This window comes from Streptomyces sp. NPDC002888 (genome assembly GCF_042888465.1).
Classification (GTDB): Bacteria; Actinomycetota; Actinomycetes; order Streptomycetales; family Streptomycetaceae; genus Streptomyces.
Genome location: NZ_JBIAPU010000002.1, coordinates 1 through 55,661 on the forward strand (window position 1 = coordinate 1; position 55,661 = coordinate 55,661).

General features: G+C 71.4%; 52 protein-coding genes and 1 pseudogene. 27 read left to right on the forward strand and 26 right to left on the reverse strand.

Translation table 11 applies throughout. From position 1 onward, the window contains the following. Nucleotides 1-119: 119 nt before the first annotated feature. Complete coding sequence (locus ACFYWX_RS02955; protein WP_389422176.1) at nt 120-764, reverse strand: TetR/AcrR family transcriptional regulator; 645 nt, start codon at nt 762-764, stop codon at nt 120-122. A 151-nt stretch (nt 765-915) separates the two neighbouring features. Continuing rightward, nucleotides 916-1,812, reverse strand: a complete 897-nt coding sequence (locus tag ACFYWX_RS02960) for an alpha/beta fold hydrolase (protein WP_389422177.1) — start codon at nt 1,810-1,812, stop codon at nt 916-918. 90 nt (nt 1,813-1,902) lie between these two features. On the opposite strand from ACFYWX_RS02960, the gene ACFYWX_RS02965 reads away from it, so the two are divergent. The 5 genes from ACFYWX_RS02965 (at nt 1,903) to ACFYWX_RS02985 (ending at nt 6,028) form a co-directional block, all read left to right on the forward strand. Continuing rightward, nucleotides 1,903-2,352 (forward strand): hypothetical protein, encoded by a 450-nt coding sequence (locus tag ACFYWX_RS02965; RefSeq protein WP_389422178.1) that lies wholly within the window; start codon nt 1,903-1,905, stop codon nt 2,350-2,352. A gap of 297 nt (nt 2,353-2,649) precedes the next feature. Beyond that, nucleotides 2,650-4,071 (forward strand): DUF2252 domain-containing protein, encoded by a 1,422-nt coding sequence (locus tag ACFYWX_RS02970; RefSeq protein ID WP_389422179.1) that lies wholly within the window; start codon nt 2,650-2,652, stop codon nt 4,069-4,071. A 214-nt stretch (nt 4,072-4,285) separates the two neighbouring features. After that, nucleotides 4,286-4,759: a hypothetical protein gene (locus ACFYWX_RS02975; RefSeq protein ID WP_389422180.1), complete on the forward strand. Its 474-nt coding sequence runs from the start codon at nt 4,286-4,288 to the stop codon at nt 4,757-4,759. A gap of 82 nt (nt 4,760-4,841) precedes the next feature. Then, the gene (locus ACFYWX_RS02980) at nt 4,842-5,639 is read left to right on the forward strand and encodes a hypothetical protein (RefSeq protein ID WP_389422181.1); all 798 of its coding nucleotides are present in this window, start codon (nt 4,842-4,844) and stop codon (nt 5,637-5,639) included. Between the two features lie 59 nt (nt 5,640-5,698). Next, nucleotides 5,699-6,028: a rhodanese-like domain-containing protein gene (locus tag ACFYWX_RS02985; protein WP_389422629.1), complete on the forward strand. Its 330-nt coding sequence runs from the start codon at nt 5,699-5,701 to the stop codon at nt 6,026-6,028. A 67-nt stretch (nt 6,029-6,095) separates the two neighbouring features. On the opposite strand, the gene ACFYWX_RS02990 is transcribed toward ACFYWX_RS02985, so the two are convergent. The 6 genes from ACFYWX_RS02990 to paaA form a co-directional block, all read right to left on the reverse strand. Continuing rightward, nucleotides 6,096-7,229, reverse strand: coding sequence for an acyl-CoA dehydrogenase family protein (locus tag ACFYWX_RS02990; protein ID WP_389422182.1), 1,134 nt, complete (start codon nt 7,227-7,229; stop codon nt 6,096-6,098). 136 nt (nt 7,230-7,365) lie between these two features. Beyond that, nucleotides 7,366-8,427, reverse strand: a complete 1,062-nt coding sequence (locus ACFYWX_RS02995) for a 2Fe-2S iron-sulfur cluster-binding protein (protein WP_389422183.1) — start codon at nt 8,425-8,427, stop codon at nt 7,366-7,368. After that, nucleotides 8,427-9,044: a 1,2-phenylacetyl-CoA epoxidase subunit PaaD gene (paaD, locus tag ACFYWX_RS03000; protein ID WP_389422184.1), complete on the reverse strand. Its 618-nt coding sequence runs from the start codon at nt 9,042-9,044 to the stop codon at nt 8,427-8,429. The genes ACFYWX_RS02995 and paaD overlap by 1 nt, the downstream gene beginning before the upstream one ends. Beyond that, entirely contained in the window at nt 9,038-9,760 is a 723-nt protein-coding gene (gene paaC, locus ACFYWX_RS03005) for a 1,2-phenylacetyl-CoA epoxidase subunit PaaC (protein WP_389422185.1), read from the reverse strand. The genes paaD and paaC overlap by 7 nt, the downstream gene beginning before the upstream one ends. Next, nucleotides 9,757-10,044 carry a 1,2-phenylacetyl-CoA epoxidase subunit PaaB gene (gene paaB / locus ACFYWX_RS03010; RefSeq protein WP_361283956.1) on the reverse strand — a complete coding sequence of 96 codons (288 nt, stop codon included), beginning with the start codon at nt 10,042-10,044 and terminating at the stop codon, nt 9,757-9,759. Before paaB ends, paaC begins: the two co-directional genes overlap by 4 nt. After that, the gene (paaA, locus tag ACFYWX_RS03015) at nt 10,041-11,084 is read right to left on the reverse strand and encodes a 1,2-phenylacetyl-CoA epoxidase subunit PaaA (RefSeq protein WP_389422186.1); all 1,044 of its coding nucleotides are present in this window, start codon (nt 11,082-11,084) and stop codon (nt 10,041-10,043) included. The genes paaB and paaA overlap by 4 nt, the downstream gene beginning before the upstream one ends. Nucleotides 11,085-11,374: 290 nt before the next feature. Between paaA and ACFYWX_RS03020 the strand changes: the two genes are divergently transcribed. Genes ACFYWX_RS03020 through ACFYWX_RS03030 form a run of 3 tightly spaced genes read left to right on the forward strand, consistent with a single transcriptional unit; the run spans nt 11,375 to nt 14,357 of the window. Further along, complete coding sequence (locus tag ACFYWX_RS03020) at nt 11,375-12,301, forward strand: DUF5819 family protein (protein WP_389422187.1); 927 nt, start codon at nt 11,375-11,377, stop codon at nt 12,299-12,301. Then, on the forward strand, nt 12,298-13,593 hold the full coding sequence (locus ACFYWX_RS03025) for an HTTM domain-containing protein (RefSeq protein ID WP_389422188.1): 1,296 nt from the start codon (nt 12,298-12,300) through the stop codon (nt 13,591-13,593). Before ACFYWX_RS03020 ends, ACFYWX_RS03025 begins: the two co-directional genes overlap by 4 nt. Further along, nucleotides 13,590-14,357, forward strand: a complete 768-nt coding sequence (locus ACFYWX_RS03030; RefSeq protein ID WP_389422189.1) for a TrmH family RNA methyltransferase — start codon at nt 13,590-13,592, stop codon at nt 14,355-14,357. Before ACFYWX_RS03025 ends, ACFYWX_RS03030 begins: the two co-directional genes overlap by 4 nt. On the opposite strand, the gene paaN is transcribed toward ACFYWX_RS03030, so the two are convergent. After that, nucleotides 14,354-16,045, reverse strand: coding sequence for a phenylacetic acid degradation protein PaaN (gene paaN / locus ACFYWX_RS03035; protein WP_389422190.1), 1,692 nt, complete (start codon nt 16,043-16,045; stop codon nt 14,354-14,356). The two genes, ACFYWX_RS03030 and paaN, sit on opposite strands and share 4 nt — an antisense overlap. 160 nt (nt 16,046-16,205) lie before the next feature. Here paaN and ACFYWX_RS03040 point away from each other — a divergent pair, with 160 nt between their 5' ends. Both ACFYWX_RS03040 and ACFYWX_RS03045 read left to right on the forward strand, forming a co-directional pair. Next, nucleotides 16,206-17,720 carry a 3-hydroxyacyl-CoA dehydrogenase gene (locus ACFYWX_RS03040; protein ID WP_389422191.1) on the forward strand — a complete coding sequence of 505 codons (1,515 nt, stop codon included), beginning with the start codon at nt 16,206-16,208 and terminating at the stop codon, nt 17,718-17,720. Then, nucleotides 17,717-18,307, forward strand: coding sequence for a TetR/AcrR family transcriptional regulator (locus tag ACFYWX_RS03045; RefSeq protein WP_389422192.1), 591 nt, complete (start codon nt 17,717-17,719; stop codon nt 18,305-18,307). Before ACFYWX_RS03040 ends, ACFYWX_RS03045 begins: the two co-directional genes overlap by 4 nt. 1 nt (nt 18,308) lies before the next feature. Here the strand turns inward: ACFYWX_RS03045 and ACFYWX_RS03050 are convergent, their stop codons facing one another. Then, entirely contained in the window at nt 18,309-18,830 is a 522-nt protein-coding gene (locus ACFYWX_RS03050; RefSeq protein WP_389422193.1) for an Lrp/AsnC family transcriptional regulator, read from the reverse strand. Nucleotides 18,831-19,005: 175 nt separating this feature from the next. On the opposite strand from ACFYWX_RS03050, the gene pdhA (ACFYWX_RS03055) reads away from it, so the two are divergent. The 5 genes from pdhA (ACFYWX_RS03055) (at nt 19,006) to ACFYWX_RS03075 (ending at nt 24,976) form a co-directional block, all read left to right on the forward strand. Continuing rightward, nucleotides 19,006-20,139 carry a pyruvate dehydrogenase (acetyl-transferring) E1 component subunit alpha gene (gene pdhA, locus ACFYWX_RS03055; RefSeq protein WP_389422194.1) on the forward strand — a complete coding sequence of 378 codons (1,134 nt, stop codon included), beginning with the start codon at nt 19,006-19,008 and terminating at the stop codon, nt 20,137-20,139. After that, nucleotides 20,139-21,143 (forward strand): alpha-ketoacid dehydrogenase subunit beta, encoded by a 1,005-nt coding sequence (locus ACFYWX_RS03060; protein WP_389422195.1) that lies wholly within the window; start codon nt 20,139-20,141, stop codon nt 21,141-21,143. Before pdhA (ACFYWX_RS03055) ends, ACFYWX_RS03060 begins: the two co-directional genes overlap by 1 nt. Further along, nucleotides 21,143-22,486 (forward strand): dihydrolipoamide acetyltransferase family protein, encoded by a 1,344-nt coding sequence (locus ACFYWX_RS03065; RefSeq protein ID WP_389422196.1) that lies wholly within the window; start codon nt 21,143-21,145, stop codon nt 22,484-22,486. Before ACFYWX_RS03060 ends, ACFYWX_RS03065 begins: the two co-directional genes overlap by 1 nt. 112 nt (nt 22,487-22,598) lie before the next feature. Next, nucleotides 22,599-23,576 carry an NTP transferase domain-containing protein gene (locus ACFYWX_RS03070; RefSeq protein ID WP_389422197.1) on the forward strand — a complete coding sequence of 326 codons (978 nt, stop codon included), beginning with the start codon at nt 22,599-22,601 and terminating at the stop codon, nt 23,574-23,576. Beyond that, a complete protein-coding gene (locus ACFYWX_RS03075) occupies nt 23,573-24,976 on the forward strand; it encodes a molybdopterin molybdotransferase MoeA (protein WP_389422198.1) in 1,404 nt (467 codons plus the stop codon). The genes ACFYWX_RS03070 and ACFYWX_RS03075 overlap by 4 nt, the downstream gene beginning before the upstream one ends. A gap of 7 nt (nt 24,977-24,983) precedes the next feature. Here ACFYWX_RS03075 and ACFYWX_RS03080 read toward each other — a convergent pair whose 3' ends face one another. After that, entirely contained in the window at nt 24,984-26,096 is a 1,113-nt protein-coding gene (locus ACFYWX_RS03080; protein ID WP_389422199.1) for a potassium channel family protein, read from the reverse strand. A gap of 88 nt (nt 26,097-26,184) precedes the next feature. Between ACFYWX_RS03080 and ACFYWX_RS03085 the strand changes: the two are divergent. After that, a pseudogene (locus ACFYWX_RS03085) lies at nt 26,185-26,853 on the forward strand (potassium channel family protein); the annotation flags it as partial. Between the two features lie 37 nt (nt 26,854-26,890). On the opposite strand, the gene ACFYWX_RS03090 reads toward ACFYWX_RS03085, so the two are convergent. Both ACFYWX_RS03090 and ACFYWX_RS03095 read right to left on the reverse strand, forming a co-directional pair. Next, entirely contained in the window at nt 26,891-27,739 is an 849-nt protein-coding gene (locus ACFYWX_RS03090; RefSeq protein WP_389422200.1) for an ABC transporter permease, read from the reverse strand. Next, the gene (locus ACFYWX_RS03095; RefSeq protein WP_389422201.1) at nt 27,736-28,731 is read right to left on the reverse strand and encodes an ATP-binding cassette domain-containing protein; all 996 of its coding nucleotides are present in this window, start codon (nt 28,729-28,731) and stop codon (nt 27,736-27,738) included. The genes ACFYWX_RS03090 and ACFYWX_RS03095 overlap by 4 nt, the downstream gene beginning before the upstream one ends. A gap of 128 nt (nt 28,732-28,859) precedes the next feature. On the opposite strand from ACFYWX_RS03095, the gene ACFYWX_RS03100 reads away from it, so the two are divergent. Next, nucleotides 28,860-29,843: an NAD(P)H-quinone oxidoreductase gene (locus ACFYWX_RS03100; protein WP_389422202.1), complete on the forward strand. Its 984-nt coding sequence runs from the start codon at nt 28,860-28,862 to the stop codon at nt 29,841-29,843. Between the two features lie 21 nt (nt 29,844-29,864). On the opposite strand, the gene ACFYWX_RS03105 is transcribed toward ACFYWX_RS03100, so the two are convergent. Next, nucleotides 29,865-30,323 (reverse strand): hypothetical protein, encoded by a 459-nt coding sequence (locus ACFYWX_RS03105; RefSeq protein ID WP_389422203.1) that lies wholly within the window; start codon nt 30,321-30,323, stop codon nt 29,865-29,867. A gap of 163 nt (nt 30,324-30,486) precedes the next feature. Between ACFYWX_RS03105 and ACFYWX_RS03110 the strand changes: the two genes are divergently transcribed. After that, nucleotides 30,487-31,032, forward strand: coding sequence for a bacterial proteasome activator family protein (locus ACFYWX_RS03110; protein ID WP_389422204.1), 546 nt, complete (start codon nt 30,487-30,489; stop codon nt 31,030-31,032). Between the two features lie 111 nt (nt 31,033-31,143). Here ACFYWX_RS03110 and ACFYWX_RS03115 read toward each other — a convergent pair whose 3' ends face one another. Further along, complete coding sequence (locus ACFYWX_RS03115; protein ID WP_389422205.1) at nt 31,144-32,799, reverse strand: protein kinase; 1,656 nt, start codon at nt 32,797-32,799, stop codon at nt 31,144-31,146. Nucleotides 32,800-33,134: 335 nt separating this feature from the next. Between ACFYWX_RS03115 and ACFYWX_RS03120 the strand changes: the two genes are divergently transcribed. Continuing rightward, nucleotides 33,135-34,718 carry a protein kinase gene (locus ACFYWX_RS03120; protein ID WP_389422206.1) on the forward strand — a complete coding sequence of 528 codons (1,584 nt, stop codon included), beginning with the start codon at nt 33,135-33,137 and terminating at the stop codon, nt 34,716-34,718. A gap of 90 nt (nt 34,719-34,808) precedes the next feature. Here ACFYWX_RS03120 and ACFYWX_RS03125 read toward each other — a convergent pair whose 3' ends face one another. Further along, nucleotides 34,809-35,978, reverse strand: coding sequence for a phosphotransferase (locus ACFYWX_RS03125; protein ID WP_389422207.1), 1,170 nt, complete (start codon nt 35,976-35,978; stop codon nt 34,809-34,811). Nucleotides 35,979-36,477: 499 nt separating this feature from the next. Between ACFYWX_RS03125 and pdhA (ACFYWX_RS03130) the strand changes: the two genes are divergently transcribed. From pdhA (ACFYWX_RS03130) to ACFYWX_RS03140, 3 genes are read left to right on the forward strand one after another with little or no spacing between them, the layout of a single operon-like run. Beyond that, complete coding sequence (gene pdhA / locus ACFYWX_RS03130; RefSeq protein WP_389422208.1) at nt 36,478-37,710, forward strand: pyruvate dehydrogenase (acetyl-transferring) E1 component subunit alpha; 1,233 nt, start codon at nt 36,478-36,480, stop codon at nt 37,708-37,710. A gap of 1 nt (nt 37,711) precedes the next feature. Further along, nucleotides 37,712-38,698: an alpha-ketoacid dehydrogenase subunit beta gene (locus ACFYWX_RS03135; RefSeq protein WP_389422209.1), complete on the forward strand. Its 987-nt coding sequence runs from the start codon at nt 37,712-37,714 to the stop codon at nt 38,696-38,698. Between the two features lie 10 nt (nt 38,699-38,708). Beyond that, entirely contained in the window at nt 38,709-40,160 is a 1,452-nt protein-coding gene (locus tag ACFYWX_RS03140; protein ID WP_389422210.1) for a dihydrolipoamide acetyltransferase family protein, read from the forward strand. 81 nt (nt 40,161-40,241) lie between these two features. On the opposite strand, the gene ACFYWX_RS03145 is transcribed toward ACFYWX_RS03140, so the two are convergent. Continuing rightward, a complete protein-coding gene (locus ACFYWX_RS03145) occupies nt 40,242-41,147 on the reverse strand; it encodes a D-alanyl-D-alanine carboxypeptidase family protein (RefSeq protein WP_389422211.1) in 906 nt (301 codons plus the stop codon). A gap of 210 nt (nt 41,148-41,357) precedes the next feature. Between ACFYWX_RS03145 and ACFYWX_RS03150 the strand changes: the two genes are divergently transcribed. Continuing rightward, nucleotides 41,358-42,020, forward strand: coding sequence for a GntR family transcriptional regulator (locus tag ACFYWX_RS03150; protein ID WP_389422212.1), 663 nt, complete (start codon nt 41,358-41,360; stop codon nt 42,018-42,020). Continuing rightward, complete coding sequence (locus ACFYWX_RS03155; RefSeq protein WP_389422213.1) at nt 42,017-43,333, forward strand: nitrate/nitrite transporter; 1,317 nt, start codon at nt 42,017-42,019, stop codon at nt 43,331-43,333. Before ACFYWX_RS03150 ends, ACFYWX_RS03155 begins: the two co-directional genes overlap by 4 nt. A gap of 10 nt (nt 43,334-43,343) precedes the next feature. On the opposite strand, the gene ACFYWX_RS03160 is transcribed toward ACFYWX_RS03155, so the two are convergent. Further along, nucleotides 43,344-44,168 carry an SAM-dependent methyltransferase gene (locus tag ACFYWX_RS03160; protein ID WP_389422214.1) on the reverse strand — a complete coding sequence of 275 codons (825 nt, stop codon included), beginning with the start codon at nt 44,166-44,168 and terminating at the stop codon, nt 43,344-43,346. A gap of 63 nt (nt 44,169-44,231) precedes the next feature. After that, on the reverse strand, nt 44,232-45,056 hold the full coding sequence (locus ACFYWX_RS03165) for a maleylpyruvate isomerase family mycothiol-dependent enzyme (protein ID WP_389422215.1): 825 nt from the start codon (nt 45,054-45,056) through the stop codon (nt 44,232-44,234). A 180-nt stretch (nt 45,057-45,236) separates the two neighbouring features. On the opposite strand from ACFYWX_RS03165, the gene ACFYWX_RS03170 reads away from it, so the two are divergent. Next, nucleotides 45,237-46,055 (forward strand): carbon-nitrogen family hydrolase, encoded by an 819-nt coding sequence (locus ACFYWX_RS03170; RefSeq protein ID WP_389422216.1) that lies wholly within the window; start codon nt 45,237-45,239, stop codon nt 46,053-46,055. Between the two features lie 141 nt (nt 46,056-46,196). On the opposite strand, the gene ACFYWX_RS03175 is transcribed toward ACFYWX_RS03170, so the two are convergent. Together ACFYWX_RS03175 and ACFYWX_RS03180 are read right to left on the reverse strand one after the other, a co-directional pair. Beyond that, nucleotides 46,197-46,691, reverse strand: a complete 495-nt coding sequence (locus tag ACFYWX_RS03175; RefSeq protein WP_389422217.1) for an LURP-one-related/scramblase family protein — start codon at nt 46,689-46,691, stop codon at nt 46,197-46,199. Beyond that, nucleotides 46,688-47,677 (reverse strand): GlxA family transcriptional regulator, encoded by a 990-nt coding sequence (locus ACFYWX_RS03180; RefSeq protein WP_389422218.1) that lies wholly within the window; start codon nt 47,675-47,677, stop codon nt 46,688-46,690. Before ACFYWX_RS03180 ends, ACFYWX_RS03175 begins: the two co-directional genes overlap by 4 nt. A 53-nt stretch (nt 47,678-47,730) precedes the next feature. Between ACFYWX_RS03180 and ACFYWX_RS03185 the strand changes: the two genes are divergently transcribed. Both ACFYWX_RS03185 and ACFYWX_RS03190 read left to right on the forward strand, forming a co-directional pair. Further along, nucleotides 47,731-48,132 carry a cupin domain-containing protein gene (locus tag ACFYWX_RS03185; protein WP_389422219.1) on the forward strand — a complete coding sequence of 134 codons (402 nt, stop codon included), beginning with the start codon at nt 47,731-47,733 and terminating at the stop codon, nt 48,130-48,132. A 30-nt stretch (nt 48,133-48,162) separates the two neighbouring features. Beyond that, nucleotides 48,163-50,067 (forward strand): NHL domain-containing thioredoxin family protein, encoded by a 1,905-nt coding sequence (locus tag ACFYWX_RS03190; protein ID WP_389422220.1) that lies wholly within the window; start codon nt 48,163-48,165, stop codon nt 50,065-50,067. 6 nt (nt 50,068-50,073) lie between these two features. On the opposite strand, the gene ACFYWX_RS03195 is transcribed toward ACFYWX_RS03190, so the two are convergent. From ACFYWX_RS03195 to ACFYWX_RS03215, 5 genes are all read right to left on the reverse strand, one after another. Then, complete coding sequence (locus ACFYWX_RS03195) at nt 50,074-52,455, reverse strand: hypothetical protein (RefSeq protein ID WP_389422221.1); 2,382 nt, start codon at nt 52,453-52,455, stop codon at nt 50,074-50,076. A gap of 142 nt (nt 52,456-52,597) precedes the next feature. Next, a complete protein-coding gene (locus ACFYWX_RS03200) occupies nt 52,598-53,218 on the reverse strand; it encodes a hypothetical protein (protein WP_389422222.1) in 621 nt (206 codons plus the stop codon). A 361-nt stretch (nt 53,219-53,579) separates the two neighbouring features. Then, the gene (locus ACFYWX_RS03205) at nt 53,580-53,921 is read right to left on the reverse strand and encodes a hypothetical protein (protein ID WP_389422223.1); all 342 of its coding nucleotides are present in this window, start codon (nt 53,919-53,921) and stop codon (nt 53,580-53,582) included. 38 nt (nt 53,922-53,959) lie between these two features. Continuing rightward, nucleotides 53,960-54,214, reverse strand: coding sequence for a DUF6458 family protein (locus ACFYWX_RS03210; RefSeq protein WP_389422224.1), 255 nt, complete (start codon nt 54,212-54,214; stop codon nt 53,960-53,962). An 86-nt stretch (nt 54,215-54,300) separates the two neighbouring features. Then, nucleotides 54,301-55,620 (reverse strand): M18 family aminopeptidase, encoded by a 1,320-nt coding sequence (locus tag ACFYWX_RS03215; protein ID WP_389422225.1) that lies wholly within the window; start codon nt 55,618-55,620, stop codon nt 54,301-54,303. Nucleotides 55,621-55,661: the final 41 nt, after the last annotated feature.

The window sequence follows — 55,661 nt, forward strand, 5'->3', positions numbered from 1 at the left end:
GGGGGGGGGGGGGGGGGGGGGGGGGGGGGGGGGGGGGGGGGGGGGGGGGGGCGGGGGGGGCGGGGGGGCCCCCCCCCCCCCCCGCCCTGTTTCCGGCTCGCGCCGTTCGCGCCGTGGTGTCACGCAGTGGCAGGCAGGAGTGAGGCGTCGGTGGCCTCGGTCCGCAGGCGGCTCAGGACGGCCTTGGCTGCCTTGTCGTAGCAGGTGAAGTCGTCGTGCAGGACGGACTCGGCGTTCGCCATCTCCAGGAACGCCACGAGCTCGAAGACCAGCTGCGGGATGTCGGTGTCGTCCGCGAGCTCGCCCGCCAGCTGGGCCTCCCGCGCGGTCTGCTCCAGGTAGGAGAACCAGTTGGAGCGCGCCGCGGCGAGCGTGTCGTGGACCTTGCCCTCGCGGGCGTCGTACTCGGCGGAGACCGAGTAGAAGAAGCAACCGCCGGGGAAGACCCGCTCCCGGGAGTACGTGAGCCACCCCGTGCACAGGCGCCACAGGCGGCCGATGCCCGCCGGCAGGTCGCGGGCGGGCTGGACCACATGCTCCAGATACACGGTGATGGCCGTACGGATCGTCGCGAGCTGGAGGTCCTCCTTGGAGCCGAACAGGGCGAACACACCGCTCTTGCTCAGGTTCAGCTCGCTCGCGAGTTGTCCCATGGACAGCGCCGCGAGGCCCTCCACGGACGCGATCTCCACCGCTCGTCTGAGGATCAGTTGCCGGGTCTGGTTGCCGCGCGCGATCCGGCCGTCGGCCTGCGTTCCTGCCACGCCCATGTGCACCTACTCTCCTGGGGCCGGACTTTCTCGGCACCGTTGAGGTATCAACAGTGTAGGCCAATGAGCGGACGTTCGTGCGGTTAGTGCGGGAAAAACGGAAGCAATCAGTCCATCCGGAAGCGGTCGGTCCATCCGGAAGCGGTCAGTCCATGACGACCGCGTGCGGGTCCGTCTCGCCGGCCGGACTCGGCCCCTGGTCGAGGAAGTCCAGTGCGGTCCGCACGACCTCCGCGTCGCCGAGGATCCGCCGGTGCCCGAGTCCGCTGGTGACGACCAGTCGTGCCTGGTCACCGAAGGCCTCGGCGATACGGCGGCCCTGCGTCACCCTGATCCTGGTGTCGTCCTCGTCGTGGATCACCAGCAGCGGTGAGCGCACGATCCCGGTCATGTTGGTGAGGGAGAAGGGCACCTCGTCGAGCGGCATGTCGGGGAAGAGGTTGACGCGGATCTCGTCGTGCAGCCGCGCCTTGAGCCGGTCGCGCACCTTGAGCTCGGCGGAGAACTCCTCGACCAGGTAGTCGAAGTCGCAGACCCCGCTGATGGTGACGATCTTCTCCGCCTTCACCCCGTGCTTCAGCCCGTAGAACGAACCCAGCACACCCATCGAGTGGGCGATCAGGCACTCGAACGTGCCGTACTGGTCGTGCAGCGCGGTCACGGTGTCGCGGTACTCGAGGATCGTGGTGCTGCGGCCGTTCGCGTCGCCGTGGCCCGGGGCGTCGAAGGTGATGACGCTGTGGCCGCGGTCGAGCAGCCCCGGGACGAAGTCGGACAGCCGGGACGCGCGCGACTGCCAGCCGTGCACCAGCAGCACGGGGCGGCTGCCGTCGCCCCAGCGGTAGGTCACCGCGTGCTTGCCGCCGCCGACGTCCACGCGGTCGACGTGCGCCTTCTCGAACAGCTCGCGCTCGGAGGACCGTAGCCCGCTGCGCACGAGCGGCATGTGGAACAGGGTGAACGCGCCCTTGCCCGCCAGCCGTCCCGAGACAAGGGAGGCGGTGTTGAGGACGGTGCTCGCAACTGCCTCGGTGGGTTTCATGCTCGCTGCTCCTCGATCAGGCATCAGGGCCTGATATATTAGCACGACCGACCGTACAGTTTTAGTCCTGCGAGTTTACGAGGAGACGCCATGCCGGCTCCCATCTGGTTCGCCCCGTGGAAGCCCGGCCCGGCCGAGCACGCGGGGCCCGGCGACGCCTCGGGTGGCGCGGCCCTCGTGAGTGTCACCGACTTCGCCCCGCACCGCCCCTGGACCTCGTTCGGTGTCAACATCGCCGGCGTCGCCCTGCGCCGGACCTGGGACGACGTCGAAGGCGCGATCGGACTCTGGCTGTGGAGCGTTCCCGGACTCCTGCACTCGCGCTCCGGTTCGGTCTCCGTCTGGCGCGACGAGGAGGCCCTGCGCGGCTTCGTCGCCCGCCACGACCACGTACGGATCATGCGCGCCTACCGCGACCGCGGCGACCTGCGCTCGACGACCTGGCAGACGGACCACTTCGACAAGGACGCCACCCAGGAGACTGCCCGCAACCTCATCGCGCAGTGGTGCGCGCAGCCGGGGGGAGTGCGAGGTCGATGACGGGGAAGTCGGTTGGAGGGTGAGGGTTGTGTGATGGGGAGGAGCCCCGGCTGGGACGCCGGGGCTCCTCTGTTTTTCCCGCTCCCCCTCGCTCGACTCCCGCTCATGGCGTATGCCTTGCGGCTTTCCATGGCGTACGCCATGGGGTTTTCCACAGCCGCGGAGTTGTCCACAGGGCCTGACGCGTTTCGGCCACTGGTTGTACGGTCGGCACGAGTTGATGTTCGCGTCGCGTAGATGTCCGTGTCGCGTAGATGTCGGTGTCGCGGTTCGCGCACGTTCGGGGGAGGCGGTCAAATGACCGAGGTCGGTGGTACGGAAGCGTCGGAGCCGGGACGACGACTCCCGCGGGTACCCGGGTTCGCCGAGTGGCCCGCCGAGGGCTCGCCCAAGGAAGAGGGAAAGGCGCTGCGGCGGCGTGTCCCGCGCGGCACGCACACCGCCCTCGACCTGGACGCTTCCCGCCCGGACGCGGTCACGGCGGTCGAGGAGTCCAGCCAGGGCCGCCTCCCCGAGCTCACCCCCATCAGGGTGGGCCGCATGGCGGCCACCCCGTTCGCGTTCCTGCGCGGCTCCGCGGGCCTCATGGCGTACGACCTCGCCCGCACCCCCATGACCCGGATCCGCGCCCAGATCTGTGGTGACGCGCACGCGGCGAATTTCGGCCTGTACGGCGACGCGCGCGGCGACCTCGTCATCGACCTGAACGACTTCGACGAGACGGTCGACGGGCCGTGGGAGTGGGACCTCAAGCGGCTCGCCGCGTCCCTCGTGCTGGCGGGGCGGGAGGCCGGCGCGGACGAGGACACCTGCCGCAAGGCGGCGCACGGCGCGGTCGGCGCCTACCGCCGCACCATGCGGCTGCTGGCCAAGCTCCCGGTCCTCGACGCGTGGAACGCCATCGCGGACGAGGAGCTCGTCTCCCACACCGACGCCCACGATCTGCTCGGCACGCTCGAGCGGGTCTCCGAGAAGGCGCGGGCCAACACCAGCGGGCGCTTCGCGGCGAAGTCCACCGAGCCGACCGAGGACGGCGGTCGGCGCTTCGTCGACGCCCCGCCCGTGCTGCGCCGCGTCCCGGACGCGGAGGCGGCCGCGGTGGCCGCGTCCCTGCAGCCGTACCTGACCACGCTCTCCGAGGACCGCCTCCCCCTCCTGGCCCGCCACGCGGTGCACGACGTCGCCTACCGCATAGTCGGCACGGGCAGCGTGGGCACCCGGTCGTACGTCGTGCTGCTCCTGGACCACCGGGGCGAACCGCTGGTGCTCCAGGTGAAGGAGGCGCGGGCGTCCGCCCTGGTCCCGCACCTGGTGAGCGCCGGTTTCGAGGCGCCGTCCGTCGACCACGAGGGGCGCCGCGTGGTCCTCGGCCAGAAGCGCATGCAGGTGGTCAGCGACATTTTGCTGGGTTGGACGTCGGTCGACGGCCGGCCCTTCCAGGTCCGTCAGTTCCGCAATCGCAAGGGCAGCGTCGACCCCGCCGCCCTCGCCGCCGACCAGGTCGACGACTACGGCCGGATGACCGGCGCCCTCCTGGCCCGCGCCCACTCCCACAGCGCCGATCCACGCCTCATCGCCGGCTACTGCGGCAAGAGCGAGGAACTCGACGAGGCGATGGCCACCTTCGCCGTCGCCTACGCCGACCGCACCGAGGCCGACCACGCGGAACTGGTGAAGGCGGTGCGGGAGGGACGGATCGCGGCGGAGATGGGCGTATGAGGAAGCGGGCGGCCGAACGGGGCATGGCGAAGCGGGCGGCCGACGGGCGCGTGACGAAGAGGGCGGCTGACGCGCGCATGGCGAAGGGGGAGGCTGACGGGCGCGTGACGAAGAGGGTGGCTGACGCGCGCATGGCGAAGGGGGAGGCTGACGGGCGCGTGACGAAGAGGGTGGCCGACGGGGGCGGCCTGCGACCGGAAACGCGGGGCGCCCCGTGAAGTACGTCGACCTCGACGCGTTGCTGGGCGGGACGAGGGGCGGCATCGACCCCCGCCCCTATCTGGAGCGGCTGCCCGTCCTCGCGGACCGCCTGCCCCCGGGGGCGCGCGCGTTCGCCACCGACCCGGACCACTACGACTTCGGTGGCAAGCGGTGTGTGAAGGACCTCAAGCCCCGGGAGGCCCGCCGCACCGGTGACGACACGATAGAGATCCACTTCGGCCACAACTGCTGGAAGCACGACGAGGACCTGGTCATCCGGTACTCGGGCGTCTCCCGCTTCCAGGCGGACGTACTCGACGTCTGTGACCTCGCCGACCTCGGTGACGTCATCCTCGACGAACTCCTGCCCCACCCCGACGGCTGCACCCACGAGATCGCCTGCCGCCCCGGCACCCTCGTCGTGGCCTGCCGCGACCTCACGGCGGAGTGGGTGGCGGTGGACTGCCCGGAGGCACGGCAGGTGTGAGACGGCAGGCGACACCCCGTCCTCGGCCCGTCGCGACCGGTGAGCTTGGGTGGTCACCCCGGCCGTGGCCTACGCTGGTCGGGTGACGACCCCGGAAGCTGAGCAGTCCCGTCCCGAGGAGCGGCTTGAGCGGGCCGTGCGGGCCGCCGAACAGGCGTTGATCGAGTACGAGATCGCGGTGGAGACCTTCCGCGTCGAGATCGAGAACTTCTCGCGCCTCCATCACCAGAAGCTCGGTCCCATGTACGCCCGCCTCGACGAGCTGGACGCCCAGATCGCCGAGGCCAGGGCCGCCCGCACCGGTGACCCCGAGGACCGGCGCAAGGCGGACGAGGCACGAGCCCGGGTGCTGCCGATGCCCGGCGTCGACGAGCTGTTCCACGGCTGGATGGACGGCGAGGGCCTGTACCCCGAGGCCGTCGCGATGCTCACGGACCAGCCGGTGCAGCCCCCGCAGCGGGTACGGCCCAGCGAGGAGGCCCGCAAGCTCTACCGCGACCTGGCCCGCAAGGCGCACCCCGACCTGGCCCAGGAGGACGCGGAACGCCGACGGCGCGAGGAGTTCATCACCCGCGTCAACGCCGCCTACGCCCGAGGCGACGAGGCCTTGCTGAGGGAACTCGCCGAGGAGTGGGCCGCTGGTCCCGCGCCGAAGGAGACCGGCCCCACGCCCAGCGAGGAGCTCTACGCCCGCCTCGAATGGCTGGCCCAGCGCAAGGAGATGCTCACGCTCGTCGCCAAGGAGCTGGAGGACGGCGCGATCGGCGCCATGCTCCGCCTGGCCCCGGACGACCCGGACCGTCTCCTGGACGAGATCGCCGACAAGCTCCTGGCCGAGGTCGCCGAACGCGAGGCGGAGCTGGCGGCGCTGTCGCAGTAGGGCGCGCAGCTCCTGTCGTCCGGTCGGGTAGCGTCGGAGGCATGAGTTTCGGAGCTGGTGTGCCCACGGTCGAGGTCGGCGACCTCAAGGACGGCGATTTCCTGCTGGACGTCCGCGAGGACGACGAGTGGCAGGCGGGTCATGCCCAAGACGCGCTGCACATCCCCATCAGTGAGTTCGTGGCCCGCTACGGCGAGCTGACCGAGGCCGCCCCGCAGGACGGCCGCGTCCATGTGATCTGCCGTTCCGGCGGCCGTTCGGCCCAGGTCACCATGTATCTCGTCCAGCAGGGCATCGACGCCGTGAACATCGACGGCGGCATGCAGGTGTGGGAGGCCGCAGGCCGCCCGGTCCTGACCGACGACGGCCGCCCGGGTCACGTGCTCTGAGCTTCGGGAGAAGGCTTGTCAGCTGGCGTCAGCCGTAGTCAGCCGGATCAGCCGTCGTCAGCTGGCGTCAGCCGAGGGGATGCGCCGCCAGCAGGTCGCCCAGTGCCTCCTCGTGTGCCGAGGCCGGGCCGAGTGCCAGCTCCAGGTGTTTGGCCCAGGCGTGGTACCGGTGCAGCGGGTACTCCACGTCCGCGCCGAACCCCCCGTGCAGATGCTGTGCCGTCTGCACGGTCCGCCGTACGCCCTCCGCCGCCCAGATCTTCGCCACGGCGACGTCACCGGAGGCGGGCAGGGCACCCGGCGCCCCCGAGGCGATCCGCCACGCGGCCTGCCACAGCGTGGCCTCCATCGCCCGCAGGTCGATGTACCGGTCGGCGGCCTGCACGGCGACGGCCTGGAAGGTCGCGACGGGGAACCCGAACTGCTCCCGCTTACCGGTGTACTCCCCGGTCATCCGCAGCACGTTCTCCCCCAGCCCCAACGCCAGCGCACACGTCCCCGTGGTCAGCAGCTCCCGCAGCCACTCCCACGCCCCGTCGGCCTCGATGACGTACCGGCCCGTGATCCGCGCCGACTCCAGCCGCAGCTCGCCGAGCCGCTCACCGGTGGTGGAGACCTGCTCGGCGACGACGACCCCGTCGTGCACGCGGGGGACCAGGGCGAGCACGCTCCGATCGGCCTCCGTGTGCGCGGGGACGAGAACGAAGTCGGCGTTGTGCGCCCACGGCACCGCCGTCTGCACCCCGTCCAGCACCCACACCCCGCCCTCCCGGCGTGCGGTCACCGCCCGCTCGGCCGGGTCATGACCGGTGCGGCCGTGCGCGGCGACGGACAGCACGACCTCGCCCCGCCCCGCCCGCGCGAGCAATTCCTCCCTCAACTCCTCGCCGCCGTAGACCTGTACGGCCGCCGCGGCCGCGCTGCTCTCCAGCAGCGGCACCCGAGCCAGCACCTTCGCCGACTCCCGCAGCACCAGACACAGCGCGATGGCGTCGAGACCCGCCCCGCCGAACTCCTCCCCGAGCAGCAGACTCAGCAGATCCGCCTCGGCGAGCCTGGCCCACAGCGCCCGGTCGAAGTCGTCGGCCACGGCACCCCGGGTGAGCGAGGGACTGGGCACCCCGTCGGGCGCGACCCCGGCGAACACCCCCCGCGCCGCCTCGGCCGCCGCCTGCTGCTCCTCGCTGAAGGTGAAGTCCACGGTCCTGTCCTCCCGGCGGATCCACTGACCTGACGGCCCGTCAAGATAGAACAGGTTCTAGAAGAAGGGAATGCCTTGCTGCCTTCTACCCGGGGCGGCACGGGAGGCCCGGCCCCTCTCCGCCGGGCGGCTCGGCTCAGCGGTCGAAGTCCAGCTCCACCTTCTCCGTCACCGGATGCGACTGGCACGCCAGCACATACCCCGCCTCCGTCTCCTCCCGCTCCAGCGCGAAGTTGCGGTCCATGCGGACCTCACCGGCGACCAGGAAGGCCCGGCAGGTGCCGCACACCCCGCCCTTGCAGGCGTACGGCGCGTCCGGCCGGTTGCGCAGCACCGTCTCCAGGAGCGACTCCCCGTCCTGCACCGGCCACGTCCCGCCGCGCCCGTCCAGCCGGGCGGTCACCGTGCTGTGGGCGGGTGCCGCGGCTGAGGGCGTGGGCGCGACGCTGTCGACGTGGAAGATCTCCTCGTGGATCCGGGCCCGGGGAACGCCCATGTCCCGCAGCGCCCGCTCCGCCCCCTGCACCAACCCGAACGGCCCGCACAGGAACCATCCCGCCACCCGCTCCACCGGCAACAGCGCAGGCAGCAGCCCGCTCAGCCGCTCCCGGTCGAGTCGCCCCGACGGCAGCCCCGCCTGCTGTTCCTCCCGGGAGAGCACCGTGACCAGCTGCAACCGATCCGGGTAGCGGTCCTTCAGGTCGGCGACCTCCTCCAGGAACATCGTCGAGGCGGACGTCCTGTCGCTGCGGATCAGACAGAACCGGGTCCCGGCCTCACGCGCCAGCAGCGTCGAGACGATCGACAGCACCGGCGTGATCCCGCTGCCGCCCACGATCGCCGCGTACACACCGGGCGCCGGGTCCAGCGTGAACCGCCCTGCCGGTGTCATCACCTCCAGCTCGTCCCCGACGTTGATCTCCTTCAGCGCGTAAGTGGAGAAGGATCCGGCCTCGACCAGCCGCACCCCCACCCGCAGCGTGCTCGGCCCGTCCCCGTCCGGCGCGGGCGCCGGTGAGCAGATCGAGTACGTCCGCCGGATCTCCCGCCCGTCGACCACGCGCCGCAGAGCGAGGTGCTGGCCCGCCGCGTGCCGGTACTCCTCGCGCAGTTCCGGCGGCACCGTGAGGGTGAGGGCGACGGAGTCGTCGGTGAGCCGGTCCACCGCGGCCACCGGGAGCGGGTGGAAGCGCGCCATCACAACTCCTTGAAGTGGTCGAACGGTTCACGGCAGGTCAGGCAGCGTCGCAGCGCCTTGCACGCGGTGGAGGAGAAGCGGCTGAGCAGCTCGGTTTCGGCGGAGCCGCAGTGCGGGCAGCAGACGGGTTCCTCGGGCTCGCCGAGCCCGGTCTGCTGGCCGGGCCCGTCCTGCCCGGTGGAGTGCGAGGGCGTCGGTCCGGACTGTGTGTGCGCCGGTCCGGACTGTGTGCGCGTCGGGCCCAGGGCCAGGGCGACCGGTCCCGACGAGCCCGCCCCCGCCAGGGTGCGCGGGGGCGCGATCCCGAACTCCCGCAGTTTGCGCCGCCCTTCGGCCGTGATGTCGTCCGTCGACCAGGCGGGCGTGAGCACCGTGCGCACGGTGACCTCCCGCACGCCGTGCTCGTGCAGCACCCGCTCGATGTCCTCCGACATCGCCTCCACGGCCGGGCAGCCCGTGTACGTCGGGGTCAGCTCGACCTCGACCGCGTCGGCGTCGCGGACGTGCACCGCGCGCAGCACGCCCAGCTCCCGCAGCGTGAGTACCGGCAGCTCGGGGTCGGGCACCGAACCGGCGACCGCGAGGAGTTCCGCCTCCAGCGGGGTGACCGTCACCATGACGCCCCCGGGTGGCTGCGGTGCAGGTGCTGCATCTCGGCGAGCATCCGCCCGAAGGACTCGGTGTGCAGCCCCTGACGGCCGGCGCCCGCCGTCCACGCCCCGGACCGCGGCCCCTCGGGGACGGTCAGGGTGGCCCGCCGCAGCACGGCCCCGACGGACTCCAGCCAAACGGCCTCCATCTCCTCCCCGTCGACGTCCAGGCCCTCCACCGGCCGGAACATCTCGCCGGTGAACCGCCACAGCGCGTCGCAGGCCCGCCGCATCCGCTCATGGCTGACGTCCGTGCCGTCCCCGAGACGCCGGGTCCACTGCTCGGCGTGGTCCCGGTGGTAGGCGACCTCCTTGACCGCCTTCGCGGCGAGCCCGGCGAACGGCCCGTCCCCGCCCGCGAGGCGCGCGTACAGCAGGTGCTGGTAGGTGGAGAAGTACAGCTGGCGGGCGATGGTGTGGGCGAAGTCGCCGTTCGGCTGCTCCACCAGCTGGAGGTTGCGAAAGGCCCGCTCCTCGCGCAGGTACGCCAGCTCGTCCTCGTCGCCGGCCGTCGAGAGCAGCACGCGGGCCTGGCCCAGCAGGTCCAGCGCGATGTTGGCGAGGGCGACCTCCTCCTCCAGGACGGGGGCGCGGCCCGCCCACTCCCCGAGGCGGTGGGAGAGGATCAGGGCGTCGTCGCCGAGGGCGAGCGCGGCGGCCGTGGGAACCGTGGTGGTCGTCACAGGTGCTTCACCCCCTCCGGGATCTCGTAGAACGTCGGGTGGCGGTACGGCTTGTCGGCGGCCGGCTCGAAGAACGGGTCCTTCTCGTCGGGGGAGGACGCCGTGATCGACGAGGACGGCACGACCCAGATCGAGACGCCCTCGCCGCGCCGGGTGTACAGGTCGCGGGCGTTGCGCAGGGCGAGCTCCGCGTCCGGTGCGTGCAGGCTGCCGGCGTGGGTGTGGGAGAGGCCGCGGCGGGAGCGCACGAAGACCTCCCACAGGGGCCAGTCGGTGTTCGTCATGCTCGTGTCGCTCCCGTCTCACCGGAGCGGCCGGCGCCGGTGTGCTTGGCCGCGTGGGCCGCGGCGGCCTCTCGAACCCAGGCGCCCTCGTCGTGAGCCTGCCTGCGCTGCGTCAACCGTTGTTCGTTGCACGGGCCGTTGCCCTTGAGGACCTCCCAGAACTCCGTCCAGTCGATCGGCCCGAAGTCGTGCTGCCCCCGCTCCTCGTTCCACTTCAGGTCCGGGTCCGGGAGCGTGAGCCCCAGTGACTCGGCCTGGGGGACACAGATGTCCACGAAACGCTGGCGCAGCTCGTCGTTGGAGTGGCGCTTGATCTTCCAGGCCATCGACTGCGCGGAGTGCGCGGACTCGTCGTCGGGCGGGCCGAACATCATCAGGGACGGCCACCACCAGCGGTTCACCGCGTCCTGCGCCATGGCGTGCTGCTCCGGGGTGCCACGGCTGAGGGCCAGCAGCAGCTCGTAACCCTGGCGCTGGTGGAAGGACTCCTCCTTGCAGACACGGACCATCGCGCGTGCGTAGGGGCCGTAGGAGCAGCGGCACAGCGGCACCTGGTTGGTGATCGCGGCGCCGTCCACCAGCCAGCCGATGGCGCCGACGTCGGCCCAGGTCAGGGTCGGGTAGTTGAAGATGGAGGAGTACTTCTGGCGGCCGGTGTGGAGCTTGTCGAGCAGTTCCTCGCGGCTCGTTCCCAGAGTCTCGGCCGCGCTGTACAGGTACAGGCCGTGGCCCGCCTCGTCCTGAACCTTCGCCATCAGGATGGCCTTGCGGCGAAGCGAGGGCGCGCGCGTGATCCAGTTGGCCTCCGGCTGCATGCCGATGATCTCGGAGTGGGCGTGCTGCGCGATCTGCCGGACCAGGGTCGCTCGGTAGGCGTCGGGCATCCAGTCCCGCGGCTCGATGCGCTCGTCGGCGGCCACGGCGGCGTCGAAGGCACGCTGGTGCGCGTCGGTGCCTGTGCTGCCCGCGGTGTCCGCGGTGCCGTCCTGGGCGCCGTACGCCGGTGTGCCGGCCGTCTGGTGCGCGGCTGCTGTCGCCATGAGGTCCCCCTCGACCTTTGGGGTCTGCCCGAGCCTTCTCCCGACCGATCGTTCGGTCCGTGCGCTTCCATGGTGGGACGGCCGTCGTAAGGTGTCAACCGCTGTGGATAACCTGCGTGCCTCCCCTGTGGACAACCTCGTGGGTGTGGACAACCGCTCCGGACCGGTCGGCTGTGAGAAGTCCGGCGGGGGCTGTGCCGGGCCGGTGGGCCTGAGTACCGTTCCGTGCGAGCGCAGACGGTGGTGTTGCGAGGGCCGCGGGACGGGCCGGGATCGGGAAACGGGGCGGAATGGACGCGTACGGCGGAACGGACGCCCAGGAGGACCCGGGCGCCGCGCCCGGGCCGGAGCCCCGGCACGCCTCGGCCCCAGGCGTTCCCTCACAGGCCGACCGCGCCCGCTCTGCCGCGCTGCCCGCCGACCGCCCTGCCAGCCCCGGTCCCTCTCCCGAGCACCTTGCCGGCCCCGGTCCCTCTCCCGAGCACCTTGCCGGCCCCGGTCCCTCTCCCGAGCACCTTGCCGGCCCCGGTCCCTCCCCCGCCCACCCTGCCGCGCCGCCCTCCGAACCCCGCACCGGAGTCGCCGTCCTCTCCCCCCGCTACCAGATAGGCGTCGCCCTGGCGCTGGCCGTCGTCGCGGTCACCGTCTGTGTGCACATCGGCATGGTGTTCCTGCACGTCGCGCCGTCGAACACGGTCACCAAGCGGCACGGCAAGGCCATCGACGACTGGATCTACCCGGAGTTCGAGCAGAACTGGAAGCTGTTCGCGCCGAACCCGCTCCAGCAGAACATCGCCGTCCAGGTCCGCGCCCAGGTCAGCTCGCCGAACGGCGACCTGCGCACCACCGGCTGGTACGACCTGTCGGCCGAGGACGGCCGGGCCATCGAGGGCAACCTGCTGCCCAGCCACACCCAGCAGAACGAGCTGCGCCGCGCCTGGGACTTCTTCGTCGCCACGCACGGCACCGACAACCGCGCGGTGGGCCTGCGCGGCTCCCTCTCCGAGACGTATCTGCGCCGCATCGTGGTGCTGCGCCTGGCCCGCGAGGACGCGGTCGGCGCGGACGGCGTCCTCGAACGCGTCCAGGTCCGCTCCAGCACCACCAACGTGCGCCCACCCGAATGGAGCCGGGAGCAGATCTCGCTCAAGCCGACGTACAGGGTGCTGTCCTGGTGGTCGGTCCCCGCGGCCGAGGCCAAGGGGGGCGTCAAGTGAATCGCTTCGCCCTGTCGGTCTCCGCCGCCATCGCCCGTGTCACCGAGTCGGCGCTCGGGCCGTACCAGACCGCGGTCGTCCGCATCGGGTTCGGCGCGACCTGGCTGCTGTTCCTGCTGCGCGAGCTGCCGCACCGCCAGGAGCTGTACGGTCCCGACGGGCCGTGGAGCTGGGATCTCGCCCAGCAGCTGACCGGGACCAACGGCGCCTTCACCGTGCTGATGTGGTCGGACGGGCGGCTCTGGTTCGAGATCGTCTACGCGCTCGCCGTCCTCTCGAGCGCGCTGCTGCTGCTGGGCTGGCGCACCCGCACGATGTCCGTGGTGTTCATGGTCGGTGTGCTGTCGCTGCAGAACCGCAGCGTCTTCGTCGGCGACGGCGGCGACAACGTCCTGCACCTGATGTCGATCTACCTGGTGTTCACGCGCTGCGCGCGGGTGTGGTCGCTCGACGCGCGGCGGGAGCGGCTCGCGGGGGAGGCGCGCGCGCGTGGGGAGCGGGTGGTGGACCGGGTAGGACCGGCCCTGTGGGGCGTGTTCGGGCTGGTGCTGCTCGCCGCGACCCTCGCCGGGAAGCTGGGCGAGAACTGGCTGTCGGACGTGGACGACTCGGGCAGGTCGGCCCCGGTCGGCCTGATCATGGCCTTCGCCGCGGGCATCGGCGGGCACGGACTGCTGCCGACGATCCTCTGGGGAACGTGGGCGACACAGGCCCTGTGGTGGGTCGTCGCGCGCCGGGCGAAGACCGCCGAGCCGCGGATCCTGCTCGATGTGATCGGCAACGTCGTCCACAACGGCGCCCTGCTCGTGATCATGGCCGAGGCCTGTCTGATCTACGCCACGGCCGGCTGGTACAAGATCCAGGGGTCGCGCTGGCAGGACGGCACCGCCGTCTACTACCCGCTGCACCTCGACTACTTCACGCCCTGGCCCGCCCTCGCCGATCTGCTCTCAGCGGGCGGCACGCTCGTGATGCTCGTGACGTACGGGACCGTCATCGTGCAGGTCGCCTTCCCGTTCACCCTGTTCAACCGACGGGTCAAGAACGTCCTGCTGGCCGCCATGATGACCGAGCACGCCGTGATCGCCGTGGTCCTCGGGCTGCCGTTCTTCTCCCTGGCGATGATCGCGGCGGACGCCGTCTTCCTTCCCACCTCGTTCCTGCGCCGCCTGGGCGGCTGGGCGGCACACGCGCGTGGACGGCTGTTTCCGCGCGACGGCCACACTCCGCCGAGACAGGACCCGGTCACCCCGGAGAACCCCGAGCACACGCCCGTAGGCTTCACCACATGACCGACCCCGTGAGCGCCTGGCACCGGCTCGCCGACTCCTGCGTGCTGCTCGACGGCTTCCACGCCCTCAAGCACGCCGTGCGCTTCGGGGCCGACGTCCCGGTGGCGGTCACCACCGACCGGCGGGCGGCGCTCGGCCTGGCCGACGAACTCGCCCCGGACGTACGCGACACCCTGGACGCGCTCCTGACGGAGGTCCCGGAGACGACGTACACGGCCCTCGTGCCGCGCCCGCACCCCACGGCCGTCGCCGCGCTGGCCGTACGGCCCTCCCGCGAGGGCAATCTCGACAGGCTGGGGCACGCGCCCCGCCCCGCGCCCGTCGTGGTCCTCGACAACCCGCGCAACCTGGGCAACGCAGGAGCCGTGATCCGGCTGGCGGCCGGCTTCGGGGCGACCGGGGTCGTCACCACCGGCACCCTCGACCCCTGGCATCCCACCGTGGTGCGCGCCGGGGCGGGACTGCACTTCGCGACCGCCGTGGAGCGGCTGACGGTGGCGGAGCTGCCGCCCGGGCCGGTGTTCGCGCTCGACCCGGAGGGCGACGACATCCGGGGCGTGAAGCTCCCGGACGACGCCGTCCTCGCGTTCGGCTCGGAGCGCAGCGGCCTGTCGGCGGAGCTGCGCGCGCGGACCGACCACCTGCTGGCCCTGCCGATGCGCCCCCAGGTCTCCAGCTACAACCTCGCGACCAGCGTGGCCATGACGCTGTACCACTGGAGCGCCACCGGAGGCGCCGCCACCGTCGGCCAGGACAGTCTTTAGGCCTCCCGGCGCACCTCCACCACCCGGAAGCGGTTCGCGACGAACGCGCCGTCGGTGAGTGCCGCGTTGGCCGCCGGGTTGCCGCCCGAGCCGTGGAAGTCGGAGAAGGCGGCGGTCTGGTTGACGTACACCCCGCCGGTGAGGTTGAGGGAGAGCTGGGCGGCCTCCTCCAGGCAGACCTCCCGCACGGCCTGCTCGACCTCCTCGTCGGTCGTGTACGCGCCGACGGTCATCGCGCCCTTCTCGCGGATGGTCCGCCGCAGCAGTTCCACCGCGTCCGCCGCCGAGTCGACCGCGACGGCGAAGGAGACCGGCCCGAAGCACTCGCTCATGTAGGCGGCCCCGTCGTCCGGCTTGGTGCCGTCCAGCTTCACGATGACGGGCGTACGCACGACCGCGCCCGGGAACTCGGGGTTGCTCACCTCGCGGGAGGCGAGGGCGACCTCGCCGAGGCCTGCCGCGGCATCCAGACGGGCCTTCACGTCCGGGTTGACGATGGCGCCGAGCAGGGCGTTCGCGCGGGCGTCGTCGCCGAGGAGACCGTCGACCGAGCGCGCGAGGTCGGCGACCACCTCGTCGTAGGTCTTCGGGCCCTCGTCGGTGCGGATGCCGTCGCGCGGGACGAGCAGGTTCTGCGGGGTGGTGCACATCTGGCCGCTGTACAGCGACAGCGAGAAGGCCAGGTTGGCGAGCATCCCCTTGTAGTTCGCGGTCGAGTCCACGACGACCGTGTTGACGCCGGCCTTCTCCGTGTAGACCTGCGCCTGGCGGGCGTGGGTCTCCAGCCAGTCGCCGAACGCTGTCGAACCGGTGTAGTCGATGATCCTGATCTCGGGGCGGACCGCGAGCGTCTTGGCGATGCCTTCGCCGGGCCGTTCGGCGGCCAGCGCCACCAGGTTCGGGTCGAAGCCGGCCTCGGCGAGCACCTGGCGCGCGGCCTGCACGGTGAGGGCGAGCGGCAGCACCGCGCGCGGGTGGGGTTTGACCAGGACCGCGTTGCCGGTGGCCAGGGAGGCGAACAGACCCGGGTAGCCGTTCCACGTCGGGAAGGTGTTGCAGCCGATGACCAGTGCGATGCCCCTGGGGACCGGCGTGAACTGCTTGGTGAGCGCGAGCGGGTCGCGCTTGCCCTGCGGCTTGGTCCACTCCGCCGTGTCCGGTGTGCGCACCTGCTCCACGTACGCGTACGCCACCGCCTCCAGGCCGCGGTCCTGGGCGTGCGGGCCGCCCGCCTGGAACGCCATCATGAAGGCCTGGCCGGAGGTGTGCATGACGGCGTGCGCGAACTCGTGCGTCCGGTCGCTGATCCGCTTGAGGATCTCCAGACAGACCACCGCGCGCGTCTCGGCGCCCGCGTCCCGCCAGGCCCGCCGGCCGGCCGTCATGGCGGGCAGCAGCGCGTCGATGTCCGCGTGCGGGTAGCTCACGCCCAGCTCGATGCCGTACGGCGATTCCTCGCCGCCCACCCAGTCGTCCGTGCCGGGCTGGCCGAGGTCGAGGCGGGTGCCCAGCAGGGCGTCGAAGGCGGCCTTGCCGGCCGCCGCGTCCAGGCTGCCGTTCTCGCCGTAGGCCTTGGGGTGTTCGGGGTGCGGGGACCAGTACGCGCGGGTGCGGATCGCTTCCAGCGCCTGGTCGAGGGTGGGCCGGTGCTTGGCGATCAGATCGTGCGCGGTGAGTTCGGCGGCCATGCGGGACCAACTCCTCGTCTCAAGAACTCTTCGTCGAGCTCATGACCTGGGCGGAAACCTGGGCGGGAACGGACGGACAGAGTTAGAGTAACCGAACGATCGGTCGGGACAAGGGGGCCTGCCGCATCTGTGGAAATCCCCGTGCGGGAGGATCGCGCACATGACAGCACTCGACCTCAGCAGCCCCGTGGCCGTCGTCGGCACCGGCACCATGGGCCAGGGCATCGCCCAGGTCGCGCTGGCCGCCGGCCACCCCGTACGGCTGTACGACGCCGTCCCCGGGCGGGCCCGGGAAGCGGCCGCCGCGATCGGCGCACGCCTCGACCGGCTCGTCGAGAAGGACCGCCTCACCGGCGCCGACCGGGACGCGGCGCGCGGCCGGCTCACGGCCGCCGAGAGCCTCGCCGGAATTGCCGACTGCGCGCTGGTCGTCGAGGCGGTCCTGGAGCGGCTGGACGCCAAGCAGGAGCTGTTCCGCGCGCTGGAGGACGTCGTCGCCGAGGACTGTCTCCTCGCCACCAACACCTCGTCCCTGTCCGTCACCGCCATCGGCGGCGCCCTGAGCAACCCGGGCCGCCTCGTCGGCCTGCACTTCTTCAACCCGGCGCCGCTGCTGCCCCTGGTCGAGGTCGTCTCCGGGTTCGCCACCGACGTCACGTCGGCCACGCGCGCGTACGAGACGGCCCGCGCCTGGGGCAAGACGCCGGTCGCCTGCGCCGACACCCCCGGATTCATCGTCAACCGCATGGCGCGGCCCTTCTACGCCGAGGCCTTCGCGGTCTACGAGGCGCAGGGCGCCGACCCCGCCACCATCGACGCCGTCCTGCGCGAGTCGGGCGGGTTCAAGATGGGCGCCTTCGAGCTCACCGACCTCATCGGGCAGGACGTCAACGAGTCCGTCACCCACTCCGTGTGGCAGTCCTTCTTCCAGGACGTGCGCTTCACGCCGTCGCTCGCCCAGCGCAGGATGGTCGAGTCGGGCCGTCTCGGCCGCAAGAGCGGACAGGGCTGGTACGACTACCGCGAGGGCGCCGAGCGCGCCGAGCCGCACACCGCGGAGGGGGCCCGGCCGCCCGCCTACGTCGTCGCCGAGGGTGATCTGGGCCCGGCCTCCGAGGTGCTCGCCCTGATCCGCGAGGCGGGCATCCAGATCCGCGCCGAGGAAGAGGACCACGGCACCCGCCTGGTGCTGCCCTCCGGCGGACAGCTGGTGCTCGCCGACGGCCAGACGTCCGTGGAGTTCCGGGACGTCGTCTACTTCGACCTCGCCCTCGACTACCGCAGGGCCACCCGTATCGCCCTGTCCGCCTCCCAGGACACCGCCCCGCAGACCCTCGCCGAGGCCACCGGCCTCTTCCAGGCCCTCGGCAAGGACGTCAGCGTCATCGGCGACGTCCCCGGCATGATCGTCGCCCGTACGGTGGCGCGGGTCGTCGACCTGGCACACGACGCCGTCGCCAAGGGCGTGGCCACCGAGGAGGACATCGACACCGCGATGCGCCTGGGCGTGAACTACCCCCTCGGTCCCTTCGAATGGAGCCGCAGACTCGGCCGCAGCTGGGCGTGCGCCCTCCTCGACGATCTGCACCAGCGCGACCCCTCCGGCCGCTACGCGCCGTCCCTCGCGCTCTACCGCCACGCGTACGCCACCGAAAAGCGGGAGGGCACCTCATGACCACGGCCAAGCGCGACACGTACACCCCGGAGACGCTGCTGTCCGTCGCGGTGCGGGTCTTCAACGAGCGCGGCTACGACGGCACCTCCATGGAACACCTCTCCAAGGCGGCCGGTATCTCCAAGTCGTCGATATACCACCACGTCGCCGGCAAGGAGGAACTGCTGCGCCGCGCCGTGAGCCGGGCGCTGGACGGCCTCTTCGCGATCCTCGACGAGGAGCACGCGCGCGTGGGTGGTGCCGCGGACTGCCTGGAGTACGTCGTGCGGCGCATGGTCGAGGTGCTCATCGCCGAGCTGCCGTACGTGACGCTGCTGCTGCGCGTGCGCGGCAACACCGACACCGAGCGGTGGGCCCTGGAGCGGCGCCGCGACTTCGACCACCGGGTCGCCGAACTGCTGAAGGCGGCCGCCGCCGATGGGGACGTACGCGGTGACGTCGAGGTGCGCCTGGCCACCCGGCTGGTCTTCGGGATGATCAACTCGATCGTCGAGTGGTACCGCCCCGACGGCGGTGGCATTCGGGAGGGCGACGTGGCCGATGCCGTCGTGCAGCTTGTCTTCGGGGGGCTGCGCTCGGGCTCGTGAGTCAGCCCTGGGGCTCCAGGTCCTCCTCCTCGAACACCAGCAGGGTGCGGGTGCTGAGGACTTCGGGGATCGCCTGCAGCCGGGTGAGCACCAGCTCGCGCAGGGCCCTGTTGTCGGGAGTGTGCACCAGCAGCAGGACGTCGAAGTCGCCTCCCACCAGGGCGATGTGGGAGGCACCGGGCAGCCGGACGATCTGCTCGCGCACCGTGCGCCAGGAGTTCTGGACGATCTTCAGGGTGATGTACGCCGAGGTGCCCTGACCCGCGCGCTCGTGGTCGACCCGGGCGCCGAAGCCGCGTATGACGCCGTCCTCGAGGAGCCGGTTGATCCGCGCGTAGGCGTTGGCGCGCGAGACGTGGACCCGTTCGGCGACCGACCGTATCGACGCCCGGCCGTCCGCCTGGAGCATGCGCAGGATGTCCTGGTCGATGGCGTCCAGGGGGCGCGCGGGCGACAGAGGCACGCCGGCGTCCGGGAGGGGGATGCCGGCGTCCGCGCCTTCGGCCATTTGTTCAGATGCCATGTCCCCCCGCCTTCCTACCATGGACGTACTGCGTCCATCACAGGCTGTGGAGAACCGTTTGTCCACAGCCTGAAGGTGCCTGTAGCCAAAATGTGCCGACGACCGAACAATCGGTAGGTGAGGCGCACCACACAGGCTGCGCCTCTCGAAGCCGCTTCCACGAGGAGGTGCCGTCATGACGGTGATGGAGCAGCGGGGCACATACCGGCCAACGCCGCCGCCCGCCTGGCAGCCCCGTACCGACCCCGCGCCACTGCTGCCCGACGCGGAACCGTACCGCGTCCTCGGCACGGAGGCGGCCGCGAAGACCGACCCGGACCTGCTGCGCCACCTGTACGCGCACCTCGTGCGCGGCCGCCGGTACAACGCCCAGGCCACCGCCCTCACCAAGCAGGGCCGCCTGGCCGTCTACCCCTCCAGCACCGGCCAGGAGGCCTGCGAGATCGCCGCCGCGCTCGCCCTGGAGGAGCGGGACTGGCTCTTCCCCAGCTATCGCGACACGCTCGCCGCCGTCGCGCGCGGCGTGGACCCGGTCGAGGCCCTCACCCTCCTGCGCGGCGACTGGCACACCGGCTACGACCCCCGCACCCACCGCGTCGCCCCCCTGTGCACTCCGCTGGCCACCCAGCTCCCGCACGCCGTCGGCCTCGCCCACGCCGCCCGCCTCAAGGGCGACGACGTGGTCGCACTCGCGATGGTCGGCGACGGCGGCACCAGCGAGGGCGACTTCCACGAGGCACTGAACTTCGCTGCCGTGTGGCAGGCCCCGGTCGTCTTCCTCGTCCAGAACAACGGCTTCGCGATCTCCGTCCCGCTCGCCAAGCAGACCGCCGCCCCCTCCCTCGCCCACAAGGCCGTCGGGTACGGCATGCCGGGCCGCCTGGTCGACGGCAACGACGCCGCCGCCGTCCTGGAGGTGCTGAGCGACGCCGTACGGCACGCGCGCGCGGGAGGCGGCCCCACACTCGTCGAGGCGGTGACCTATCGCATCGACGCCCACACCAACGCCGACGACGCCACCCGCTACCGCGGCGACACCGAGGTCGAGACCTGGCGCGCGCACGACCCGATCCTGCTCCTCGAGCAAGAGCTGACCGAGCGCGGACTGCTCGACGAGGACACCAGGCAGTCCGCGCGGGTCGCCTCGGAGTCGATGGCCGCAGACATGCGCGAGCGCATGAACCAGGACCCGGTGCTCGACCCCATGGACCTGTTCGCCCAGGTGTACGCCGAGCCCACCCCGCAACTGCGCGAGCAGCAGGACCGGCTGCGTGCCGAGCTCGAGGCGGAGCAGGAAGGGACCCACTGATGACCACCGTCGCCGTCAAGCCCGCCACCATGGCGCAGGCCCTCACGCGCGCGATGCGCGACGCCATGGCCGCCGACCCGGCCGTCCACGTGATGGGCGAGGACGTCGGCACCCTCGGCGGCGTCTTCCGGGTCACCGACGGGCTCGCCAAGGAGTTCGGCGAGGACCGCTGCACGGACACGCCGCTGGCCGAGGCGGGCATCCTCGGCACGGCCGTCGGCATGGCGATGTACGGCCTCAGGCCGGTCGTGGAGATGCAGTTCGACGCGTTCGCCTACCCCGCGTTCGAGCAGCTCATCAGCCACGTCTCCCGCATGCGCAACCGCACGCGCGGGACGATGCCGCTCCCCATCACCGTCCGCGTCCCCTACGGGGGCGGCATCGGCGGCGTCGAGCACCACAGTGACTCCTCCGAGGCGTACTACATGGCGACTCCCGGGCTCCATGTCGTCACGCCCGCCACCGTCGCCGACGCCTACGGACTGCTGCGCGCCGCCATCGCCTCCGACGACCCGGTGGTCTTCCTGGAGCCCAAGCGCCTGTACTGGTCGAAGGACACCTGGAACCCGGACGACCCGCGGACCGTTGAACCGATCGGCCGCGCGGTCGTGCGCCGCCCGGGCCGCAGTGCCACGCTCATCACGTACGGCCCGTCACTGCCCGTCTGCCTCGAAGCCGCCGAGGCGGCACAGTCCGAGGGCTGGGACCTCGAAGTCGTCGACCTGCGCTCGCTGGTGCCGTTCGACGACGAGACCGTCTGCGCCTCGGTACGGCGCACCGGACGCGCCGTCGTCGTCCACGAGTCGGGTGGGTACGGCGGGCCGGGCGGGGAGATCGCCGCCCGGGTCACGGAGCGGTGCTTCCACCACCTGGAGGCGCCGGTGCTGCGCGTGGCCGGGTTCGACATCCCCTACCCGCCGCCGATGCTGGAGCGCCACCACCTGCCCGGCGTCGACCGGATTCTGGACGCCGTGGCGCGTCTTCAGTGGGAGGCCGAGAGCTGATGGCACAGGTGCTCGAGTTCAAGCTCCCCGATCTCGGCGAGGGGCTCACCGAGGCGGAGATCGTCCGCTGGCTGGTCCAGGTCGGCGATGTCGTCGCCGTCGACCAGCCGGTCGTCGAGGTCGAGACGGCCAAAGCGATGGTCGAGGTGCCCTGCCCCTACGGCGGCGTGGTCACCGCCTGCTTCGGCGAGGAGGGCACGGAACTGCCCGTCGGGGCGCCCCTGCTGACGGTGGCCGTGGGCCCGCCGGCCTCCGGCGGTGACGCCGGGGAGCCGAGCAAGGGCTCGGGGAACGTGCTGGTGGGCTACGGCACCTCGGAGGCCCCCGCACGCAGGCGCCGGGTCCGGCCGACCGCACCGGTGGTGCAGACGGCACCGGCGGCAGCACCCCCGCGCTCTCCTCGTGGATCGGCGGACGCCGGTGTCTCAGGCGTGCCGTCCGGCGGTGAACGGCTCCGCGCCGACGACGCCCCCGTACCCGTCATCTCTCCGCTCGTGCGGCGGCTCGCCCGCGAGAACGGGCTGGACCTGAGGACCCTCGCCGGCTCCGGACCCGAGGGGCTGATCCTGCGCGCGGACGTGGAGCAGGCGCTGAGCGCCGCCGCCGCGCCCACCCGGGCGACGGCACCCCAGCCCGCGCCCGCAGCCCTTGCGACCGGCACCCGCATCCCCCTCAAGGGCATCCGGGGTGCCGTCGCCGACAAGCTCTCCCGCAGCCGTCGCGAAATCCCCGACGCCACCTGCTGGGTGGATGCCGACGCCACGGAGCTCATGCGGGCACGGACCGCCATGAACGCGGCGGGCGGGCCGAAGATCTCCCTGCTCGCGCTCCTCGCCCGCATCTGTACGGCAGCCCTCGCCCGGTTCCCCGAGCTCAACTCCACCGTCGACATGGAGGCCAGGGAGGTCGTCCGGCTCGACCACGTCCACCTCGGCTTCGCCGCGCAGACGGACCGGGGTCTCGTCGTCCCCGTCGTACGGGACGCGCATGCGCGGGACGCCGAGGCGCTCACCGCGGAGTTCGCGCGGCTGACCGAGGCCGCCCGCGCGGGCACCCTCACGCCCGCCGAACTGACCGGCGGCACCTTCACGCTGAACAACTACGGCGTGTTCGGCGTCGACGGCTCCACGCCGATCATCAACCACCCCGAGGCGGCCATGCTCGGTGTCGGCCGCATCCTCCCCAAGCCGTGGGTGTACGAGGGTGAGCTGGCGGTGCGCCAAGTCGTGCAGCTGTCACTCACCTTCGACCACCGGGTGTGCGACGGCGGCACGGCGGGCGGCTTCCTGCGGTACGTGGCGGACTGCGTGGAACAACCGGCGGTACTACTGCGCACCCTGTGAGCCCTGTGAGCCCTGTGAGCCCTGTGAGCGCTGTGAGTGCTGAGGCGTGCGCCGGCGCCCCGCAGGCGGACAGACGTTCCCTTGTGATCGTGGCGGCACGCATACTCGGGGGGTGACCTCGATCGATCCTCCCGGTGTTCCCGGCACCGACGACCGCCACGGCCACGACGCCGTCGTGCTCGCCGGCGGTGGGGCCCGGCGGCTCGGCGGGGCGGACAAGCCCGGGGTCCGGGTGGGCGGCCGCGCGCTGCTCGACCGGGTGCTCGCCGCCTGCGCCGACGCGCGTACGACCGTCGTCGTCGCCGACCCCCGGCCCACCGTCCGGCCCGTGCGCTGGGTGCGCGAGGACCCGCCCGGCGCGGGCCCCCTCGCCGCGCTCGACGCCGGTCTGCACCGCACCACGGCGGAGGACGTCGTCGTCCTCTCCGCCGACCTGCCCTTCCTCCGGGACGGCACGGTACGGCGGTTGCTCACCACTCTGCGGGCCGGCGACGCCGACGGTGTGCTCGTCGCCGACGCCGACGGCCGCGACCAGCCGCTCGTGGCCGCTTACCGGGCGCCCGCGCTGCGCCACAGGCTCGCGGCCCTCACCGTCGAGCACGGCGGCCTCACCGGGCTGCCCCTGCGCCGGCTGACCGCCGGGCTCGACCTCACCCGCGTCCCCGACCCCGTCGCCTCCTTCGACTGCGACACCTGGGACGACATCGCCACCGCCAGGGCACGTATCAGGGAGCATGGCCACGTGTTGGATGAATGGATTTCCGCAGTCAAGGACGAGCTGGGCATCGACCTCGACGTCGACACCGGCGTACTGCTCGACCTCGCCCGTGACGCCGCCCACGGAGTGGCACGCCCCGCGGCGCCGCTGACCACCTTCCTCGTCGGCTACGCCGCCGCGCAGGCCCAGGGCGGTCCCGAGGCCGTCGCCGAAGCCGCCCGCAAGGCCGCGGCACTGGCGGTGCGCTGGGCCGACGAGGCCACCGAGACCAAGCCCGACGCGACATCCGAGGCCAAGCCCGACCTGGCCCCCGACGCCACGCCCGACCAGGCTCCCGACGCCACGCCCGGCGCCCGTCCGGACGCCGGATGACCGCCCCCGGCATTCGGGGCGGTCAGGATGCCGAGGACCTCGACGTCGAGGAGGTGCTCGCCCTCGTGAACGAAGCCCACGGCTCCGCCCGGCCCCACGGCGCCCACGGCCCCGCCCCCGAGCCCACCACCCCACGCCCCTCCCACCGCCCGGACGCCCATCACAAGGCCACTCCCTGGCCCGAGGCCCAGGCGATCGCCGCGCGCGCCGCCCAGGCCGCGGCCCGCCGCCGGACCCCGGTCTCCGTGGCCCTCGCCGACGCCCTCGGCCTGGTGCTGGCCGCCCCCCTCACCGCGCTCACCGACCTCCCCTCCTTCGACACCTCCGCGATGGACGGCTGGGCGGTCGCGGGACCCGGCCCGTGGGACGTCCGCGCCGAGGGCGTGCTGGCCGGGCATGCCGCCCCCGAACCCCTCGCCGACGGTGAGGCCGTCCGTATCGCCACCGGAGCCCGCATCCCCCGGGACACCACCGCGGTGCTGCGCAGTGAGCACGGCCGTACCGACGACAAGGGCCGACTGCACGCGGCCTTCCCCCAGGACTCGGTCCGAGCGGGAGGAGCGCCCACCCTGGGGCACGGCCAGGACATCCGACCGCGCGGCCAGGAGTGCCGCATCGGTGACCAGCTGCTCCCGGTCGGCACCCTGGTGACCCCGGCGGTCCTCGGCCTCGCCGCGGCCGCCGGGTACGACACCGTCACCGCCGTTCCCCGCCCCCGCGTCGACGTCATGGTCCTGGGCGACGAGTTGCTCACCGAGGGCCTGCCGCACGACGGGCTCATCCGCGACGCTCTCGGCCCGATGCTTCCGCCCTGGCTCCGTGCGCTGGGCGCCGAGGTCACCGCCGTGGTCCGGCTCGGCGACGACGCGAAGGCGCTGCACAAGGCGATCACCAGCAGCGACGCCGACCTGATCGTCACCACGGGCGGCACCGCGGCGGGCCCCGTCGACCACGTCCACCCGACCCTGCGCCGCATCGGCGCCGAACTCCTGGTGAACGGCGTCAAGGTGCGCCCCGGCCACCCCATGCTGCTGGCCCGCACCAAGGAGGACCAGCACCTCGTCGGCCTGCCCGGAAACCCCCTTGCGGCCGTCTCCGGTCTGCTCACGCTCGCCGAGCCCCTGCTGCGCACCCTCGCCGCCCGCCCTGCCCCGGAGCCCTACACGCTGCCTCTCCAGGACGCGGCGCACGGCCACCCGCACGACACCCGGCTCATCCCTGTTGTCCTGCGCGGCGACCGTGCCGTGCCGCTGCACTACAACGGTCCGGCCATGCTGCGCGGCATCGCGGCGGCCGACGCCCTCGCGGTCGTACCGCCGGGCGGCGCCCGGCCCGGTCAGGAGGCGGAACTGCTCGACCTGCCCTGGGCGAGCGCCGGAATCGGCGTGTGTTTCACGTGAAACACACCTACTCGGCAGTGACCCGGGGGCGGCTGACCGTGATCACCCGGTCGCCCCGACGGAGCTCGGTCAGCCGCGGATCGGCGTAGTCCAGCACCTGCTGACTGCGGACGACGGCGACGACCAGGTCCGCGCAGGCACGGGGCGTGAGCCCCACCTCCTCGTCCGCCACGGGGCGTTCGATGAGGTCCAGCCCGCTGCCCAGGGTCATGAGGTCTTCGAGGGTCCTGGCCACGGCAGGGCTGACCATGGAGACGCCGAGCAGGCGGCCGGCGGAGCTGGAGCTGGTGACGACGGTGTCCGCGCCGCTCTGCTTGAGCAGCGGCACGTTCTCGTCCTCGCGGGCGGCGGCGACGATCGTGGCGCGCCGGTTCAGCTGGCGGGCGGTGAGCGTGACCAGGGCGGCCGTGTCGTCGCGCTGCGGTGCGACGATCACCCGGGAGGCGCTCTGCACCTCGGCCTTCAGCAGGGTCTCGGACCGGGTGGCGTCCCCGGTCACCGACACCATCCCGTCGTCGCCGGCCGCGTGCGCCGCCTTGTGCTGCGCGTCCACGACGACGATCCGGTCCTTGGCGATGCCCTGTCCGATCAGGGTCTCCACGGCGTGGCGTCCCTTGGTGCCGTATCCGACGACCACGACGTGGTCGCGGGTGCGGCCGCGCCAGCGGTGGATGCGGACCTGCTGGCGGGTGCGCTCGGTGAGGACCTCCAGGGTGGTGCCGACCAGGATGATCAGGAAGAGCACCCGCAGCGGCGTGATGACGAAGACGTTGGTGAGCCGGGCGGCGTCGCTCACCGGGGTGATGTCGCCGTAGCCGGTGGTGGAGAGCGTGACGGTGGCGTAGTACATCGCGTCGATGAAGTCGACGGAGTCGTCGGAGCTGTCCTTGTAGCCCCCGTGGTCGACATAGACGATCAGCGTGGTGAGGGCCAGCACCAGCAGGGCCATGGCCAGGCGCCGCAGGACCTGCTGGAGCGGCGGGACGCCGGTGCGTGCCGGCATCGTGATGAAATGGCCCGCCTCCTGGTCCTCGCGGGCCTCCCTGCGCGAGCCGTACCAGAGGGACCGCAGGAGCGGCAGCCTCCTCGTCCTGGAAGGCTGTGGCTCGTCGTCCCTCATCGCGTGCGCCCCTTGTGGTGGTGATCCGAACAATGGGCACCATGGTTACGGACGGGGGCGCACCCGTCATCACCAACACGGCCACGGGAGGCCCCTCTTGCGTGACCACACCGTCGTCGTCGGCTTCGGCACGAAGGGACGGTCCGCGATCCGGACCGTCTGTGTGGCGGGCCTGCGGAAGGAACAGGTCGTCGTCATCGACCCCAGCGCGAAGGCGATCGACACGGCGAGGGCCGAGGGCTTCGAGGGCGTGGTCGGGGACGCGACCCGCAGCGACGTCCTGCGGCGGGCCGAGGTGCAGCGGGCGGGGAAGATCATCATCGCGACGGAGCGCGACGACACCGCGGTGCTGGTGACGTTGACCGCGCGCCAGCTCAACCGCGGCGCGACCATCGTGGCAGCGGTCCGCGAGGAGGAGAACGCGCCGCTGCTGAAGCAGTCCGGTGCCGACGAGGTCATCACCAGCGCCGGTGCGGCCGGCCGCCTCCTGGGGCTGTCCGTGCTCAGCCCCGCCGCCGGCGCGGTCATGGAGGACCTCATGAGCCAGGGCAGCGGGCTCGACATCGTCGAACGGCCCGTCACCAAGGCGGAGACGGGCCGCAGTCCGCGGGAGACGGACGACCTGGTCGTCAGCGTCGTACGCGGACACCGGGTGCTGGGCTACGACGATCCGGCCGTCGGGGTGCTGGAGTTGACGGACCGTGTCATCACGATCGTCCGCGTGCCGCCACCCGCGAAGCGGGACGGGCGGCACTGAGCGCTGCTTCGCGAAGCGGGACGGGCGGCACTGAGCGCTACTTGCGGTTGTACAGCCGCATCGTGACGGGTCCGAAGACGAGCACGAACAGGCCGGCCCACCCCAGCGACCAGGCGATCTCGTCGGCCGGCCAGTCACCTGCCATCAACTCGCGGACCGCGGACGCCAGATGGGTGACCGGGCTGTTGTTGACGAATGCCTGCAGCCAGCCCGGCATGGTGCTGGGGTCGACGAAGACGTTGGACAGGAAGGTGAGCGGGAAGATCACCATCATGCTGACGCCCATCACCGACTTCTCGGTGCGCAGCAGCAGCCCGAACATCGTCCAGATCCACGAGAACGCGAACGAGAAGACGATCAGCAGGGCGACCCCGGCGACCACACCCGCGACCCCGCCGTCCGGCCGGTAGCCGAGGATCATGCCGACGGTGAGCATCACCACGGACGCGATGGCGTAGCGCAGGGCGTCGCCGAGCAGATAGCCGACCATCGTGGCCGGGCGCCAGATCGGCAGCGAACGGAAGCGGTCGAAGACGCCCTTGTCGATGTCCGTGTTGACCGAGACACCGGTGTACATCGTGATCATCACGACCGACATCACGAGGATGCCCGGCAGCAGGAACTGGATGTACTCCTTCGGCGAGCCGGCCAGCGCCCCGCCGAACAGGTACGTGTACATCAGCACCATCATGATCGGGAAGGCGGTGACGTCGAAGAGCTGCTCGGGGACGTGTTTGATCTTGAGTACGGCCCGCCAGCCGAAGGTCAGGGAGGCCGACCACGCGCTGGGCCGCGGCGGCCGTTCCTTGGCGACGAGCAGCGCGGTCAGCGACTCGGTGCTGACGGGGGCGAGGTCCTGGGTGTCGGTCGTCGTCGCGGTGCTCATGCCGCCACCTCGTCCTTCGCGTCGCGCGTGTCGTGTCCGGTGAGAGCGAGGAAGACCTCGTCCAGGCTGGGCTGACCCAGCGAGAAGTTGTCGACGACGATGCCCGCGCGGGCCAGTTCACCGAGGGCCCGTGCGGCCTGCTCGGCGGCCGCGTCGCTCGCCGCCGCACCGAGCCTGGCCGTCAGCGCCACCGGGTCGGGCTCCGGCTGCACCTCCGCGTCCAGCGCCAGCCGCAGCACCCGCTCGGCCTCCGCCCGCTGCGCCGGATCCCGTAGCCGCAGATGGACGGATCCGGCGCCGACGGACGCCTTCAGCTCGCCCTTGGTGCCTTCGGCGATGACTTTGCCGTGGTCGATGACGGCGATCCGGGACGCCAGCTGGTCGGCCTCGTCCAGGTACTGCGTGGTCAGCAGCACGGTGGTGCCCTGCGCGACCACGGCCCGCACGATGTCCCACACCTGGTTGCGGCTGCGCGGGTCGAGACCGGTGGTCGGCTCGTCGAGGAAGAGCAGGTCGGGTGTGTTGAGGATGGACGCGGCGATGTCGATGCGGCGCCGCATGCCGCCCGAGTAGTGCTTGACCTGCTTTCCCGCCGCCTCACTGAGCCCGAAGGCCTCCAGCAGCAGGCCGGAACGCTCCCTGGCCGCCTTCTTGTCGTGCCCGAGCAGACGGCCGAGCAGAACGAGGTTCTCGGTGCCGGTGAGGTCCTCGTCCACGGACGCGTACTGGCCGGTGAGGCTCACCCGGGCGCGCACGGCGTCGGCGTCCCGTACGACGTCGTGCCCGAAGACATGGGCTTCGCCGCCGTCGGGCCTGAGCAGCGTGGCGAGCATCTTGACGGTGGTGGTCTTGCCGGCGCCGTTCGGGCCGAGGACGCCGTAGACCGTGCCGGTGGGCACGGCCAGGTCGACTCCGTCGACGGCCCGGGTCTCGCCGAACGTCTTGACCAGGCCCGCGGTCTCGATGGCCAGGCCGGACGTGTGCTGGCTCATGGTGGGGTGTCCTTCCGCGTACATGGGTGACGCATGAGGAGACCTTTACCGTCCCGCGAACTCATCGGTGATCGCACCCGGAATTTCCGCAGGAGGCCCTTCGGCGTCTGCGGGGTAGCGTCCCTCTCATGCATGCGATCACGATTCCCGAACCTGGTGGACCCGAGGCGCTGGTGTGGGACGAGGTGCCCGACCCGGTGCCCGGTGAGGGCGAGGTCCTGGTCGAGGTGGTGGCCAGTGCCGTCAACCGGGCCGACATTCTTCAGCGGCAGGGCCACTACAGCCCGCCGCCCGGCGCGTCCCCGTATCCCGGCCTGGAGTGCTCGGGCCGTGTCGCCGCTCTCGGCCCCGGTGTCTCCGGCTGGGCCGTCGGCGACGAGGTGTGCGCGCTGCTCGCGGGCGGCGGTTACGCCGAGCGGGTCGCCGTCCCCGCCGGACAGCTGCTGCCGGTGCCCGAGGGCGTCGGTCTCACGCAGGCCGCGGCGCTGCCGGAGGTGGTCTGCACGGTCTGGTCGAACGTCTTCATGATCGCGCACCTCCGCCCGGGCGAGACCGTGCTCGTGCACGGCGGCTCCAGCGGCATCGGCACCATGGCGATCCAGCTGGCGAGGGCCGTCGGCGCGAGGATCGCCGTCACGGCGGGCACCAAGGAGAAGCTGGAGTACTGCGCCGGGCTCGGCGCGGACATCCTGATCAACTACCGCGAGCAGGACTTCGTCGCCGAGATCGAGCAGGCCACGGACGGCAAGGGCGCCGACGTGATCCTCGACAACATGGGCGCCAAGTACCTCGAGCGCAACGTTCAGGCCCTCGCCGTCAACGGCCGGCTCGCGGTCATCGGCCTCCAGGGCGGGATCAAGGGCGAGCTGAACCTCGGTGCGCTGCTGAGGAAGAGCGCCGCGATCAGCGCGACCTCGCTGCGGGGCCGCTCGCTCGGCGAGAAGACGGCCATCGTGGCGGCCGTACGCGAGCACGTCTGGCCCCTGCTCGCCGACGGTCACGTCCGCCCGGTCATCGACCGTGAGGTCCCGATGAACGACGCTGCCACCGCCCACCGGGTGGTGGAGGAGAGCGGCCACGTCGGCAAGGTGCTGCTGGTCACGCCCCAGTAGAAGAAGCCGCCGTGGCGGTCTCTAGACCCGGCGCAGCCGGAGGGCGAGGAAGGCGAGGCCGAGACCGAGGCCGATGAGGACCAGGCCGCTGCCGAGGGGCAGGATCCGCAGCACGCGTCCGACGGGCTGTTCCTCGGTGGAGCCGGCGCCGGGCGTCTTGGAGGGCACGAGACCGGCTTCGCCGGGCGGCTCGGTCGCGGGCGTGGGCTCTTCGTCGTCGACGCCCGACTCGGCGGACTCGCTCTCGTCGTCCTCGCCCTCCCCTTCCTCCTCGCCCTCCCTTTCCTCATCGCTCCGCCCCGGCCGCACCTTGCCCACCCCGGCCCGGCTTCCGGCCCGGTCCGGGGCGGAGGGGGACGCGGAAGGGGTGTCGTACGACGACACGCTCCCGTACGAGACGCCGCCGTACGCCGACGCACCCCCCTGCAGCAGCAGGAAACCCGCGCCCACCACGCACAACGCCCGCCGCCATGGAGTCACGTCCGTGACCCCCTCTCGGTGTCCAGTCGTCAAGAAAAGATCCCATAATCCTGGCATTCAGAAATTATCGGGGCACTCTGGACTGCTCCGAACGGAAACGGTGGATCACCCTGCACCGGGGGCACCACGGTGATGAGGTGTAGGCGTGCGAGAGAATGGCGGCATGGAGATGCCGAGGAACGAAAGATCGCCGGACAACGCCCAGCGGATCCTGGTCGTGGGCCAGGACGGCATGGCACTAGGCGGCATCGACGCAGACGAGGACTCCCGTGAGATCCCGGTGACGGAGCAGGTCGAACAGCCGGCCAAGGTCATGCGGATCGGAAGCATGATCAAGCAGCTCCTCGAAGAGGTGCGCGTGGCTCCCCTGGACGAGGCCAGCCGGGTCCGGCTCAAGGAGATCCACGCCAGCTCGGTCAAGGAGCTGGAGGACGGTCTGGCGCCGGAGCTCGTCGAGGAGCTGGAACGGCTCTCCCTGCCGTTCACGGACGAGGCGACCCCGAGCGATGCCGAACTGCGGATCGCGCAGGCCCAGTTGGTCGGATGGCTGGAGGGCCTGTTCCACGGCATCCAGACCACACTGTTCGCCCAGCAGATGGCCGCGCGCGCCCAGTTGGAGTCGATGCGCCGCGCTCTCCCGCCGGGCGCGAGCCACGAGGGCGGCGACGACCCGCGCGCGGGCGGCCGTTCGGGCGGGCCGTACCTCTAGACAACCCCACCTGTAAAAAGGGGCCCGGCTAGACAACCCCACCTGTAAAAAGGGGCCCGGCGACCGACGCCGGGCCCTTTCGCTTGCCGTCCGTCAGGGGCGGCCCGCTCGTCAGGACGGCGGGTTCCCCGTGGACACGCTGAGCTCGACCTCGGGCATGTCTTTCGGGTCGACGTCGGTCCCGGCGGAGGGGAACTGGTCCATGACCGCGCCCTCGCCGTAGGTGTTCTCTTGCTCGTCCTTGATCTTGAAAGTCCAGCCGGCCGCCTGGAAGCACGCCTGGACCGACTTGATGTACTTGAACTTGAAGTCCGGGATCTGGATCTTGTCGGGGTCGTTGTACGACTCCTGAGGCTCGCTGCACTCGGTCGGGTCGATCGTCTTCGACGTGTCCGGCCCGCGGTAGCCCGCCGCCTTGGTCGCCGTCGCCGTCGGGCTCGCGCTGCCGCCGCCTTCGTTGTCGCTGCCGCCGCCCCCGTTCAGGGTCAGCGCGGCGATCAGGCCGCCGACCGCGAGGACGGCCACCACGGCCGAGCCGATGATCACCGGCCTGTTGCTCTTGCCGCTCCCGGAGCCCGAACCGGGCCCGCCGCCGGAGGGCGACCCGGCCACGGTCTGCGGGGTGACGTGGTACGGCGACGGGGTCTGCGGGCCGGGGCCGTACCCGCCCGGAGTGGGCGTCTGGTAGCCGCCCTGCTGCGGGTAGCCGTACGCGGGGGAGGGCGTCGGAGCGCCGTACGGGTTCGGTGTCGGGGCCGGCTGGTACGGCGTCTGGACGTTCCCCTGGGGCGCCGGGGTCGCCTGGTCGACCGGCGGGAACACCGCGGAGCCGACGCCCGCACCGCTCTGCGTGGGCGCGCCCGGGACGATGCTCGGCGGGGCAGCCTGGAAGGAGGCCGCCACCCGCAGGCACTCGTCGCGCATGGAGACCGAGGTCGGAAAACGTTCGTTCGGGTTCTTCTTCAGCGCACGGGTGATCAGCGCGTCCACGGCCGGCGGCAGCGCCCGGTTGATCGACGAGGAGGCCACCGGCTCCTCCTGCACGTGCGCGTACGCGATCGCCAGCGGGGAGTCCGCGTCGAACGGCAGCCGCCCGGTGACCAGTTGGAAGAGCATGATGCCGACGGAGTACAGGTCGCTGCGGGCGTCCACGCCCCGGCCGAGCGCCTGCTCCGGCGAGAGGTACTGCGGGGTGCCGACGACCATGCCGGTCTGCGTCATCGACGTGACGCCCGACTGCATGGCGCGGGCGATGCCGAAGTCCATCACCTTGATGACGCCGCGCTTGGTCACCATCACGTTGCCGGGCTTGATGTCCCGGTGGACCAGCCCCATCTCGTGGCTGATCTCCAGCGCGGCGAGCACGTCGGCGGTGACCTTCAGCGCCTTGTCGGCGGGCATCGCGCCGAACTGCCGCACGTCCTCGTCCAGCACCGAGCCGAGCGGGCGGCCCTCGACGTACTCCATGACGATGTACGGCGTGGTCATGCCGTCCACGTCGTCCTCGCCGGTGTCGAAGACGGAGACGATGTTGGTGTGCGTGAGCTTGGCCACGGCCTGGGCCTCGCGGCGGAAGCGCTCGCGGAAGGCCTGCTCGCGACCGAGCTCGGTGTGGAGTGTCTTGATCGCGACCTGTCGGTCGAGCACCGCGTCGTACGCGAGGTGCACGGAGGCCATGCCGCCCTCGCCGAGCAAGTCGCGCAACTGATAGCGGCCGCCGGCGAGCGACCGCCCCGCATACCGGCCCTGTGCGGCGTCCTGGCTCATGTTCTCGCGTCCCCCACTGGCCTTCAGGCGCCGGCGAATGTCGTTGATCCAATGTGCTATTCCCGGCCAAGTCTGCCCCAGGGCACTGACACGTCAAGCTCGGTGCCCGTTCCGTGACCGTACGCGAAAGAAGCGTCGCGCAAGCGTTACCGCGGACGTACGCCCGGCACACAGAATTTGCACGACAGCGCCTGCTAACGGTTTCATGGCCGGTCTGTCTCGGACCGGTCGCCGGGGTCTTCCCGAACCGGAGGCTTGCGCGGAGGCTGTAGCGTGGCCGACGGAGACCGTAACAACACCGCGCGTACCGCGGGCAGAAACGACGGCGAGGACTGATGGCACAGCAGCGCGCTCAGGGCCCGTCCGACCCCGAGGCGAGTGGCGGCGGTATGTCAGACGCGCCTGAACTGTGGGGTAACGGCGGGCTGGTCGGGGACGGCCGGTACAGGTTGACCGGCAGACTCGGCCGGGGCGGCATGGCCGAGGTGTTCGCGGCCGAGGACGTACGTCTCGGGCGCACCGTGGCCGTGAAGCTCCTGCGGGCCGATCTCGCCGAGGACCCCGTGTCCAAGGCCCGCTTCACGCGCGAGGCCCAGTCGGTGGCGGGCCTCAACCACCACGCGATCGTCGCCGTGTACGACTCCGGCGAGGACGTCGTGGGCGGCCAGTCCGTGCCGTACATCGTGATGGAGCTGGTCGAGGGCCGCACCATCCGCGACCTGCTGCTGAACGCCGAGGCACCCGGCCCGGAGCAGGCCCTGATCATCGTCTCGGGTGTCCTGGAGGCGCTGGCCTACTCGCACCAGCACGGCATCGTGCACCGCGACATCAAGCCGGCCAACGTCATCATCACCCACAACGGCGCCGTCAAGGTGATGGACTTCGGCATCGCCCGCGCCCTGCACGGCGCGTCCACGACGATGACGCAGACCGGCATGGTCATGGGCACCCCGCAGTACCTCTCCCCGGAGCAGGCGCTCGGCAAGGCCGTCGACCACCGCTCCGACCTGTACGCCACGGGCTGCCTGCTGTACGAACTGCTCGCGCTGCGTCCGCCGTTCACCGGCGAGACCCCGCTGTCGGTGGTCTACCAGCACGTCCAGGACATCCCGGTGCCCCCGTCCCAGACCTCGGAGGGCGCGGCCCCGCCCGAACTCGACGGGCTCGTCATGCGCTCCCTCGCCAAGGAGCCGGACGACCGTTTCCAGACCGCCGAGGAGATGCGCGGGCTGGTCCAGTACGGGCTGCAGATGCTGTACGACCAGGGCGGCCACACCGGCACCTGGGACACCGGACCCGTCACCTCGCACGGGGGCCGGAACACCCCGGCCGGGGGCTTCGCGGGCACCACGGCGATGCCGCACCCGGGCGACTCCTCCGGCACCACGCAGATTCCGCAGCCGATCCTGCCCTCCGGGTACGGCGGCGGTGACGAGGGCGGCTTCGAGGGCCACGGCAACCGGGGCAGCGGCCGCGGCAAGCTGTGGATACTGGCCGTCCTCGCGGTGATCGCCATCGCGGCGGGCGTGGCGCTCGCGCTGAACAACGACGGTTCGGGCAAGGGCGGGGGCGAGACCACGAAGTCGCCGACCCAGTCCGCCCAGACGTCCAAGGAAGAGCAGCCCTCGGAGACTCCGAGCGACGAGGTGTCCGAGCAGCCGAGCGACAACACGTCGGACGACGACAACACGGGTTCGGGCTCCGGCTCGTACTACTCGCCGTCGCCCGCCCCGTCGTACACGCAGTCCCCGTCGGCCAGCAGCCAGCCGAGCGACGAGCCGTCGGACGAGCCGACCGCGACGCAGCCGTCGGACACGGCGACTGCCTCGCCGCCCGAGCCGAGCCAGCCGGAGACGGACCCGGTGGACGGCGGCACGGACAACGGCGGCACGACGGGCGTCGGCGGCCTGGGCGGCTGACCAGCCATTACACGCGCGTGGGGCCTTGACGGGGCTCCACGCGCGCGTGCGTTTGTGCGGCCGCTCTCGTGTCGGCCCTCGAAGCTCGTGTCAGCCCATGAACGTGCCGCTGACCGCGTCGTACTCGCGTGTCCACCACACCGCGAGCGCCGACGCCGCCGGGAACTGGGAGTCCGCGCGGGTGTCGCCCCGCTCGTAGTGCCAGCGCAGCATCCAGAAGTCGTTGAGCCGCTCCCACCACACGCGGTGCACGGCCGCCGCGAGCTCCGCGGGCGAGGCCCCGGCCGTACGCCGGTACGCGCGCGCGTACGCCCGTACCTTCGGCAGGTCGAGGGTGCCGTCCGGCCGTACGAAGAAGATGGCGGCGGCGCGTACGGCCTCCTCCGCGCGGGGCTGTACGCCGAGCCGGTCCCAGTCGACGATCGCGGCGGGCGCGTCCCCCCGGTAGAGCAGGTTGAACGGGTGGAAGTCCCCGTGCACCCACCCGACCGACTTCCCGCGCGGAGGCCGCCGGTCCGCGTGCCGCTCCAGCAGGTCCCGCCGCTCCAGGAGCCGGTGCCGGGCCAACTCGTCGAAGGAGTCGGCGGGCCGGTGCCGGCGCACGCGCGCGAGCAGGTCGTCGATGAGGGCGAAGGTGTCGGCGGGGTGGGCACTCTCGGAGGGCGGGGCGCCCGCGGAGGGCGGGGCGCCCGCGGAGGGCGGGGCGGTCCGCCGAGCACCCCACGCGCGCGTGTGCTGCGGCACGCATGTCCGTGACCTGCGCTCTTTTCCGCATGTGCGGTGCTGTACGCACGTCCGCGCGCTCGGCTCCTCACCCGGCCCACGGAACCCGTCGCGGGCCCGCTCCCGCACCGGCATCACGCGCTCCAGGCTCGCGTGTACCACCCCCAGAAGCGCCCCCAGCCGGGTGCACTCGACGGTGGTGAGCTGGGCGCCGTGGCGGTGGCGGCCGTCGATCCAGGGGTGCAGGGCGTAGGCGTGACCGCCGATCACGGCGACCGTGCGTCCGTCGCGGTCGGCCAGCGGCGGCGCCACGGGAACGCCCAGGTCGGCCAGGCGCCGGGTGGCCCGGTGCTGGCGGGCGATGGCGGCCGGGTCGGCGGTCTCCGGGTCGAAGTGGTGCTTGAGGAAGTAGCGGCCGCGGGTCGTGCGGAGCCGGTAGCCGCGGTTCAGGAGCCCCTGGTCGACGGGTTCGCAGACGAGCGCGGAACCGGCGGCGTACTGACGGAGCAAGGCGCTCAGCGGGGGCGCATGGGGCATGAGGGGTGGTACACAAGATCGCGGCACGCGCAGATGCTAGGGCACGATCCCGGCCCGTGAGCTGGGTGTTGTCACAGGCAGTCGCCCGCAGTCACTTTCGGTCGCACCGTGGTTGAAATTCTGATTTCTCTCCCATTGCTCCGACGGAGTCGTTCAAGAACTCTTCCCGATCCCGGGGTGACCGGGATAACGTGCCGGTGTTCCGGCCCCCTGCCAGGCTGTAACCAGAGCTGTGACCAGCGGCTCCTCCGGATATCTGCGAAGTACTCGGACCTCCAAGCAGAAAATACTTGGAAATCCAAGCAAAAATGCAGGTCAGGAGGGGTTTCACAGAAATGTGGAGCACTGGGTAACGTGACGTGATGCAGGGCGCTCGCCGGGGCACCTGTCACGCCTGTTCCCGGCCGAGTGGCACCCACCCCGTGCAACGGGTGTCGGAAACAGGTGAGCCGCACTGGAACCCGGCAATCCCGGGGGCCGGACCGACGGAGGAGCACACGTGACCGTGGAGAGCACTGCCGCGCGCACACCGCGACGCAGCGCCGGGAGCAAGGCCGGCACCGCCGGTGCCAAAGCAGCCGGCACCACCGGCAGCAAGCGCACCACCCGCACGACCGCCAAGAAGGGAACCGCCGCCCAGCAGGGCGCCGACCCCGAGCTCGTGCAGCTGCTGACGCCCGAGGGCGAGCGCGTCAAGAACGCCGAGTACGACAAGTACGTCGAGGCCGTCACCCCCGAAGAGCTCCGGGGCCTCTACCGCGACATGGTGCTCACCCGCCGCTTCGACGCCGAGGCGACCTCCCTGCAGCGCCAGGGCGAGCTGGGCCTGTGGGCCTCGCTGCTCGGCCAGGAGGCCGCCCAGATCGGCTCCGGCCGGGCCCTGCGCGACGACGACTACGTCTTCCCGACCTACCGCGAGCACGGCGTCGCCTGGTGCCGCGGCGTCGATCCGACGAACCTCCTCGGCATGTTCCGCGGCGTGAACAACGGCGGCTGGGACCCCAACAGCAACAACTTCCAGCTCTACACGATCGTCATCGGCTCCCAGACCCTGCACGCCACGGGCTACGCGATGGGCGTCGCCAAGGACGGCGCGGACTCGGCCGTCATCGCCTACTTCGGCGACGGCGCCTCCAGCCAGGGCGACGTCGCGGAGTCCTTCACCTTCTCCGCGGTCTACAACGCCCCCGTGGTGTTCTTCTGCCAGAACAACCAGTGGGCGATCTCCGAGCCCACCGAGAAGCAGACCCGGGTGCCGCTCTACCAGCGCGCCCAGGGCTACGGCTTCCCGGGCGTGCGCGTCGACGGCAACGACGTCCTGGCCTGCCTCGCGGTGACGAAGTCGGCGCTGGAGCGGGCCCGCGCCGGTGAGGGTCCGACGCTGGTCGAGGCGTACACGTACCGCATGGGCGCCCACACCACCTCCGACGACCCCACCCGCTACCGCCACGACGACGAGCGGGCGGCCTGGGAGGCGAAGGACCCGATCCTGCGGCTGCGCCGCTACCTCGAGGCCTCAAACCACGCGAACGAGGGATTCTTCGCGGAACTGGAGGCCGAGAGCGAGGCGTTGGGCAAACGAGTGCGCGAAGCGGTCCGTGCCATGCCGGACCCGGATCACTTCGCCATCTTCGAGAACGTGTACGCGGACGGGCACGCGCTCGTCGACGAGGAGCGTGCACAGTTCGCCGCCTACCAGGCGTCGTTCGCGGACGTAGAGGGGGGTCACTGAAATGGCCGAGACTGTCAAAAACATGGCATTGGCCAAGGCGATCAACGAGTCGCTGCGCCGCGCCCTGGAGACCGACCCCAAGGTCCTCATCATGGGCGAGGACGTGGGCAAACTCGGCGGCGTCTTCCGCGTCACCGACGGCCTGCAGAAGGACTTCGGCGAGAGCCGCGTCATCGACACCCCGCTCGCGGAATCCGGCATCGTCGGTACCGCCATCGGCCTCGCCCTGCGCGGCTACCGCCCCGTGGTGGAGATCCAGTTCGACGGCTTCGTCTTCCCCGCCTACGACCAGATCGTCACCCAGCTCGCCAAGATGCACGCCCGCTCCCTGGGCAAGGTCAAACTCCCCGTCGTCGTCCGTATCCCCTACGGCGGCGGCATCGGCGCGGTCGAGCACCACTCCGAGTCCCCCGAGGCCCTCTTCGCGCACGTCGCCGGCCTGAAGATCGTCTCCCCGTCCAACGCCTCGGACGCCTACTGGATGATGCAGCAGGCCATCCAGAGCGACGACCCGGTGATCTACTTCGAACCCAAGCGCCGCTACTGGGACAAGGCCGAGGTCAGCACGGAGGCGATCCCGGGCCCGCTGCACAAGGCGCGCGTGGTCCGCGACGGCACCGATCTCACTCTCGCCGCCTACGGGCCCATGGTGAAGCTCTGCCAGGAGGCGGCCGACGCGGCCGCCGAGGAGGGCAAGTCCCTGGAGGTCGTCGACCTGCGCTCGGTCTCCCCCCTCGACTTCGACACCATCCAGACGTCGGTCGAGAAGACCCGTCGCCTGGTCGTCGTCCACGAAGCACCGGTCTTCTTCGGCTCCGGCGCCGAGATCGCCGCCCGCATCACCGAACGCTGCTTCTACCACCTGGAAGCCCCCGTCCTGCGCGTCGGCGGCTACCACGCCCCCTATCCGCCCGCCCGCCTGGAAGAGGAGTACCTGCCGGGCCTGGACCGGGTACTCGACGCCGTCGACCGCGCCCTGGCGTACTGAGGAGAGGGTCGTGACGACGATGACAGAAGCGTCCGTACGCGAGTTCAAGATGCCCGACGTGGGTGAGGGACTCACCGAGGCCGAGATCCTCAAGTGGTACGTCCAGCCCGGCGACACGGTGACCGACGGCCAGGTGGTCTGCGAGGTCGAGACCGCCAAGGCGGCCGTCGAACTCCCCATCCCCTACGACGGCGTGGTCCGCGCACTCCACTTCACCGAGGGCACCACGGTGGATGTGGGCACGTCGATCATCGCGGTGGACGTGGCAGGCGGGGCCCCGACTCAGGCACAGGCGGAGGCACCGGCAGCCCCCGCCGAGACGACGGCACCGAAGGAAGAGCCAAAGCCGGAGGCCTCGGGCACGAGCGCGGGCGCGAAACGCCAGCCGGTCCTCGTCGGCTACGGCGTGGCCGCCTCCTCCACCAAGCGCCGCCCCCGCAAGGGCCCGGAGGTCCCGGTCCCCAAGGCCCCGGTCCAGGAGGCGTCGACGGCGCTCCGGACGGAGCTGAACGGCCACGGCGGCGCGGTCGCTCCCGCCGCTCCCGCCGCTGCCAAGAAGCGCCCCCTGGCCAAGCCTCCGGTGCGCAAGCTGGCGAAGGACCTGGGCGTCGACCTGGCGACGATCACCCCGTCCGGCCCGGGCGGCATCATCACCCGCGAGGACGTCCACGCGGCGGCGGCACCGCCCGTGCCGGCTCCCGCGCCGGTGGCGGCACCGGTCGTCGCGGCGCCCCAGGCACCTGTGCCGGCGTACGACGCGGCCCGCGAGACGCGCATCCCGGTCAAGGGCGTGCGCAAGGCGACGGCCGCGGCGATGGTCGGCTCGGCCTTCACGGCTCCGCACGTCACGGAGTTCGTGACGGTCGACGTGACCCGCACGATGAAGCTGGTCGAGGAGCTCAAGCAGGACAAGGAGATGCAGGGCCTGCGGGTCAACCCGCTGCTGCTGGTCGCCAAGGCCCTGCTGGTCGCCATCAGGCGCAACCCGGACATCAACGCGTCCTGGGACGAGGCCAACCAGGAGATCGTGGTCAAGCACTACGTGAACCTGGGCATCGCGGCGGCCACCCCCCGCGGCCTCATCGTCCCCAACATCAAGGACGCCCACGCCAAGACCCTGCCGCAACTGGCGGAGTCCCTGGGAGACCTGGTGGCGACGGCGAGGGAGGGCAAGACGTCCCCCGCCGCCATGCAGGCCGGCACGGTCACCATCACCAACGTCGGCGTCTTCGGCGTCGACACCGGCACGCCCATCCTCAACCCCGGCGAGTCGGCGATCCTCGCGATCGGCGCGATCAAACTCCAGCCCTGGGTGCACAAGGGCAAGGTCAAGCCCCGCCAGGTCACCACCCTGGCCCTCTCCTTCGACCACCGCCTGGTCGACGGCGAGCTGGGCTCCAAGGTCCTCGCCGACATCGCGGCGATCCTGGAGAACCCCAAGCGCCTGATCACCTGGGCGTAACAGCGAAGAGCCGCGCACCCCGACCGGGGTGCGCGGCTCTCTGCTGCCGGCTCAGTTCAGCTCAGCTCGGTTCCGCTCAGCTCAGCTCAGCTTGGCGAAGCCGTAGTTCATGAGCTTCGTCGCGTCGGTGGCGCGCTGGGGGATGCCGGTGGAGGCGAGGACCGTACCGATGACGGTCTTGCCGCCGCGGGTGGCGGCGAAGACGAGGCAGTACTTGGCCTCGGGGCCGGAGCCGGTCTTCACGCCGATCGCGCCGCTGTAGCTGCTGAGCAGCGTGTTCGTGTTCTCCCACGCCGCCATGGTGCGGGTGCTGCCCGTCTTGGTGGTCGTCTTCGCGGTGTACTTCTTGGTCTTGACGATCGCGCGGAAATTGGCGTTCTTCATCGCACTGCTGGCGATCTTCGTCAGGTCCTTCGCCGTCGAGTAGTTGGCGCCGTGACCGATGCCGTCGAAGGAGTCGAAGTTCGTGTTCTTCAGGCCGAGGTTCTTCGCCTCGGTGTTCATCTTGCCGATGAACGACTTCACGCGCGCGGCGCGCGTGGTGCCCGTGCCGAACGTGTCGGCCAGGGCGTACGCGGCGTCACAGCCGGAGGGCAGCATCAGCCCGTACAGCAGCTGACGGACGGTGACCTTGTCGCCCACGATGAGCTTGGCGTTGGAGGCGTAGTTGTTGGCGACGATGTAGTCGCTGTACGCCTTCTGGATCGTGACCTTGGCGTCGAGGTTCAGGTTGCGCTGCGCCAGCACGACCTTCGCGGTCATGATCTTCGTGGTGGAGCCGGTGGAGAGCCTGGTGTCGGCGCCCTTCCCGTACAGCTGGGCGCCGTTGGCGTTGTTCATCACGAAGCCGGTCTTCGCGGCGATCGTGGGGGTGGCAACGGCCTGCGCGGGTGCCGCAGTGAGGGCTCCGGTAGCGAGCACGGCGCCGGTGGTGACGGCGACCGCGGCGGCCCTGCGGAAGCGAATGCTCTTAATGCCGGTGATCAACTGAGATACCCCAATTGCTGTGAATGCCCCTTGTGTACGGCCCAGTTGGTGGGGGAAGAAAGAGGGGCCGCACGTGTGTGACACGTAAGTAGCACAGATGGTTGTGCGAGTTCTCGGGCGGGGTTCGATAACGCACCGCCGACGGGCTCCTCGGCGTCCGCATCGTGGACGTCCCCCCTCATGCGTACGTGTTGTATCTATCCTGTGGACATGCCCTCCGCCCCGCCCGCCCCCGTCAAGCAGCCCCCCGCAGCCGACCGCGTCTACGCCCACGTCAAGCAGGGCGTCCTGGACCGCCGTTACGAGGGCGGGACCCTGCTCACCGAGGGCGAGCTCGCCGAGGCCGTCGGGGTGTCGCGCACCCCGGTGCGCGAGGCGCTGCTGCGGCTGGAGGTGGAGGGGCTGATCAAGCTCTACCCGAAGAAGGGCGCCCTGGTCCTGCCCGTCTCCGCGCAGGAGATCGCGGACGTGGTGGAGACCCGGCTGCTCGTCGAGGAGCACGCCCTGCGCAAGGCCGTACCCGCCCCGCTGGGCCTCGTCGAGCGCCTTGAAGAACTGCTCACGCGGCAGAAGGAACAGGCAGCCGCCGGCGACCTGGCCGGGGCCGCGGTCACCGACCGCTGTTTCCACGCCGAGATCGTCCGCAGCGGCGGCAACGAGATCCTCTCCCGCCTCTACGACCAGCTCCGCGACCGCCAGCTGCGCATGGGCGTCGCCATCATGCACTCCCACCCGGACCGCATCTCCAAGACCCTCGCCGAACACGAGGAGATCCTGCGGGCGCTGCGCTCCGGCGACGCCGAGGAGGCCGTCGCGATCGTCCACCGGCACATCGGCTGGTTCTCGCACCTGGCACGGGGCGAGGTCCGATGAGGGCCGGAGCGGGCTCGTCGGCCAACTCCACCCTTCCGGGTGATCCGCCGGGCGGCCGACGCGCCGTCGCCGTCTGGGGCATCGGCGTCTCCGTCTACTTCGTCGCCGTCATCTTCCGTACGTCCCTGGGGGTCGCCGGCCTCGACGCCGCCGACCGCTTCCACGTGGGCGCCTCGGCCCTGTCGACGTTCTCGATCCTCCAGCTCCTCGTCTACGCGGGGATGCAGATACCGGTCGGCCTGCTGGTGGACCGGCTCGGCACCAAGAAGGTGCTGGGCATCGGCGTCGTGCTGTTCACGGCCGGACAGCTGGGCTTCGCGTTCTCGCCGTCGTACGGCACGGCCCTCGCCTCGCGAGCGCTGCTCGGCCTCGGTGACGCGATGACGTTCATCAGCGTGCTGCGGCTCGGCACCCGTTGGTTCCCGGCCCGGCGCGGACCGGTGATCGCGCAGATGGCGGGCCTGGCCGGGATGGCGGGCAACCTGGTCTCCACCCTCGTCCTGGCCCGGCTGCTGCACGGCATCGGCTGGACGGCGGCGTTCGCGGGCAGCGCGGTCGCGGGTGTCGTGGTCCTCGTCCTCCTGCTGCTCTTCCTGAAGGACCACCCCGAGGGGCACGAGCCCGCGCCGATGCCGCACCTGGGGGCGGCGTACGTACGGCGGCAGATCGCCGCGTCCTGGCGGGAACCGGGGACGCGCCTCGGGATGTGGGTGCACTTCACGACCCAGTTCCCGGCGATGGTGTTCCTGCTGCTGTGGGGGCTGCCGTTCCTGGTCGAGGCGCAGGGGCTCAGCCGGGCCGCGGCGGGTGAGCTGCTGACCCTCGTCGTGGTGTCGAACATGGTCATCGGCCTCGTCTACGGTCAGCTCATCGCCCGGCACCACGGGGCACGCCTGCCGCTCGCCCTCGGGACCGTCGGCACGACCGCGCTGGTGTGGGCGGCGACGCTGGCCTACCCCGGCGACCGCGCGCCGATGTGGCTGCTCGTCGCGCTGTGCGCGGTGCTCGGCGCGTGCGGCCCCGCCTCCATGATCGGCTTCGACTTCGCCCGCCCGGCGAACCCGCCGGAGCGTCAGGGGACGGCGTCCGGCATCACCAACATGGGCGGTTTCACCGCCTCCATGACGACGCTGTTCGCGGTCGGGGTGCTGCTGGACGCCACCGGTGACGACTACACGATCGCCTTCTCCGCCGTCTTCGTCCTCCAGGCCCTGGGCATCACCCAGATCCTCCGCCTGCGCAGGCGGGCGGCGCGCAGGGAGCGCGAGCGCCTGGTCGCGAGCCGGGTGGAGACGGTGCACGTGCCGGCGTGACGCCTGCCGCTCAGCGGACCGGGACGAGCGTGAGGTATGCCATCCCCAGAATGCCGCGGTAGTTCAGCCACTGGGCGCGGTGCCGGTCGACGCGCTCGCGGGTCCCGGCGGCCAGCGGGTGCTCGCCGTGCTCCGCGAGCCACACCTCCACGTCCGCCTGGTACGCCGACTCGAACGCCTCCCACTCGTCCAGGCTCGCCGTCTCGATCCACTCGGGCCGGAATCCCGCCGCCACCGCGAGGTCGACCAGCGTGGCGAGGTCGTACTGATCCGTGGCCCTGGCCTCCGGCCACATCCCGGACAGCTCGGCCGCGGTCGGGACACGCTCCCAGAAGCACTCGCCGAGCAGTACGCGCCCGCCGTCCGCCACCAGCCGGCGCAGCTCTCGAAGAGCCTCGGCGGTGTGCCCGGGAGGCGTGGCCGTGCCGAGGGCATGGCTCGAGCCCAGACACAGCACCAGGTCGGCCGGCCCGCGCTCCGTCGCCAGGGCGGACTCCTCCGCGAACTCCACCCGGCCGGCGAGCCCTCTCGCCGCCGCATTGCGCCGGCCCTGCGCCAGGTCGTCGCCGTTGAGGTCCACACCGGTGCCCCGCGCATCCGGTACGGCCTCCAGGACGCGCAGCATCAGCTCGCCCCAGCCGCAGCCGATGTCGAGGACCGTGCCGGGCCCCGGCGCGGCGAGCCGCCGCACGAGCTCCGTGGCGCGGGCTTCGGACAGCGGGCCGTGGAAGGTGAGGCGGGTGAGGCGGGGCGGGCCGTCGGCGGGTGTGGGGGGTGCCGGGTGGGAAGCGGCGGCGTCGGGCGCGGTGGTGCTGTCGATGTCGATGTCCGTCATGAGGCGCACGCTATTCCGGGATGGCATGGACGGCACACCGATTAAACGAGTGCCGGGACAGGGCTACTGCGTCACCGGGAAGTTGCGCAGTATCGCCGCCGCCAGCTCCTGGTCGCCCTCCGTCTTGAGGCGGTCGGCGACCGACTCCGGGGTCACCCGGCCGCAGGCCAGGCGGACGTACGTCTCCCAGTCGAGGGTGAGGGAGGCGGCAGGGCCGAGAGCGGGGACCGTTTCGAGGGTGCCGCGGCCCTGGATGTCGACCCTTATCGTGCGCAGGAACTCGATCGGGCCGTGCACGTCGAAGACGACGGCCGAACTGCGGGGCGCGTCGGCCCGTTCGGCGACGACCGAGGGGAGCGCGGCGAGGAGCACGTCACGGGCGACGTGCGCGCCGGGGGAGTCGAGGTTGCCGGGAGCGCCGAGGGCCGCGCGCAGGTCCTGCTCGTGCACCCACACGTTGAACGCGTGGCCGCGCATGGACTCTTCGAGGGTGAGATCGGCGCCGAGGGGGCCGCGCACCTTCGTACCGGGGTCACGGGACTCGTTGCGCAGCTGGCGGTTGCGGCGGATGACCGTGTACTCCAGCTCGGACGTCATCTCCGGCGCCGTGTGGTGACGGCGGACGTCGACCTGCATCTCCATGTAGCGCTGCTGCTCGTTCGTGACGTGGAACAGGTCGCGCGGGAGCGAGTGGATGGGGCGCGGGTCGCCGAGCATCTCGCAGTCCAGGCCGATGACATGCGACACGATGTCGCGCACCGACCAGCCCGGGCATGGCGTGCGGCGGTTCCAGTCTGCTTCCACCAGCGGCAGCACCAGCTCGGATATCGCTTCGATGGAATGGGTCCAGGCGTCGGCGTAGGGCTGAAGAGTGGGATGCAGACTCACGGAACGGGACCCCTTGGCGGTCGGTACACGGGCGGATGTGGCGGCGTTGCCAGTGGGAGGTGGCTGATGTCGCGGGTGTCTTGGAACGCTAAGTTACGCTGCTGTGAGGCACCCCGGCAGTGCTTTCGTGTGACGATCGTAGGCCCGTGTGGACGACTCGAATGCCAGGACGGTGGTAGTGTGCGCGCCTCTTTGATCCAGATCGCAGTAGACGAAGGCGAATCGGTCGAATCCCGGCGGCGGCGGGTGGCCGCGCTGGTACGGGAGCAGGCCGGGGCCGACCTCGTCGTTCTGCCCGAACTGTGGACGACCGGCGCGTTCGCGTACGAGGGGTTCGGCACCGAGGCCGAGCCGCTGGACGGGCCGACGCACGAGGCGATGGCCAAGGCGGCGAGCGACGCGGGCGTGTGGCTGCACGCGGGCTCGATTCCGGAGCGGGCTCCATCCGAAGGCGGCTCCGCCGCGGGTGAGGGGCCGTTGTACAACACGTCGCTCGTCTTCTCTCCTTCCGGTGATCTGGTCGCCGCCTACCGCAAGATCCACCGCTTCGGCTTCGACAAGGGCGAGGCCGTGCTGATGGGGGCGGGGCGGGAACTGGTGACGGTGCGTCTGCCGGAGACGACGCTGGGGGTTGCCACCTGCTACGACCTCCGTTTCCCTGAACTCTTCCGTGGGCTGGTCGACGCCGGGGCGCAGACCCTTGTCGTGCCCGCGGGGTGGCCTGAGCGCCGCCGGGGGCACTGGACGCTGCTGGCTCAGGCGCGGGCCGTGGAGAACCAGGCGTTCGTCCTCGCGTGTGGAACGGCCGGGACGCATGCGGGGGTTCCACAGGCGGGTCACTCGATCGTGGTGGATCCGTGGGGGGAGATCCTGGCCGAGGCCGGAGCCGGTGAGGAGGTCCTGTCCGTGGAGTTCGACCCGGCGAAGGTGGGCGCCACCCGGGAGCAGTTCCCGGCGCTGAAGGATCGGGTGCTGGGGCTGGACGCGCCTCGACGCTGAACCGTTCCGGGAGGCTGAACCGGCGTTGTCGCTGGGCGGGGGTGGGTCGCGCCGCCCGGCACCGACGGGGTGCCGCCTTCTGTGGGTCGGGAGCCGCCCCAGCGGCACGACTGCCCGCGGCTCGACGGATGAGCAATTTCCTCAGTCCGACTCGCTTTCCTTCTCCGCCATCTGGATCACGCACACCGCCACCGCGATCAGCAGGGCCGGGTCCGCGTCGTCGCGGACGACGTCGACGCCGTAGGTCTCGCGTACGTGGAGCCATCGGCGGGAGATGACGGCGAGGAGTTCGTCGTCGTACTCGATGGCGAACTCGCGGTCGAGGATCTTGCCGCTGACGTCGAGTTCGGTGCCGTCGACGAGGGAGACGCGGTAGTGGTTGCGCAGCAGGGACAGCCGCTTGCGGCGGATCCTCGCGAGGGGCTCGCCGTCCCGCTCGATGACCATGGTGTCCCGCAGGGCGAACATCTTCTGGTGGATGTCGATGAGGACGCGCCCGTCCCGGTCCTTCAGCTCGAAGGTGTCCCCCAGCCGCAGCGCCTTGCCGTCGACGAGGAAGACCTTGTTGCCCTGCTGGTCCTCGATCCAGTAGTCGTCACCGATGCCGAGGAGCCGGTCGCGTACGAGGAATCTCATGCGCTTACCGCTTCCCCCACGGCCGGTCCGAAACGCCGCCGGTAGGCCGATGGGCTGAGCCCCGTCTCGCGCCGCAGCCGCGCCCGCAGGTTCGCCGCCGTACCGAGCCCGCTGCGCGCGGCGACGACGTCGAGCCGTTCCTCGCCCCGCTCGATCAGCCGGCACGCCAGCGCCACCCGCTCCCCCGTCAGCCACGCGAGTGGAGTCGTCCCGAGCTGCGCGCGGAAGCGCCGGTGGAGCGTGGCCGGGGACACCGCCGCGCGTGCCGCCAGCCCCGCCACCGTCAGCGGCTCGCCCAGCCGTTCCTGCGCCCACGCCAGCAGCGGCGCGAGGGACTCGTCCGCCACCTCGGGCACCGGCCGTTCCACGAACTGCCGCTGTCCGCCGTCCCGGTGCGCGGCGAACACCAGCCGCCGGGAGACGGCGTTCGCGATCTCGGCGCCATGGTCCCGTCGTACGACGTGAAGGCCCAGGTCCAACGCCGACGCACTGCCCGACGCCGTGAGGATGTCGCCGTCGTCCACGAAGAGCACGTCCGGTTCCAGGCGCACGCGCGGGAACCGCGTCCGGAACGCCTCCGCCCACATCCAGTGGCAGGCCGCCCGCCGCCCGTCGAGCAGCCCCGCCTCCGCCATCGTGAAGGCGCCCGAGCAGAAGCCGACGAGCCGGGCGCCACGCGCGTGTGCACGGCGCACGGCGTCCAGGACGCGGGGAGAACGCGGAGCCTCCGTGTCGGGCCGGTTCGGCACGATCAGCGTGTCCGCCTCCTCGACCGCCTCCAGTCCCGCGACCCCGGTGAGCGTGAAGAACCCGTCCCGCATCCGCGTGGCGGGCCCGTCCGCGCACAGCCGGAAGTCGTAGAGCACGCGCCCGAGTTCCGGCCGCGGCAGCCCGAACACCTCGATCGCGCAGCTCATCTCGAACGGGTTGGAGTTCTCGTCGACGACCAGTACGACTCGGTGGGGCTGAGAGGATCCTTGCGACATGTGCGATTTCTAGCACTCGTACGGGTGATGGGGTACGCCCGAGGATGACGGGCATGACCAAGGAACCGCGTGAACCCGTCTCCCTCCCCGCAGCCCTCGCCTCCTTCACCGACCTGTGGAGCCCCCGTATCGTCACCGCCGTCAACGACTACGACGTACGCATCGCGAAGGTCGAGGGCGAGCACGTCTGGCACGCGCACGACCACACCGACGAGTTCTTCCTGGTCCTGGAGGGCGAACTGCACATCGCCCTGCGGGAGCCGGCCGGCGAGCGCACGGTCGTCCTCCCCAAGGGCTCCGTGTTCACCGTCCCGCGCGGCACGGAACACAAGCCCTACGCCCCCACCCCCACCGCCCTCCTCGTCCTCGAACCCACCGGCACCCTCACGGTCGGCGACCGCCACGACACCGTCCCCGACCACGTGGACGCGACCACCGGACACGCGCTGACCTGAGTGTCGGACCCGGGTGGCACCCTTGGATCCATGACCGACTCCGTACCCGACTCCGCACCCCGTCGCGTCCGTGTCCGCGCCCCCGAGCTGATCGGCAAGGGCGGCTGGCTGAACACGGGCGGGAAGCAGTTCACCCTCGCTGACCTGCGAGGACGCATCGTCGTCCTGGACTTCTGGACGTTTTGCTGTGTGAACTGCCTGCACGTCCTCGACGAGCTGCGCGAGCTGGAGGAGAAGCACTCGGACACGGTGGTCGTGATCGGGGTGCACTCCCCGAAGTTCGTGCACGAGGCCGAGCACCAGGCGGTCGTGGACGCGGTCGAGCGGTACGGGGTGGAGCACCCGGTGCTCGACGACCCGGAGCTCGCCACCTGGAAGCAGTACGCGGTGCGCGCGTGGCCGACGCTCGTGGTGATCGACCCCGAGGGGTACGTCGTGGCGCAGCACGCCGGCGAGGGCCATGTGCACGCCATCGAGCGGCTCGTCACGGAACTGGAGGCCGAGCACGAGGCGAAGGGCACCCTCCGGCGCGGCGACGGGCCGTACGTGGCGCCGGAACCCGAGCCGACCGTGCTGCGCTTCCCCGGCAAGGCACTCCTGCTGCCGTCGGGGAACTTCCTCGTCAGCGACACCACCCGGCACCAACTGGTGGAGCTGGCCGAGGACGGCGAGAGCGTCGTGCGGCGCGTCGGCTCCGGCGCACGAGGCTTCACCGACGGCGGTGCGGACGGCGCGTCCCTCGACGCACCCGCGTCCCTCGACGCACCCGCGTCCCTCAACACACCCGCGCCCCTCGACGCACCCCCGTCCTTCAACGAACCGCAGGGCCTCGCCCTCCTGCCCGACGGCTCCGTGGTCGTCGCCGACACCGTCAACCACGCCCTGCGCCGTCTGGACCTCGCCACCGGTGAGGTCACCACCCTCGCGGGCACGGGCCGGCAGTGGTGGCAGGGGTCCCCGACCTCCGGTCCGGCCCGCGAGATCGACCTCTCCTCACCGTGGGACGTGGCCGTCTTCGGCGGCAGGGTGTGGATCGCGATGGCCGGCGTGCACCAGCTGTGGGCGTACGACCCGGCCGACGGCACCGTCGCCGTCGCGGCCGGCACCACCAACGAGGGGCTCGTCGACGGGCCCGGCGCCGAGGCCTGGTTCGCCCAGCCGTCCGGGCTCGCCGCCACCCCCGAGCGGCTGTGGCTCGCCGACTCCGAGACCAGCGCCCTGCGCTGGGTGGACCTCGACGGCGCCGTCCACACCGCCGTCGGCACCGGCCTCTTCGACTTCGGCCACCGCGACGGCCCCGCCGGACAGGCCCTGCTCCAGCACCCCCTGGGCGTCACGGCCCTCCCCGACGGATCGGTCGCCGTCGCCGACACCTACAACCACGCCCTGCGCCGCTACGACCCGGCGACCGGCGAGGTGACCACGCTCGCCACGGACCTGCGGGAGCCCAGCGACGCGGTTCTCGTCGGCGAGGACATCGTGGTCGTCGAGTCCGCCCGGCACCGCCTGGTCCGGCTGCGGCTGCCGGAGGAGGCGGTACGGGTGGAGGCCATCGCCCACCGCACGCAGCGGGCGGCGACCGAGGTGGCCGCGGGCAAGCTCCGCCTGGACGTGATCTTCCAGGCCCCCGTCGGTCAGAAGCTCGACACGCGGTACGGCCCCTCCACCCGCCTCCTGGTCTCCTCCACCCCGCCCGGCCTGCTGCTCGCCGGTGAGGGAGCGGACACCGACCTCTCCCGCACCCTGGAGCTCGACCCGGCTCTCACGGAAGGCGTCCTGCACGTCTCCGCGATGGCGGCGTCCTGCGACGACGACCCTGCCAACGAGTACCCCGCGTGCCATGTGCACCAGCAGGACTGGGGAGTTCCGGTGCGGGTCGTCGACGGCGGGGCGGATCGGCTGCCGCTGGTCCTCGCCGGGATGGACGAGGGGTAGCGGGGGTCAGACGGCGACGTCGTCGAGGGCGTCCTCGTCCTCCGGAGCCGGCTCCGGATCGTCGTCCCGGCTGACCTTCCGGCGCAGGTTCTCGACGTCCGTCTGAAGGCCGAGCAACAGCTTGTGCAGCTCGTCGAGGACGGTCATCGGGACGATGGGGGTGTGGCCGCCGACCTCCGGCTCCAGGAGTTGCAGGTGGTCCAGGGCGTCCCGGGCCGTCGTCACGCTCTCGCGCAGCACCTGCCGGTGCTCGACGGCACGCTGACTGGCGGGCAGGGGCGTGCTCGGCGCGGAGGGCCCGTTCCCGTCCTCGGGCGCGGAGGCCACGTTCCCGCCCTCGGCCTCGGACGCGGAGGACCCGTCGGCCTCCGACTCGTCGCCCGCGGCGGGGCCCGGAACGGTCACCGGGATGGACGTCGGGATGGACGTCGGGATGGGCGTCGGGCCGGAGATCGGCCCTCCCCCCGGGCTCGCCGGGGACGGCACGAGACGCGTCTTCGGCGGGTGCGCCTTACGCGCACGCTCCGGGTTCGACGCCCAGACGACGTCCCACTGGTGCAGCATCACGGGCATGCCGTTGCCGTCCCGCTCGATCTTGTCGTGGCTGTCGAGGTCGAGCCTGAAGTGGACGTACGGGGTGCTCGAGCCGCCTCCCGACTTCTGCTTGTGGATGAGCTGACGCATCGTCACCGCGTTCTCCGGCAGCGCGTCGCTGCGGAACCGTTCGGCGGCGAGGGCGAGGATCCACAGGCCCCGCTCGTTGTGCTGCTGGGACAGGTCCTCGATGACCTGGTTGACGTCGGCGCGGAAGGGGACGCCGCCCTTCTCCTTGGCGGCCATGAGGGCCGATCCGACGTTCCGGGTGAGCAGCTTGTCGGCGATCAGCGCCACCCCGCCCGCAACGGCCAGCGTGCAGCGGGCGTCGATGTCGCCGTCCAGTGCGGGTTTCACCAGGGAGGTGAAGTCGTCCGTGGGGTGCGGCTCCCACTCCTGGATGACGTCGGAGGTGAGGACACCGCCGTTGTTCCAGGCGTTGCGCGCCTGGGTCGTGACGTGCTTCTTGTACGAGCGCCAGGGCAGGTCGATCAGCGGGCCGAGGAGTTCCGCGAACCCCTTCAGCCCCATCCGCTTGCCGCCCTTGATGGCCTTGGCCTGGTCCTTGAGGGGTTCCAGAAGCTCCGGCCGGGTCAGGGCGTGCACCAGGTAGACGCTGCGCCACAGGGCGGTGCCGGGCGGGGTCGGCTCCTGGTCGAAGACCCGGGGAAGTTCCTCGACGGGGATCCGGCCGACGGCCAGACCGTAGACGACCTGGAGATCGTCCTTCGGCACCAGCGAGTCGCCCAGCTGGATCACGCGCTTGAGGGCGCGGGTGGCGACCTCGACGTTCTGGGCGGCCGCGTCCCACTGCTTGAACTCGACGTGTACCGAGGCCAGTACGGAGCGGATCGCGTCGTCGAAGATGTCCTCGGGGGCCAGCAGGTGCCCCGGATGTCCTTCGGCGCCGACGGCGATCTGGGCCGGGACGACGTACGTCTGGGCGATCTGGGCCGCGCGCGGCCCCGGCTCCTGCTCCGCGATGTCCCGGGCGAACTCCTCCTTGAGCCCCCGGCGCCACCTCTCCCGGCCGGCGGCCAGCCGCTCGCCGAGAGGGCCGCCGCCCGGCCCGGACGAGGCGGCGGTGCTCTTGCCGAAGAGCGAGTCCACCGTGAGCTGGGCGGTCTCCGCCGCGTCGGCGTCGGGGCCGGCTAGCACGGCCCAGGCACTGGCCAGCCGGGTGATGCCGTCCCGTACGACCAGGGCGTGGAAGGACTCGGTGCCGTCCTCGAAGGAGATCTCGACGGGGTGGGTGATCAGGTTGCGGGTGACCTTGCGGGCGAGGACGGAGGGCGCGTAGCTGTTGAGCGACAGGGTGCCGTGGATGGTCTGCCACACGTGGTTGCGGAGGTGGGCGAGGTCCTGGTACCGGTACCGGACGATCGCGCAGGGGCGGTCGGCGTCGGTGATCCCCTGGACCTGGGGGTCGGGGATCTCCATCACCTCCATGCCGGTGCGCGGCTGGATGCCGGGCAGCATTTCGCTCAGGTGGGCCCGGGTGACGACCGAGTGCAGGGTCGCTCCGTCGACGTTCTCCACCATGAGCAGCCCGGCGGGGTCCGTGGCAGTGGGCCGGAGCTGTACGGCCACCCCCTCGGGGCCGGTCGTGGCGCGGGCGACGGCCTGCCAGGCGCCCTCGGGGAGCAGGGTCACCGGGTTGGTTTTGCCCGCCGCGACCACTTTCGCCAGGTCCACGTCCTGGGACGTGACCGGCAGGGTGGGCTCGACATTGGACACGAGTACGGATTCGGAACCCCACGGCACGGTGAAGGAGCGGGGGGCGTGAAGGGGCATGGGTGATGTCCTCCGGACAGGGGAGAGCCAGGGATGGCAAGGGGTGCGTAGCGACGAAGCAGGGATGGAGCAGGGGTGAGGCAGGGATGAGCGCAGGCGCGTAGGGGTGAACGGGGTGGTCCAGGAGGGGAGGTGAGCCCGCTCAGAGCTCCATGGGGCCTTCGGCGCCGGGCAGCAGTTCCGGGAACCACTCCCACAGGAAACGGCGGTTGTGCCGCCGGGCGTGGTGCTGGTAGGCGCAGTACGCGACGAATTCCGCGGCCTCCAGAAGGCCCTCCAGCTCGGCCGACGCGTACGGCAGCCCCTCGACGAGGGACGGCGCCGCGGGCGTCGGGGCGGGGGTCAGCTCGTACCACGAGGACGTGGGCGTGTTCGTCCGGATGATCGCCGGCGCGGGTGTGCCGTCCGCCGTGCGTCGGGACGACAGCCGCGCCAGGAGGGACGAGGCCGTGTCCGTGACGCTCATGCCACGGCCCACTGCGGTGCCGACGGTCGTGCCGGGCAGCCCGGCGATCACGCCGAGGCCCCGCCGCAGGACCTGCCGGTAGGCCCACTGCTCGGCCTTGTTGGGGCCGCGTCTGACCGACGCGACACGCGGCCTGCCCTGCCCCGCAGCGAGTTTGCGGGCGCGAAGCATGTCGCCGCGCCTGATGTTCAGTGCCGGGTCCGCGTGCAACTCCTCGCGGAACTCCGCCCAGGCGGCGACGACTGCCTTCGACTCCAGCGCCTCGGCGCTGATCCGCAGCAATCCGGCGACGGACATGTCGCGGCCTCCCGAGAGGACGCCGACATGGACGCTGCGAGGGTTGAGATTGGCGTTCGCAAAGCAAGGTGAAACATGGTCACGCCCGCCGCCGGCGGCGGGCGTGGATGACGGAGACGGACTCGCGGTGGCGTTCATGGCTCAACTCCATGGCACAGCAAACAGATGTGATGGAGCCTCCGCTGCAACGGCGGTGCTCGCGCGTCGCTCGAATCGCCTCGCTTCACGCGGTGACGACGTTAACGGCTGCCGATGCGCCCGAATGCCGGATTCTTATCGTCCGATCGCACTTGTATGGAAATTGTTCGGACCTGACTCGGTCGAGCCTGGTCGAGATCGAATCCGGCGTGAGAAATCACCGTCATCGTGTCAACTGTGCTCGCGCCTCCGGGAAGTTCTCGAAGAGCCACGGCGCGGGGTTCTGCCCCAGCCGGTCGAGCGTCGCCAGGTTGGACGCGACTTCCACGGTCTGGCCGAGTGGGCTGGACTTCTCGATCACGAACACGAATTCGTTCTCCGACGTCGGCAGCCGCCGGGGCAGAGTGATGAGCCCCAGATCGTCGAACGCCTTCGAGATCTGCTCGCACAGCTCGGCGCTGAGCCGGGAGCGTTCCGGCGCGGCGTACTTCTTGATGAAGCGCATGGAGAGCCGCTTGATGCCGTCGTCGACTTCGACGGCATGGGCGATAACGGTGAAGTCCATAACTCAGTAGATTACTGAGTTAGTTATCGCGTGTGTTCTCAGACGCCATATCCGTCGCTGTATCCGTCCCGCCGATGATGGTGGTGCCCCTCCTCGTCGATGACAGGCGCCGACGGCGGCATCACGACGCGCCTGCGCCGGGCGATGCTGCTGAACGTCGTCACGCCGATCAAGCCGACGATCATGAAGATGACGCCGACCAGGTCGAGGTTGACCCCCTCCATGTCCCAGTCGGTCGCGAACGTGAGGATGGCTCCCACGGCGATGAGGATGATGCACCCGCCGAGGCCCATGAGTGTCGCCTCCCTGTCCGGTCCGGTCGTTCCGGTCCGTCACTGCGGGTACCCCCGAGGCGAACTCCCATGCGACGGCGGGTCCGTCACGCCTCCAGAAACGCCGTCAGCGCGTTCGCGAGCAGGAACGGGTCATCGGCGCCGCACAGTTCACGCGCACTGTGCATCGACAGGATCGCCACGCCGATGTCGACCGTCTTGATGCCGTGCCGGGCCGCGGTGATCGGGCCGATGGTCGTGCCGCAGGGCATGGAGTTGTTCGAGACGAAGGACTGGAAGGGGACCCCGGCCCGCTCGCAGGCGTCCGCGAAGACCGCGCGGCCCGAACCGTCCGTGGCGTAGCGGTTGTTGACGTTCACCTTCAGGATCGGCCCGCCGTTGACCCGCGGGTGGTGCGTGGGGTCGTGCCGCTCGGCGTAGTTGGGGTGGACCGCGTGGCCCGTGTCCGAGGACAGACAGACGGTGCCCGCGAAGGCGCGTGCCCGGTCCTCGTACGACCCGCCGCGCGCGAAGACCGAACGTTCCAGCACGCTGCCGAGCAGCGGTCCGTCCGCGCCGGTGTCCGACTGGGAGCCGTTCTCCTCGTGGTCGAAGGCGGCGAGGACGGGGATGTGCGTCAGGGCCGCACCGCTGGTGGCGACGGAGGTCAGCGCGGCGACGGCCGCGTGCACCGAGAGCAGGTTGTCCATGCGCGGTCCGGCGAGCAGCTCCTTGTCGCGGCCCAGGTAGGCGGGCGGCTCCACGGAGTGCGTCATCAGGTCCCAGCCGGTCACCTCGCCCGCCGGGATCCCGGTGGTCTCCTCCAGGAAGGCGATCAGGTCGCCGTCGCGCACCTCGCCCATGCCCCAGACCGGCTGGAGGTGGCGCTGCTTGTCGAGCTTGAGGCCATCGGTGTTCACCGCCCGGTCGAGGTGCACGGCGAGCTGGGGCACGCGCAGCAGCGGCCGGTCCACGTTGACCAGGCGGGTCGAGCCGTCGCGCAGCGTGAGTCGCCCGGCCAGGCCCAGGTCGCGGTCGAGCCACGAGTTCAGCAGCGGTCCGCCGTAGATCTCCACCGCCACCTGGCGCCAGCCGTGCGCCCCGCTGTCCGGCAGCGGCTTGACCCGCAGGTTGGGGGAGTCGGTGTGTGCGCCGGTGATGCGGAACGGCGTGTGCGGGGCGGCGCCCTCAGGGACGTACCACGCGATGATCGCGCCCCCGCGCAGCACGTACTTGCCGCCGCTTGCCGTGGTCGTACCCGCTGATGTCTCCGCGTCCCAGGCGTCCGTCTCGGCGACCTGCCTGAATCCGGCCTTCTCCAGCCGTTCTGCGGCGTTCGCCACGGCGTGGTACGGCGACGGGCTCGCCGCCAGGAAGGTCATGAGATCGTCGGTGTGGCCGCGGTCGAAGCGGGAGGGTGCGCTCATGGGTTCACCTTAACGACGTACGAGGGCCCGCTCCCCATCAC

Bases quoted from the DNA above. Each gene is read 5' to 3' on its own strand.
- ACFYWX_RS03115 (WP_389422205.1), bottom strand. From the start codon at position 32,799: ATGAGCCAGGACGCCGCACAGGGCCGGTATGCGGGGCGGTCGCTCGCC.
- ACFYWX_RS03060 (WP_389422195.1), top strand. From the start codon at position 20,139: ATGACCACCGTCGCCGTCAAGCCCGCCACCATGGCGCAGGCCCTCACG.
- pdhA (WP_389422194.1), top strand. From the start codon at position 19,006: ATGACGGTGATGGAGCAGCGGGGCACATACCGGCCAACGCCGCCGCCC.
- ACFYWX_RS03185 (WP_389422219.1), top strand. From the start codon at position 47,731: ATGACCAAGGAACCGCGTGAACCCGTCTCCCTCCCCGCAGCCCTCGCC.
- ACFYWX_RS03200 (WP_389422222.1), bottom strand. From the start codon at position 53,218: ATGTCCGTCGCCGGATTGCTGCGGATCAGCGCCGAGGCGCTGGAGTCG.
- ACFYWX_RS03090 (WP_389422200.1), bottom strand. From the start codon at position 27,739: ATGAGCACCGCGACGACGACCGACACCCAGGACCTCGCCCCCGTCAGC.
- ACFYWX_RS03215 (WP_389422225.1), bottom strand. From the start codon at position 55,620: ATGAGCGCACCCTCCCGCTTCGACCGCGGCCACACCGACGATCTCATG.
- ACFYWX_RS03030 (WP_389422189.1), top strand. From the start codon at position 13,590: ATGACCGACCCCGTGAGCGCCTGGCACCGGCTCGCCGACTCCTGCGTG.
- paaA (WP_389422186.1), bottom strand. From the start codon at position 11,084: ATGGCGACAGCAGCCGCGCACCAGACGGCCGGCACACCGGCGTACGGC.
- ACFYWX_RS03155 (WP_389422213.1), top strand. From the start codon at position 42,017: ATGAGGGCCGGAGCGGGCTCGTCGGCCAACTCCACCCTTCCGGGTGAT.
- ACFYWX_RS02965 (WP_389422178.1), top strand. From the start codon at position 1,903: ATGCCGGCTCCCATCTGGTTCGCCCCGTGGAAGCCCGGCCCGGCCGAG.
- ACFYWX_RS03205 (WP_389422223.1), bottom strand. From the start codon at position 53,921: ATGGACTTCACCGTTATCGCCCATGCCGTCGAAGTCGACGACGGCATC.
- ACFYWX_RS03065 (WP_389422196.1), top strand. From the start codon at position 21,143: ATGGCACAGGTGCTCGAGTTCAAGCTCCCCGATCTCGGCGAGGGGCTC.
- paaD (WP_389422184.1), bottom strand. From the start codon at position 9,044: ATGGTGACGGTCACCCCGCTGGAGGCGGAACTCCTCGCGGTCGCCGGT.
- ACFYWX_RS03040 (WP_389422191.1), top strand. From the start codon at position 16,206: ATGACAGCACTCGACCTCAGCAGCCCCGTGGCCGTCGTCGGCACCGGC.
- ACFYWX_RS03195 (WP_389422221.1), bottom strand. From the start codon at position 52,455: ATGCCCCTTCACGCCCCCCGCTCCTTCACCGTGCCGTGGGGTTCCGAA.
- ACFYWX_RS02995 (WP_389422183.1), bottom strand. From the start codon at position 8,427: ATGGCGCGCTTCCACCCGCTCCCGGTGGCCGCGGTGGACCGGCTCACC.
- ACFYWX_RS03110 (WP_389422204.1), top strand. From the start codon at position 30,487: ATGGAGATGCCGAGGAACGAAAGATCGCCGGACAACGCCCAGCGGATC.
- ACFYWX_RS02960 (WP_389422177.1), bottom strand. From the start codon at position 1,812: ATGAAACCCACCGAGGCAGTTGCGAGCACCGTCCTCAACACCGCCTCC.
- paaB (WP_361283956.1), bottom strand. From the start codon at position 10,044: ATGACGAACACCGACTGGCCCCTGTGGGAGGTCTTCGTGCGCTCCCGC.
- ACFYWX_RS03080 (WP_389422199.1), bottom strand. From the start codon at position 26,096: ATGAGGGACGACGAGCCACAGCCTTCCAGGACGAGGAGGCTGCCGCTC.
- ACFYWX_RS03020 (WP_389422187.1), top strand. From the start codon at position 11,375: ATGGACGCGTACGGCGGAACGGACGCCCAGGAGGACCCGGGCGCCGCG.
- ACFYWX_RS03075 (WP_389422198.1), top strand. From the start codon at position 23,573: ATGACCGCCCCCGGCATTCGGGGCGGTCAGGATGCCGAGGACCTCGAC.
- ACFYWX_RS03160 (WP_389422214.1), bottom strand. From the start codon at position 44,168: ATGACGGACATCGACATCGACAGCACCACCGCGCCCGACGCCGCCGCT.
- ACFYWX_RS03120 (WP_389422206.1), top strand. From the start codon at position 33,135: ATGGCACAGCAGCGCGCTCAGGGCCCGTCCGACCCCGAGGCGAGTGGC.
- ACFYWX_RS03135 (WP_389422209.1), top strand. From the start codon at position 37,712: ATGGCCGAGACTGTCAAAAACATGGCATTGGCCAAGGCGATCAACGAG.
- ACFYWX_RS03125 (WP_389422207.1), bottom strand. From the start codon at position 35,978: ATGCCCCATGCGCCCCCGCTGAGCGCCTTGCTCCGTCAGTACGCCGCC.
- ACFYWX_RS03175 (WP_389422217.1), bottom strand. From the start codon at position 46,691: ATGAGATTCCTCGTACGCGACCGGCTCCTCGGCATCGGTGACGACTAC.
- ACFYWX_RS02970 (WP_389422179.1), top strand. From the start codon at position 2,650: ATGACCGAGGTCGGTGGTACGGAAGCGTCGGAGCCGGGACGACGACTC.
- ACFYWX_RS03050 (WP_389422193.1), bottom strand. From the start codon at position 18,830: ATGGCATCTGAACAAATGGCCGAAGGCGCGGACGCCGGCATCCCCCTC.
- ACFYWX_RS03100 (WP_389422202.1), top strand. From the start codon at position 28,860: ATGCATGCGATCACGATTCCCGAACCTGGTGGACCCGAGGCGCTGGTG.
- ACFYWX_RS03095 (WP_389422201.1), bottom strand. From the start codon at position 28,731: ATGAGCCAGCACACGTCCGGCCTGGCCATCGAGACCGCGGGCCTGGTC.
- ACFYWX_RS03045 (WP_389422192.1), top strand. From the start codon at position 17,717: ATGACCACGGCCAAGCGCGACACGTACACCCCGGAGACGCTGCTGTCC.
- paaN (WP_389422190.1), bottom strand. From the start codon at position 16,045: ATGGCCGCCGAACTCACCGCGCACGATCTGATCGCCAAGCACCGGCCC.
- ACFYWX_RS03180 (WP_389422218.1), bottom strand. From the start codon at position 47,677: ATGTCGCAAGGATCCTCTCAGCCCCACCGAGTCGTACTGGTCGTCGAC.
- ACFYWX_RS03190 (WP_389422220.1), top strand. From the start codon at position 48,163: ATGACCGACTCCGTACCCGACTCCGCACCCCGTCGCGTCCGTGTCCGC.
- ACFYWX_RS03210 (WP_389422224.1), bottom strand. From the start codon at position 54,214: ATGGGCCTCGGCGGGTGCATCATCCTCATCGCCGTGGGAGCCATCCTC.
- ACFYWX_RS03150 (WP_389422212.1), top strand. From the start codon at position 41,358: ATGCCCTCCGCCCCGCCCGCCCCCGTCAAGCAGCCCCCCGCAGCCGAC.